This is a genomic window from Mesorhizobium sp. LMG 17147, from assembly GCF_024297145.1.
Classification (GTDB): domain Bacteria; phylum Pseudomonadota; class Alphaproteobacteria; order Rhizobiales; family Rhizobiaceae; genus Mesorhizobium.
The window spans coordinates 355,001-411,452 of the sequence record NZ_JANCTC010000002.1 but is presented as its reverse complement, the minus strand read 5'-3'; the positions used below and the strand labels follow the sequence as shown (position 1 = coordinate 411,452).

The 56,452-nt window shown below is 62.7% G+C and carries 53 protein-coding genes, 1 tRNA gene and 2 rRNA genes (1 of these 56 only partly in view); 32 read left to right on the top strand and 24 right to left on the bottom strand.

Annotation, left to right across the window (positions count from 1 at the left end; all coding sequences use genetic code 11):
* The 6 genes from gndA to NMG46_RS05880 form a co-directional block, all read right to left on the bottom strand.
* Positions 1-838, bottom strand: the 5' portion of a protein-coding gene (gene gndA / locus NMG46_RS05905; protein WP_254816770.1) for an NADP-dependent phosphogluconate dehydrogenase. Its footprint begins 587 nt before the window's first position; the window shows 838 of its 1,425 coding nt (coding positions 1-838); the start codon lies at positions 836-838; its stop codon lies off the left edge, out of view.
* A 266-nt stretch (positions 839-1,104) separates the two neighbouring features.
* A complete protein-coding gene (locus tag NMG46_RS05900; RefSeq protein WP_254816769.1) occupies positions 1,105-2,745 on the bottom strand; it encodes a copper resistance CopC/CopD family protein in 1,641 nt (546 codons plus the stop codon).
* Between the two features lie 52 nt (positions 2,746-2,797).
* Entirely contained in the window at positions 2,798-3,316 is a 519-nt protein-coding gene (locus NMG46_RS05895) for a YcnI family protein (protein WP_254816768.1), read from the bottom strand.
* A 25-nt stretch (positions 3,317-3,341) separates the two neighbouring features.
* Positions 3,342-3,878 carry a copper chaperone PCu(A)C gene (locus NMG46_RS05890; RefSeq protein ID WP_254816767.1) on the bottom strand — a complete coding sequence of 179 codons (537 nt, stop codon included), beginning with the start codon at positions 3,876-3,878 and terminating at the stop codon, positions 3,342-3,344.
* A 99-nt stretch (positions 3,879-3,977) separates the two neighbouring features.
* The gene (locus NMG46_RS05885; protein WP_254816766.1) at positions 3,978-4,331 is read right to left on the bottom strand and encodes a DUF2946 family protein; all 354 of its coding nucleotides are present in this window, start codon (positions 4,329-4,331) and stop codon (positions 3,978-3,980) included.
* A 119-nt stretch (positions 4,332-4,450) separates the two neighbouring features.
* The gene (locus tag NMG46_RS05880; RefSeq protein ID WP_254816765.1) at positions 4,451-5,353 is read right to left on the bottom strand and encodes a GntR family transcriptional regulator; all 903 of its coding nucleotides are present in this window, start codon (positions 5,351-5,353) and stop codon (positions 4,451-4,453) included.
* Positions 5,354-5,609: 256 nt separating this feature from the next.
* Here NMG46_RS05880 and NMG46_RS05875 point away from each other — a divergent pair, with 256 nt between their 5' ends.
* From NMG46_RS05875 to NMG46_RS05855, 5 genes are all read left to right on the top strand, one after another.
* Entirely contained in the window at positions 5,610-7,115 is a 1,506-nt protein-coding gene (locus tag NMG46_RS05875; protein ID WP_254816764.1) for an altronate dehydratase family protein, read from the top strand.
* A gap of 329 nt (positions 7,116-7,444) precedes the next feature.
* Positions 7,445-8,440 (top strand): ABC transporter substrate-binding protein, encoded by a 996-nt coding sequence (locus NMG46_RS05870; RefSeq protein ID WP_254816763.1) that lies wholly within the window; start codon positions 7,445-7,447, stop codon positions 8,438-8,440.
* A 100-nt stretch (positions 8,441-8,540) separates the two neighbouring features.
* On the top strand, positions 8,541-10,094 hold the full coding sequence (locus tag NMG46_RS05865) for a sugar ABC transporter ATP-binding protein (protein ID WP_254816762.1): 1,554 nt from the start codon (positions 8,541-8,543) through the stop codon (positions 10,092-10,094).
* Complete coding sequence (locus NMG46_RS05860; RefSeq protein WP_254816761.1) at positions 10,091-11,056, top strand: ABC transporter permease; 966 nt, start codon at positions 10,091-10,093, stop codon at positions 11,054-11,056. Before NMG46_RS05865 ends, NMG46_RS05860 begins: the two co-directional genes overlap by 4 nt.
* A gap of 70 nt (positions 11,057-11,126) precedes the next feature.
* Positions 11,127-12,143, top strand: a complete 1,017-nt coding sequence (locus NMG46_RS05855) for a zinc-binding alcohol dehydrogenase family protein (RefSeq protein ID WP_254816760.1) — start codon at positions 11,127-11,129, stop codon at positions 12,141-12,143.
* Between the two features lie 18 nt (positions 12,144-12,161).
* Here the strand turns inward: NMG46_RS05855 and phnF are convergent, their stop codons facing one another.
* On the bottom strand, positions 12,162-12,905 hold the full coding sequence (gene phnF / locus NMG46_RS05850) for a phosphonate metabolism transcriptional regulator PhnF (protein ID WP_254816759.1): 744 nt from the start codon (positions 12,903-12,905) through the stop codon (positions 12,162-12,164).
* A 133-nt stretch (positions 12,906-13,038) separates the two neighbouring features.
* Between phnF and phnG the strand changes: the two genes are divergently transcribed.
* From phnG to phnE (NMG46_RS05795), 11 genes are all read left to right on the top strand, one after another.
* Positions 13,039-13,500 carry a phosphonate C-P lyase system protein PhnG gene (phnG, locus tag NMG46_RS05845; protein WP_254816758.1) on the top strand — a complete coding sequence of 154 codons (462 nt, stop codon included), beginning with the start codon at positions 13,039-13,041 and terminating at the stop codon, positions 13,498-13,500.
* The gene (phnH, locus tag NMG46_RS05840; RefSeq protein ID WP_254816757.1) at positions 13,500-14,111 is read left to right on the top strand and encodes a phosphonate C-P lyase system protein PhnH; all 612 of its coding nucleotides are present in this window, start codon (positions 13,500-13,502) and stop codon (positions 14,109-14,111) included. The genes phnG and phnH overlap by 1 nt, the downstream gene beginning before the upstream one ends.
* 1 nt (position 14,112) lies before the next feature.
* A complete protein-coding gene (locus NMG46_RS05835) occupies positions 14,113-15,225 on the top strand; it encodes a carbon-phosphorus lyase complex subunit PhnI (RefSeq protein WP_254816756.1) in 1,113 nt (370 codons plus the stop codon).
* Positions 15,222-16,133, top strand: a complete 912-nt coding sequence (locus NMG46_RS05830; protein ID WP_254816755.1) for an alpha-D-ribose 1-methylphosphonate 5-phosphate C-P-lyase PhnJ — start codon at positions 15,222-15,224, stop codon at positions 16,131-16,133. Before NMG46_RS05835 ends, NMG46_RS05830 begins: the two co-directional genes overlap by 4 nt.
* Complete coding sequence (gene phnK, locus NMG46_RS05825; RefSeq protein ID WP_254816754.1) at positions 16,130-16,906, top strand: phosphonate C-P lyase system protein PhnK; 777 nt, start codon at positions 16,130-16,132, stop codon at positions 16,904-16,906. The genes NMG46_RS05830 and phnK overlap by 4 nt, the downstream gene beginning before the upstream one ends.
* A 211-nt stretch (positions 16,907-17,117) precedes the next feature.
* Positions 17,118-17,825, top strand: a complete 708-nt coding sequence (gene phnL / locus NMG46_RS05820; RefSeq protein ID WP_254816753.1) for a phosphonate C-P lyase system protein PhnL — start codon at positions 17,118-17,120, stop codon at positions 17,823-17,825.
* On the top strand, positions 17,822-18,439 hold the full coding sequence (locus NMG46_RS05815) for a DapH/DapD/GlmU-related protein (RefSeq protein WP_254816752.1): 618 nt from the start codon (positions 17,822-17,824) through the stop codon (positions 18,437-18,439). The genes phnL and NMG46_RS05815 overlap by 4 nt, the downstream gene beginning before the upstream one ends.
* Positions 18,440-18,656: 217 nt before the next feature.
* Complete coding sequence (gene phnC / locus NMG46_RS05810; RefSeq protein WP_254816751.1) at positions 18,657-19,505, top strand: phosphonate ABC transporter ATP-binding protein; 849 nt, start codon at positions 18,657-18,659, stop codon at positions 19,503-19,505.
* Positions 19,506-19,593: 88 nt separating this feature from the next.
* Positions 19,594-20,502 (top strand): phosphonate ABC transporter substrate-binding protein, encoded by a 909-nt coding sequence (gene phnD, locus NMG46_RS05805; protein ID WP_254816750.1) that lies wholly within the window; start codon positions 19,594-19,596, stop codon positions 20,500-20,502.
* Positions 20,503-20,555: 53 nt separating this feature from the next.
* Positions 20,556-21,512 (top strand): phosphonate ABC transporter, permease protein PhnE, encoded by a 957-nt coding sequence (gene phnE, locus NMG46_RS05800; protein WP_254816749.1) that lies wholly within the window; start codon positions 20,556-20,558, stop codon positions 21,510-21,512.
* 67 nt (positions 21,513-21,579) lie between these two features.
* Entirely contained in the window at positions 21,580-22,947 is a 1,368-nt protein-coding gene (phnE, locus tag NMG46_RS05795) for a phosphonate ABC transporter, permease protein PhnE (RefSeq protein ID WP_254816748.1), read from the top strand.
* Between the two features lie 27 nt (positions 22,948-22,974).
* Here phnE (NMG46_RS05795) and NMG46_RS05790 read toward each other — a convergent pair whose 3' ends face one another.
* From NMG46_RS05790 to NMG46_RS05780, 3 genes are all read right to left on the bottom strand, one after another.
* Entirely contained in the window at positions 22,975-23,826 is an 852-nt protein-coding gene (locus NMG46_RS05790) for a sugar phosphate isomerase/epimerase (RefSeq protein ID WP_254816747.1), read from the bottom strand.
* 178 nt (positions 23,827-24,004) lie between these two features.
* On the bottom strand, positions 24,005-25,210 hold the full coding sequence (locus tag NMG46_RS05785; protein ID WP_254816746.1) for a Gfo/Idh/MocA family protein: 1,206 nt from the start codon (positions 25,208-25,210) through the stop codon (positions 24,005-24,007).
* A gap of 137 nt (positions 25,211-25,347) precedes the next feature.
* Positions 25,348-26,403, bottom strand: coding sequence for a sugar phosphate isomerase/epimerase (locus NMG46_RS05780; RefSeq protein ID WP_254816745.1), 1,056 nt, complete (start codon positions 26,401-26,403; stop codon positions 25,348-25,350).
* 393 nt (positions 26,404-26,796) lie between these two features.
* On the opposite strand from NMG46_RS05780, the gene NMG46_RS05775 reads away from it, so the two are divergent.
* The 5 genes from NMG46_RS05775 to NMG46_RS05755 are packed head-to-tail and all read left to right on the top strand — an operon-like array spanning position 26,797 to position 31,033.
* Positions 26,797-27,684, top strand: a complete 888-nt coding sequence (locus tag NMG46_RS05775; RefSeq protein WP_023675190.1) for a sugar phosphate isomerase/epimerase — start codon at positions 26,797-26,799, stop codon at positions 27,682-27,684.
* Between the two features lie 55 nt (positions 27,685-27,739).
* Complete coding sequence (locus NMG46_RS05770) at positions 27,740-28,909, top strand: mandelate racemase/muconate lactonizing enzyme family protein (protein ID WP_254816744.1); 1,170 nt, start codon at positions 27,740-27,742, stop codon at positions 28,907-28,909.
* 1 nt (position 28,910) lies between these two features.
* A complete protein-coding gene (locus NMG46_RS05765) occupies positions 28,911-29,627 on the top strand; it encodes a FadR/GntR family transcriptional regulator (RefSeq protein WP_254816743.1) in 717 nt (238 codons plus the stop codon).
* 1 nt (position 29,628) lies between these two features.
* Positions 29,629-30,609 carry a hydroxyacid dehydrogenase gene (locus NMG46_RS05760; RefSeq protein WP_254816742.1) on the top strand — a complete coding sequence of 327 codons (981 nt, stop codon included), beginning with the start codon at positions 29,629-29,631 and terminating at the stop codon, positions 30,607-30,609.
* A 40-nt stretch (positions 30,610-30,649) separates the two neighbouring features.
* Complete coding sequence (locus NMG46_RS05755; protein ID WP_254816741.1) at positions 30,650-31,033, top strand: hypothetical protein; 384 nt, start codon at positions 30,650-30,652, stop codon at positions 31,031-31,033.
* A 14-nt stretch (positions 31,034-31,047) separates the two neighbouring features.
* On the opposite strand, the gene NMG46_RS05750 is transcribed toward NMG46_RS05755, so the two are convergent.
* Positions 31,048-32,343: an amidase gene (locus NMG46_RS05750; protein ID WP_254816740.1), complete on the bottom strand. Its 1,296-nt coding sequence runs from the start codon at positions 32,341-32,343 to the stop codon at positions 31,048-31,050.
* Positions 32,344-32,462: 119 nt separating this feature from the next.
* Here NMG46_RS05750 and NMG46_RS05745 point away from each other — a divergent pair, with 119 nt between their 5' ends.
* A complete protein-coding gene (locus tag NMG46_RS05745) occupies positions 32,463-32,810 on the top strand; it encodes a GFA family protein (protein ID WP_254816739.1) in 348 nt (115 codons plus the stop codon).
* On the opposite strand, the gene NMG46_RS05740 is transcribed toward NMG46_RS05745, so the two are convergent.
* A complete protein-coding gene (locus tag NMG46_RS05740; RefSeq protein WP_254816738.1) occupies positions 32,807-34,030 on the bottom strand; it encodes an MFS transporter in 1,224 nt (407 codons plus the stop codon). The two genes, NMG46_RS05745 and NMG46_RS05740, sit on opposite strands and share 4 nt — an antisense overlap.
* Before the next feature lie 90 nt (positions 34,031-34,120).
* Between NMG46_RS05740 and NMG46_RS05735 the strand changes: the two genes are divergently transcribed.
* Positions 34,121-35,092: an AraC family transcriptional regulator gene (locus NMG46_RS05735; protein WP_254816737.1), complete on the top strand. Its 972-nt coding sequence runs from the start codon at positions 34,121-34,123 to the stop codon at positions 35,090-35,092.
* Positions 35,093-35,217: 125 nt separating this feature from the next.
* On the opposite strand, the gene NMG46_RS05730 is transcribed toward NMG46_RS05735, so the two are convergent.
* The 8 genes from NMG46_RS05730 to NMG46_RS05695 all read right to left on the bottom strand — a co-directional run bounded on the left by NMG46_RS05730 (position 35,218) and on the right by NMG46_RS05695 (position 42,498).
* Positions 35,218-35,499 carry a hypothetical protein gene (locus tag NMG46_RS05730; protein ID WP_254816736.1) on the bottom strand — a complete coding sequence of 94 codons (282 nt, stop codon included), beginning with the start codon at positions 35,497-35,499 and terminating at the stop codon, positions 35,218-35,220.
* 246 nt (positions 35,500-35,745) lie between these two features.
* Positions 35,746-36,849 carry an ABC transporter ATP-binding protein gene (locus NMG46_RS05725; protein ID WP_023675181.1) on the bottom strand — a complete coding sequence of 368 codons (1,104 nt, stop codon included), beginning with the start codon at positions 36,847-36,849 and terminating at the stop codon, positions 35,746-35,748.
* Positions 36,849-37,952 carry an ABC transporter ATP-binding protein gene (locus tag NMG46_RS05720; RefSeq protein WP_254816735.1) on the bottom strand — a complete coding sequence of 368 codons (1,104 nt, stop codon included), beginning with the start codon at positions 37,950-37,952 and terminating at the stop codon, positions 36,849-36,851. Before NMG46_RS05720 ends, NMG46_RS05725 begins: the two co-directional genes overlap by 1 nt.
* Positions 37,949-38,170: a hypothetical protein gene (locus NMG46_RS05715; RefSeq protein WP_254816734.1), complete on the bottom strand. Its 222-nt coding sequence runs from the start codon at positions 38,168-38,170 to the stop codon at positions 37,949-37,951. The genes NMG46_RS05720 and NMG46_RS05715 overlap by 4 nt, the downstream gene beginning before the upstream one ends.
* Complete coding sequence (locus NMG46_RS05710) at positions 38,167-39,126, bottom strand: carbohydrate ABC transporter permease (RefSeq protein ID WP_023722316.1); 960 nt, start codon at positions 39,124-39,126, stop codon at positions 38,167-38,169. Before NMG46_RS05710 ends, NMG46_RS05715 begins: the two co-directional genes overlap by 4 nt.
* Before the next feature lies 1 nt (position 39,127).
* Positions 39,128-40,033 (bottom strand): carbohydrate ABC transporter permease, encoded by a 906-nt coding sequence (locus NMG46_RS05705; RefSeq protein ID WP_254816733.1) that lies wholly within the window; start codon positions 40,031-40,033, stop codon positions 39,128-39,130.
* Positions 40,034-40,125: 92 nt separating this feature from the next.
* Entirely contained in the window at positions 40,126-41,442 is a 1,317-nt protein-coding gene (locus tag NMG46_RS05700; RefSeq protein ID WP_254816732.1) for an ABC transporter substrate-binding protein, read from the bottom strand.
* Positions 41,443-41,835: 393 nt separating this feature from the next.
* On the bottom strand, positions 41,836-42,498 hold the full coding sequence (locus NMG46_RS05695) for a TetR/AcrR family transcriptional regulator (protein ID WP_254816731.1): 663 nt from the start codon (positions 42,496-42,498) through the stop codon (positions 41,836-41,838).
* Between the two features lie 106 nt (positions 42,499-42,604).
* Between NMG46_RS05695 and NMG46_RS05690 the strand changes: the two genes are divergently transcribed.
* From NMG46_RS05690 to NMG46_RS05680, 3 genes are read left to right on the top strand one after another with little or no spacing between them, the layout of a single operon-like run.
* Positions 42,605-43,801, top strand: a complete 1,197-nt coding sequence (locus NMG46_RS05690; protein ID WP_254816730.1) for a Tm-1-like ATP-binding domain-containing protein — start codon at positions 42,605-42,607, stop codon at positions 43,799-43,801.
* Between the two features lie 11 nt (positions 43,802-43,812).
* Complete coding sequence (locus NMG46_RS05685; RefSeq protein WP_254816729.1) at positions 43,813-44,652, top strand: phosphoenolpyruvate hydrolase family protein; 840 nt, start codon at positions 43,813-43,815, stop codon at positions 44,650-44,652.
* A 24-nt stretch (positions 44,653-44,676) separates the two neighbouring features.
* Positions 44,677-45,102, top strand: a complete 426-nt coding sequence (locus NMG46_RS05680; protein ID WP_254816728.1) for a cupin domain-containing protein — start codon at positions 44,677-44,679, stop codon at positions 45,100-45,102.
* Positions 45,103-45,108: 6 nt separating this feature from the next.
* Here NMG46_RS05680 and NMG46_RS05675 read toward each other — a convergent pair whose 3' ends face one another.
* Positions 45,109-46,296 (bottom strand): Xaa-Pro peptidase family protein, encoded by a 1,188-nt coding sequence (locus tag NMG46_RS05675; protein ID WP_254816727.1) that lies wholly within the window; start codon positions 46,294-46,296, stop codon positions 45,109-45,111.
* A gap of 363 nt (positions 46,297-46,659) precedes the next feature.
* On the opposite strand from NMG46_RS05675, the gene NMG46_RS05670 reads away from it, so the two are divergent.
* From NMG46_RS05670 to NMG46_RS05645, 6 genes are all read left to right on the top strand, one after another.
* Positions 46,660-48,270, top strand: a complete 1,611-nt coding sequence (locus NMG46_RS05670; RefSeq protein WP_254816726.1) for an ABC transporter substrate-binding protein — start codon at positions 46,660-46,662, stop codon at positions 48,268-48,270.
* Between the two features lie 273 nt (positions 48,271-48,543).
* Complete coding sequence (locus NMG46_RS05665; protein WP_254816725.1) at positions 48,544-49,530, top strand: ABC transporter permease; 987 nt, start codon at positions 48,544-48,546, stop codon at positions 49,528-49,530.
* Positions 49,527-50,357, top strand: coding sequence for an ABC transporter permease (locus tag NMG46_RS05660; RefSeq protein ID WP_254816724.1), 831 nt, complete (start codon positions 49,527-49,529; stop codon positions 50,355-50,357). The genes NMG46_RS05665 and NMG46_RS05660 overlap by 4 nt, the downstream gene beginning before the upstream one ends.
* Positions 50,354-51,187 (top strand): ABC transporter ATP-binding protein, encoded by an 834-nt coding sequence (locus NMG46_RS05655; RefSeq protein WP_254816723.1) that lies wholly within the window; start codon positions 50,354-50,356, stop codon positions 51,185-51,187. The genes NMG46_RS05660 and NMG46_RS05655 overlap by 4 nt, the downstream gene beginning before the upstream one ends.
* The gene (locus NMG46_RS05650) at positions 51,184-51,975 is read left to right on the top strand and encodes an ATP-binding cassette domain-containing protein (protein ID WP_254816722.1); all 792 of its coding nucleotides are present in this window, start codon (positions 51,184-51,186) and stop codon (positions 51,973-51,975) included. The genes NMG46_RS05655 and NMG46_RS05650 overlap by 4 nt, the downstream gene beginning before the upstream one ends.
* A complete protein-coding gene (locus NMG46_RS05645) occupies positions 51,972-52,478 on the top strand; it encodes an L-2-amino-thiazoline-4-carboxylic acid hydrolase (protein WP_254816721.1) in 507 nt (168 codons plus the stop codon). The genes NMG46_RS05650 and NMG46_RS05645 overlap by 4 nt, the downstream gene beginning before the upstream one ends.
* A 564-nt stretch (positions 52,479-53,042) precedes the next feature.
* On the opposite strand, the gene NMG46_RS05635 is transcribed toward NMG46_RS05645, so the two are convergent.
* The 3 genes from NMG46_RS05635 to NMG46_RS05625 all read right to left on the bottom strand — a co-directional run bounded on the left by NMG46_RS05635 (position 53,043) and on the right by NMG46_RS05625 (position 56,267).
* Positions 53,043-53,119 (bottom strand) — tRNA-Met (locus tag NMG46_RS05635).
* Positions 53,120-53,249: 130 nt separating this feature from the next.
* Positions 53,250-53,364 (bottom strand): 5S ribosomal RNA (rrf, locus tag NMG46_RS05630).
* Between the two features lie 96 nt (positions 53,365-53,460).
* A 23S ribosomal RNA gene (locus tag NMG46_RS05625) occupies positions 53,461-56,267 on the bottom strand.
* Positions 56,268-56,452 lie beyond the last annotated feature (185 nt).

Below are 56,452 nucleotides of genomic sequence, written 5' to 3'. Positions count from 1 at the left end.
TGGCCGGGATGCCGAGTTGCTGCGCTTCGATCACCGACCATTTGCCGGTGCCCTTCTGGCCGGCGCGGTCGAGGATGATGTCGACCACCGGTTTGCCGGTCTTGGGATCGTCGGCGGCCAGCACCTTGGCGGTGATCTCGATCAGATAGGAGTTGAGCCGGCCCTTGTTCCAGCCGGCAAACACCTCGCCGATCTCCTTCGGCCCGATGCCCAGGCCGTCGCGCAGGATGCCGTAGATTTCGGCGATCATCTGCATGTCGGCATATTCGATGCCGTTGTGGATGGTCTTGACGAAATGGCCGGCGCCGTCGGTGCCAAGCCACGCCGCGCAAGGCTCGCCCTTGAACTTGGCCGAGATCGCGGTCAGCACCTTTTCGACGCGCTTCCAGGACTCTTCGGTGCCGCCGACCATGATCGAGGGACCGTGGCGTGCGCCCTCCTCGCCGCCGGACACGCCCATGCCGATGAAGGTCAGGCCCGAATCGGTAAGCTCCGAGAAGCGCCGCATCGTATCGCGGAAATTGGCGTTGCCGGCGTCGATGACGATATCGTTGGCCGACAGCACGCCGCGCAATGCCGCGATCTGCTCGTCGACCGGCTTGCCGGCCAGCACCATGATGATGATCGGCCGCGGCGGCCGGATCGCGGCGGCCAGTTCCTGGAGGCTGTAGCAGGGCACCACCCTGTCCCTGAGCGCGCCGGCATTTTCGACAAAGGCATCGGTGCGCGCCGCCGTGCGGTTGAAGACGGCGATGCGGTGCCCCTTCTCGGCGATGTTGAGCGCCAGGTTGGAGCCCATCGTGCCAAGGCCGATCAGGCCGATTTCGGCTTTTTCCATCGTTTCTTCCCTGCTTTCGGATCTTGTTGGTTTGAGCCCGCGATTGGGTTGGACGCCCATTCTTGATGGCGATGATTGACGGGGGTTCGCGGCCGCGTCAACCGCCTCGCCGAATTGTCTTGCAGCCGGGGCGTGTTGAGATTCAGGTCAGGCCGAGCCGAAAATGGTGGTTTCCGAGAACCGGAGCGGAGCGTACTTAAGTACGTGAGCACCGGAAGCGCAGGATACCACCATTTGCAGGCCGGCATCACCTGAATATCAGCACGTCACTCCGGCCTAATGTTGATCGGCGCCTCTATCTTCACCATCTCGAAATCGGAGACCAGGATATCGAGCCGCGCCGTCCACCGGCCGGCGACCGGAATGACGAGATCGTCGACGCGCCAGGTGCCGTCGCCAAGCCTCGTCGCCGGGCGCTTGATGGGTTCGATGCCGGAATCGGGCTTTGACAGCACCAGCGTCACCTGCTTGGCGTCGAGCGGGCCGAAATCGCCGGTCATGATGAAGATCGAAGCGGCAACAGGCCCGGCATGGCCGGGCGCAATACTGAGGTCGGCCATCGCTTGCAGCGTGTGGATGTGCACCGACGCCGGCTGTGCCGCGGCGATCGCCAGCGCGCGCGGCGGCGGCGTGAAGCGCCAGCCGGCGGCAACGCCGAAGATCGCCAGCACGATCAGCAGCTCGATAAAGATCGAGCGGGCCAGCCGCCGCTGGACCTCCGTATTTCCTGCCTCAGCCAGGGCCGTAAGCTTGAAACGATTGACGGCGGCGAGCGTGAACAGAAAGACGAGCAGCGCCAGCTTGATCAGCAGCAGCCGGCCGTAAGCGGTATGGACCAGCGCCGACGGCGTTTGCACCTGGATGACGGCGAGCACGATGCCGGCTGCCGCAAGCACGGCCACGACGAACAGGATCGCTCGCGAAAACCGGCGCAGCAACGGCCCGGCTTCGGCCGGCTGCCGTTTCAAGGCTAGACCGAGCGGCATCAGCGCGCCGGCCCAGACAGCAATGCCGACGCCGTGCAGAAACACCATCGGCCGGGTCAGCCATTGCGGCTCGGCGGCACTGGCATGCCCGCTGGCGGCTAATGCTGCGCCGACGCCGACCAGTCCGGCCAAGGCCAGCGGCTTTGCGTCGGCGGGCGGCACGACCAGCGACAACAGGCCAAGGCCGAGCGCCATCAGCGCGATCAGCACCGTCCAGCCGAAGCTGGTGCCAAGCCCGGTCTGCCAGATGACCGGCTGCGCCAGCCGGGCAAGCGGCGCGCCAAGCGCATCCAGGCCCTGGAAACCAAGCGACAGCGGTGCGGCGGCCAGCCCGCACAGGATCGCAGCGGCGACAAGCTTCTGGCCGGATCGCCCGCCTTGTGCCAGCCAGCCCAGCGCAAAGGCACCGCCGACGCCGAAAAACAGGCCGATATACAGAAAAACCTTGCCAATCCAGATCGCCGTTCGAAGCCCCCGGTCAACGGCATCGGAGGCGGCCGGCGCAGCACCCGGTGTGCCGACCGAGAACAGCACCGAGCCGCCGACCGGATGCCCGTCGGCGGAGATGACCCGCCAGCTCAGCACATGCGTGCCCGATTTCAGCGCCTGCGGATTGTCGATCTCGACGGTCTGGCCGCTGAGCCGGAAAGAGCTCAGCGGGACCGACGTGCCGTCGGGCCGCACCAGTGTCAGCACCAGCGGCGAAACCGGCTCGCTGAAAGTCAGCGACAGCTGCGACGGGCTCTGCGTCAGCACCGCACCATCAGCCGGCTCGGCCTTGATCAGCGCTGCATGGGCGAAGGCGGGATCAGGCATGGCAATTACGGCGAGCAGCACGATGGCGGCCAGCAGGCCAGCCACAAGCCGGCCAGAATAGTTGCCGGCCATGCAAGCTTGCCGCAGTAAGGATGCCGCGCTCATCTCACCGCCAAGAGCAGCGGCGCGCTCATCCGCCAAAGCGCGCCGCCGGAGCTCACTTCTTCGGCAGCAGCTTGAGGCCGGGCGCCGGAAATTCCAGCGCATCCTCAGCCTGCCCGGCCGCCGGAATCTCGATCCAGCGATCGGCAACGCCGTCACATTCCTGCACCACCGGGAAATGCAGCATCTGGCCTGCCGGCAGGTCGGATGCCAGTGTCGCGCGAAAGACGAATTCGTCGTAGAATTCGTCCGGCAGGCTGCCGGCGCTCCAGTCGATCTCCTTGACGCCGCTGGTCACTGCCTGGCCGTAGAGCTGGTAGGACCTCTCGTATTTGCCGTTCTTGACCTGCAGCGTCCAACCCGGCTTCGGCATCGGTTTGACCGAAAGCACCCCTTCCGGGATCTGCACGCGCACGGCGGTCGTCGCCTTGCCCTCGCAGCCATGCGGCACCCGAAGAACCGCCTTGTAGGTCGAGCCCACCGCCGCCTCCGGCGTTTCGAGCGTGATGTGGGCAAAGGCCGCGCTGGTCCCGAGGACAAGAAGCACGCAGCCGGGCAAAAGAGATTTCTTCATGATGGTACCTCTCGAAGCGGCCAAGTCAGTGGTCGTCCTGCGGCGCCGCGCTGCCGATGCCTTGCACGGCGAATTCGATCTGCACGGGCCCGGCTTTTTCGAAGGTCAGCGTTGCGGAGAACATTTCGCCCTCCTTGGGCTGCCGCTTCAAATCCATGAACATCAAATGATAACCGTTGGGCGCCAATGCGACCTTGCCGCCAGCCGGGATTTCGAGGCCGCCGGTGACCGGCCGCATGGTCATGACGCCATTGCTGACGCCCATCTCGTGCAGTTCGGCCTTGGCCGAAATGTCGGAGGTGATCGACAGCAGGCGATCCGGCGCACTGCCGGTGTTGGTGATGGTGAAGTAGCCGCCGGCTACCTTGGCGCCAGCTGGGGTGGCGCGCGACCAGGGGTGCCCGATCTCGAGATCGCCAAGCTTGAACTCGTGTGCCGACACGATCTGGGCGCTGGCGAACAGGAGGGCAAGAACGCAAAGGGCGATGCCGAGACGCTGCTCGAAACGACCCAGTGCGAGGCGCCTGCGGCTGGATGCGGCAGCGCGAAAAGAGTGAGACATGATTGCTCCGTGGACTTTAAGGGACCGCGCCGACGGCCGGTCGCGAACGATGTCGATAAACGCGCCGGCAAAGGGTTGCGCGGCGCGAACCAGAACGGATCAGGCCGTCGCCGGTGGTGCGCGCGGATTGGACGGAGTGCGGGCGCGGGCGAAATCGCGATGCCGGAAGGCCGGCAGGAAAAAGGCGATGGTTTCGACGGAGAGGCTGCGAGCCAGGCTCCCGGCATCGGGCGGCGCGTAGACCGCTGAAACGAGGTTGCAGCCAAGCATGCAGCAAGCCGGCATGTGCTGATGATGCGGATCGCCGGCGGGGAGTTCCGCCGCACCGTCATGGGTGCAGATCGTGTTGCCGAAAGCATCGAATTGCGAGGCGTTCGGCTCGCCGCCTGAAGCAAACGCGCCGAACATCGACTGGAGCACGAAAAGCCACGCCGCGGCGAACGCGACCGGCATGCTCCATCGTCTCCGGCGTATGGTCAAGAACCAGCCTCTTCACGCAGCAACGTCAACTCTCTAGCACGGAGCCGGCGGCCGGAAAATCGCCAAAACGTTGCTGCGGCAACGCAACACAATCACGCGCGTTGCGGCTGACTGCCCTCTGGAATGGACGTCAGCAGCGTGTGGCAGGCCGATTTCAGGTGCTTGCGGCAGGCGGCGTCGACCTTGGCGAGATCGCGCGATTTGAGCGCGGCGATATAGGCGAGATGCTCCTGGACCGCGACTTCGTTGCGCTCGCGCTCCTGCGCCTTGTTCCACTGGTAGTGGTAGTGGAAGATCATGGCGATGACGTCGTAGAAATCGACGATGAAGCGGTTGTGCGACGCCCGGTGGATCAGCCGGTGAAAGCGCTCGTCGAGCTCGGAGAATTCGTTGAAACGCACGGCGATCTCGCGCGCCAGCAGGCGATGCTCGTCCTCCAGGCGGTCGAGGTCGACCCACACCGGGCTGTCCTCGGGCAGAGCGGCAAAGGCTGCGGCCGAGCGCAGTTCGAACATTTCGCGGATTTCGGTCAACTCCAGCGCAAAGGCGCGGGTAAAGCCTTTCAGCACCCAGTGGCTGTTGCGGCGCTTCTCGATCAGCCCGAAGCGCGAGAAGCGGATCAGGAATTCGCGCACGCTGGTGGTGCCGACGCCGATCTCGCGCGCCAGCTCGAGCTCGTTGATCTGCATTCCGGCTTCGGCACCGCTGGCAAGCAGCCGCAGCATGAAGGAACGCTCGATGATCTCGGCAAGCGTGTCGGTTTCTTCCTCGGGGAAGAAATCATCCGGCCGTGGCTCGCGCAGAACCGTCTTGCTGCGCTTGTTCCAGTCGATCAGCCCGGTCTCTTCCATGCGCGCAAGGATAGTGCGGACTGTCGTGCGGCTGACGCCGAGCAGCGTACCCAGTTCCGGCTCCGAAGGCAGGCTCCTGGTTTCGTCGAGCAGCCTCAGACCGCGATTATAAGCGTCCTTGTAAACGTTGTTGCTCTTCGACATCCCCTGCCCCGTGGCGCATTGGCGATTGCGGCCGGTTTGAAGCGTTTCGCGCGCATGAAATCGGAATCGCTTCGCAAAACACCATGCGCAACGCTAGTCTTGGTTGTAGAGCCTACTTCACGCATCCAAAAGACGCGTCGCGCTCTGGCGAAAAAACAATTGACGCAAAAATGTTTTTTCCCGATAAAAGACATTATATGTTAAGAGCCGCGTGTCAATCCGCTCGCGCACCCAGGAACACACCCAGGAAGCTCCCGTGAACGCCGCAAACAGCATTCTTCTGTCTCCCGCCGACAATGTCGCGGTCGCCAATGGCCGCATCGAGATCGGCACCGTGCTGCCGGGCGGCGCCGTCGCCGCCGCGCTGATCGAGCCGGGCCACAAAGTGGCGATCAAGCCGATTGCGGCCGGCGAAGCCGTGGTCAAATATGCCCAGGCGATCGGCCGCGCCACGCAGGACATCGCGCCCGGCGAGCATGTCCATTCGCACAATCTGGTCTTCGAAAGCGGGCGTTTGCCCGTGGTGCCGCCGAGCGAGGCAGTGCATGCGACCGAGGCCGACCGCGCCCGCACCTTCATGGGCTACCGCCGCGCCGACGGCCGCGCCGGCACGCGCAACTTCGTCGGCATTCTCGCCAGCGTCAATTGCTCGGCCACCGTCTGCCACGCCATCGCTGACGCGGCGAACCGCACGCTTCTGCCGCAATATCCCGGCATCGACGGCTTCGTCCCGATCGTCCACGGCCAGGGCTGCGGCATGAGCGCCACCGGCGACGGCATGACGGTGCTGCACCGCACGCTGGCCGGCTATGCCCGTCACCCGAATTTCGGCGGCGTGCTGATGGTCGGGCTCGGCTGCGAGGTCAACCAGCTCACCCTCTATGGCCAGAAGGGCGTTGCCGCGGGAAAACGTCATTTCAACATCCAGGAAGCCGGCGGCTCGCGCAAATCGGTCGAGAAGGCGCTGGTCGTGCTGGCCGAGATCGCCGAAGAGGTCGGCAAGCTTCAGCGCGAGCCGATCCCGGTCAGCGAGATCGTCGTCGGCCTGCAATGCGGCGGCTCCGACGGCATGTCCGGCATCACCGCCAATCCGGCGCTGGGTGCCGCGGTCGACATCCTGGCCGGCGTCGGCGGCATCGGCATTCTCTCCGAAACGACGGAGATCTATGGCGCCGAGCACCTGCTCGCCTATCGCGCCGCAACCCCCGAGATCGCCGCCAAGCTCGACGGTTATGTGAAATGGTGGGAGGACCACGTCGCCAAGCATGGCGCATCCATCGACAACAATCCCTCACCGGGCAACAAGCGCGGCGGCCTGACCACCATCCTGGAAAAGTCGCTCGGCGCGGTCGCCAAGGGCGGCCAGACGCCGCTCAACGGCGTCTTCGGCTATGCCGAAAAGGTCACCGGGCACGGGCTGGTGTTCATGGACACGCCCGGCTACGACCCGGTCTCGGCCACCGGCCAGGTGGCGGGCGGCGCCAACGTCATCGTCTTCACTACCGGCCGCGGCTCCTGCTTCGGCTGCCGGCCGACGCCGTCGATCAAGGTCGCCAGCAACTCGACTATGTACCACGCCATGGAAGAGGACATGGACGTGAATTGCGGCGTCATCGCCTCGGGCGAAAAGACCATTGCCGGCATGGGCCGCGAGATCTTCGAGCTGATCGTGGAGACAGCTTCGGGCCGCAAGACCAAGAGCGAGGAATTCGGCTACGGCGACAACGAGTTCGTGCCGTGGCATCTCGGCGCGACGCTCTAGGCCTTACCGTCCGGGAAGTCGCGAGCACCTGACGTGAACGCCAGGTGTCACAGTTCGTACACCGCCAAAAACGAATGTACATTCCATATTGACTGGTTGATGGAATTAATATTCCATGCGGGATATTGAAGCAGATTGGCAGCGGAGTTCCGACAGAAAAAATCTTCCATCCAGCCATTCGAAGCGGCCATCAAACAGCGCTTGCGCCGACCGAGATGATGCACTATCAAAATACGGTAAATGTTTTTTATTGATAAAGTTCCGTTTGGGCCGCGCCATCCGAATGGAGCTTCCGTAACATTCACCGGGCGACTTAGGGAGGACTCCTAATGAAATTCGTGACCAGCATTCTCAACCGCCGCGCCTTCGTGGCACTCGCAGCCGCGTCGATGCTTGCCGGCGTGATGCATTCGGCTCCGGCATCCGCGGCCGACGTAACCATTCCGATCATCGTCAAGGACACCACGTCCTTCTACTGGCAGATCGTTCTGGCCGGCGCCCGCAAGGCCGGCAAGGATCTCGGCGTCAACGTGCCGGAGCTCGGCGCCCAGGCCGAGACAGACGTCAACGGCCAGATCTCGATCCTTGAAAATGCCGTCGCCGGCAACCCGGCGGCCGTCGTCATCGCGCCGACCGAAGCCAAGGCGCTTGGCAAGCCGATCGATGAGGCCGCCACCAAGGTCAAGATCATCGGTATCGACTCCGGTGCCGACTCCAAGGCCTTCACCTCGTTCCTGACCACCGACAACATCCAGGGCGGCCGTGTCGCCGCTGACGGCCTTGCCGCAGCCATCGGCGAAGCCAATGGCGGCAAGGTCGAGGGCGACGTCGCCCTGATCACCGCGCTTCCGGGCGCCGGCTCGCTCGAACAGCGCGCCCAGGGTTTTAAGGAACAGCTCGCCGCCAAATATCCCGGCCTCAAGCTGGTCGCCGACAAATACGCCGACGGCCAGGCCACCACCGGCCTCAACATCGCCACCGACCTGATCACCGCCAACCCCAACCTCAAGGGCATCTTCGCCTCCAATCTGATCATGGCGCAGGGCGTCGGTCAGGCGATCGCCGAGAACAATCTTGCCGGCAAGGTCGCGCTGGTCGGTTTCGACAGCGACGAGAAGCTGATCAAGTTCCTCAATGACGGCGTCATTTCGGCTCTCGTCGTTCAGGATCCGTACCGGATGGGCTATGACGGCATCAAGACGGCGCTCGCCGCCTCGAAGGGCGAGAAGGTCGAGGCCAATGTCGACACCGGCGCCAACCTGGTCACCAAAGCCAACATGAAGGATCCGAAGATCGACGCGCTGCTCAACCCCAAGCTCGACTGAGCATCGCCACAAGTGAACTGTTTCCGGGGCCTTTGCCCCGGAAACATCCCACTCGCGCCAATCGTCAGGCCATCTGGCGGGCCAATCTGGGAGGATTGTCATGATGTCGACGGCGCAGGAACTCCATCCGGCCCCAACGCTGGAACCGGGCAGGACCATCCTCGAACTCCGCGGCCTGGAAAAACGCTATCCCGGCACCCACGCGCTGAAGCCGGTCGACCTCGCCTTCAAAGCCGGCGAGATCCACGCCATCGTCGGCGAGAACGGCGCCGGCAAATCCACCCTGATCAAGCTTCTGACCGGCGTCATGCCGCGCACCTCCGGCGACGTCATCTGGGAGGGCAAGCCTGCCGCATTGGCAACGCCGCATGAGGCGATGGCGCTCGGCATCAATGCCGTGCATCAGGAAGTGGTCCTGTGCCGCCATCTCACCGTCGCCGCCAATATGTTCCTCGGCGAGGAGGATGCACGTTTCGGCATCCTGCAGCAGCGGGCGATGGTCAGGCAGGCGCAGAAGATCATCGACGACCTAGGCTTCGACCTGCCCGCGCATGTCATGCTGGGTGACCTGACCATCGGCCAGCAGCAGCTGATCGCCGCCGCCCGCGCCACCGTGCGCGGCACCAAATTCCTGATCTTCGACGAACCGACCGCCTACCTCACCCGCAAGGAGGCCGACCAGCTGTTCACGCTGATCCGCCGGCTGAAGGGCGAAGGCGTCACCATCATCTACATCAGCCATCGCATGGAAGAAGTGTTCGAGCTCGCCGACCGCGTCTCGGTGCTGCGCGACGGCACGCTGGTCGGCACCAGGAACATTGCCGAGACCAATGACGCCGAGCTGGTCAAGATGATGATCAACCGCTCGATCGAGCAGGTCTACCACAAGGAGCATTTCACCTTCGGCGCGACCATCGTCGAAGCCAGGAACCTGTCGGGCAAGGGCTTCGAAAATGTCTCGATGTCCGTCCGTGCCGGTGAGATCGTCGGCCTCTATGGCCTGATCGGCGCCGGGCGCAGCGAGTTCGTCACCACGCTCTATGGCCGCCACCGCAAATCGGCCGGCCAGATCCTCTGGGAGGGCAAGGAGGTCAAGGTCAATTCCGAACATGACGCGATCAGGCTCGGCATGGCGCTGGCCCCCGAAAGCCGCCGCGACCAGGGCCTCTGCCTCAACCTGCCGGTCGGGCTCAACCTCAATCTGCCGATCTACAAGCGCATCTCGAGCAATCTGCTGATCTCGCGCGCGCAGGAAAAGGCGCAAGCCGATCGCCAGATCGCCGACCTGCGCATCAAGACGCCGACACGCAGCGCCCTGGCCTCCAGCCTGTCCGGCGGCAACCAGCAGAAGATCGTCATCGGCAAATGGCTCGCCCACGGCGCCAAGCTGTTCATCTTCGACGAGCCTACCGTTGGCGTCGATGTCGGCACCAAGGCCGAGATCTACCGCCTGTTCGGCGCGCTGCTATCCAAAGGAGCCGGCATCATCCTGATCTCGTCCTACCTGCCCGAGGTTTATGAACTCGCCGACACGCTGCATGTGTTCCGGCGCGGCAAGCTGGTGGCTACGCACGGGTTTCGGACCGCTGATCACGAGGAGATCCTCACCCAGGCGCTGGCCGAGAAACAAGAAAGACCGGGAGGACGGATATGAGCACCGAGGCGATCGCTGCCGAAAGGCCGAAACGCAACTATAACGCCCTGTTCGGGCTGACACTGCTGGCGCTGCTGGTTCTTTTGTGGGTCATTCTGTCGGTGGCGACGCCGAGCTTCGCCTCGGCCAACAACATCTCGAACCTGTTGCGGCAAGGGTCGATGATCGCCATCCTGGCGGTCGGCCAGACCTTCGTCATCATCACCGGCGGCATCGACCTTTCCGTCGGCGCCGTCGTCGGCTTCGCCACAGTCGTCGTCGCGATGCTGATCAACGCCGGCACACCGGTGTTCCTGGCCATCCTGATCACCTTGCTGGTCGGCGTCGCCATCGGCATGTTCCACGGCTTCGGCATCGTCAAGATGGGCCTGCCGCCCTTCATCATCACCCTGGCGACGCTGACCTCGCTGCGCGGCATCGGTCTGTTGATGACCAACGGCAACTCGATCTCGATCAACAACGATGCCTTCCAGACGTTCTCGCGCAGTTCCTTCGTCGGCGTCCCCAATCTGTTCTGGATGGTGATCCTGGTCGGCATCCCGGCCTTCATCTTCCTGCACCACAGCCGCTGGGGCCGCTATCTGTTCTCGGTCGGCTCCAACGCCGAGGCGTCGCGCCTGTCAGGCGTCAACGTCCAGCGCACCATCTATATGGCCTATACGCTGTCGGGGCTGTGCGCGGCCTTCGTTGGCGTGCTGCTTGCCTCGCGCATCGGCATCGGCAATCCGACACAGGCCGAGGGCTGGGAATTGCAGGCGATCGCCTCCTCGGTTATCGGCGGCACCTCGCTGTTCGGCGCTGTCGGCTCAGTGCACGGGCCGCTGCTCGGCGCCTTCATCCTTGCCACCATCAACAACGGCGCCAATCTGCTCAACGTCAACGCCTTCTGGCAGCGCATCATCACCGGTGTGCTGATCATCGTCATCGTCTATTTCGACGGGCTGCGCCGCCGCGGCAAATAGACCGCCTCCCCACAACCGCCGGCCTCGCGACAGCAGAGCCGGCGGTGCCATGAACCGACTGGATTGAAGCATGAAAGCCGTCGTCTGCCGCTCGCCCGGCGAACTTGTCCTCGAAGATCGTCCGGCGCCTGGCGCGCCGCCAGCCGGTTGGGCGCTGGTCGCCGTCAGCCATGTCGGCATCTGCGGCACCGACTATCACATCTTCGAAGGCAAGCACCCGTTCCTCGCCTATCCCCGCATCATGGGCCACGAAGTTTCCGGCACCGTGATCGAGGTTGGTGAGGGCGTCGATCTGGCAATCGGCGAACCGGTGGTCGTCAATCCCTATCTCGCCTGCGGCAAATGCATCGCCTGCCGGCAAGGCAAGCCGAATTGCTGCGTTAAGATCGAGGTGCTCGGCGTCCACCGCGACGGCGCCATGTGCGAGCAAATCCTGGTGCCGGCGCAAAATCTTTATCCGGCAAACGGCTTGTCGCTGGCCGATGCTGCTGCCGTCGAATTCCTGGCGATCGGCGCCCATGCCGTGCGGCGCTCGCTGGCTGATCCAGGTGCGCGCACGCTGGTCATTGGCGCCGGCCCCATCGGGCTCGGCACGGCGCTGTTCGCCCGCATCGCCGGGCTCGACGTGACGCTGCTCGACATGAGTGCGGAGAGGCTGGTTTTCGCCGAAAGCGAACTCGGCTTCGCGACCCTCGACGGCTCGCAGACCGCTGCTGCGGACCTGGTGCGGCAAGCAACCGACGGCGACGGTTTTGACATGGTTTTCGATGCCACCGGCAACACCCAGTCGGTGCAGTCGGCCTTCGCCCATGTCGCGCATGGCGGGGCGCTGGTGCTGGTCAGCGTCGTCAAGGACGACATCGCCTTTTCCGATCCCGAATTCCACAAGCGCGAGATGATGCTGATCGGCAGCCGCAACGCGCTGCGTTCCGATTTCGACCATGTCGCCGCCTCGATCCGCAACGGCGCGGTGCCGTTGGCTAAGCTCGTCACGCACCGCACGACGCTTGGCGAAACGCCGCACGATCTTGCCCGCTGGACGCATGAGAAGTCCGGCCTGATCAAGGCTGTCATTCAGGTCGGATGATGCCGGGGCTGGCGCATCTCAGAGCGCCGACAGTTTGAGCTCGATCCGCTCGGCCGGGAAGCGCGACTCCGAAAACTGGATCGGCTGACCGTCGGGCGTGACGTTGACGGCGACCGTCACCAGCACGATGGCGCCGGGCTGCAGGTCGAGGTCCGCAAGGTCGGCGGCATCGGCATGGCGCGCCGACAGCACCGTCGATTGCCGGAGATAGTCGCTGACGCCGAAGCGTGCCAGCGATGCGGTGATCGAACCCGTTTCCGCCATGGCAGCATCGATCCCGGCAAAGCGCCTGGCATCGAACCAGCCGGCAGCGCGGGACACCGGCATTCCATCGGCTTCGCCGCGCGTTTCCAGGCGTATCACGTCGACCCCCTTTGCAAGGCCTAAGCTCTCTGCGACACGACGGTTGGCAGGCTCGACCGATGACGCAAGCAAGGTGATATGCCGCTCGGACGCCTGTCCTTGCAATCCCTCCGAAAAGCGGGTGCGGGCGCCGATCGGATATGACAGCCGCCTGCGCGACAGCACGAAGGTGCCCCGCCCCTGCTCTGCCCTGAGCACACCCTCCTGCACCAGCGCTGCAATGGCGCTGCGGATGGTGTGGCGGTTGACGCCATAGCGCTCGGCAAGTGCCACCTCCGGCGGCAACGCCGCATTTTCGGGAAAATCGCCGACAGCAATCGAATGCAGGAGCTGATCGGCGATCTGCCGCCACAGCGCGACTCCGCTGCGCCGTTCGATGCTGTTGGCTTGTCCGATCATTTTCTGCCCCAACCTTTGCGCCCCTCTTCTCGCCCTTGTCATGCACCCGTCATAGACACCCATTAGATAATAGGTATAATTTGTATAATTGTCTATATCAATAGACAAATTTCGATGCAAGGGAGTGTTAACCATGCGAGGACAGGAAGCCCGCGATCAGGCTGAGCGCAAGGCCGTTATGGCAACGCTGGCGCAATCGACCGGCGACGATATCGTCCGTCTGTGGAACGAAGCCGGCCTGCCTTCTGAGGCGGAACTCCTGCGCGGCCCCGAAACCGGCCTGGTCACCGTGCGTGGCCGCATCGGTGGGGGCGGCGCGCCGTTCAACATTGGCGAGGCGGCGGTCACCCGCGCCACCGTCAGGCTCGCCTCGGGACAGGTTGGCCACTGCTATGCGCTCGGCCGCGACAAGCAGAAGGCAAGGCTGGCGGCAATCGCCGACGCGCTCTGGCAGGACCCGGCTCACCGCAACGAGGTCGAGGCCAGGCTCGTCGCGCCCTTGCGGGCGGCACTGGCCAAGGCCCGTGACCAGCGCCGCGCCGAGACGGCGGCGACCAAGGTCGATTTCTTCACCATGGTACGCGGAGAAGACTGATGGACATCGTGACCCAAGCGATTGAAGGCGGCTTTGCCGATCCGGTGTTCGACGCCCAGACGGTCTTCCGGGCAGTGATGGACGCGATGGCCCGGCCGGGCAAACTGCAGCCCCTGCCGGTCTTTACCCGTCCACCGACGCCGCTGTCAGCCACCGCGGGCGCCATTGCGCTGGCGCTGTGCGATAACGACACGCCGCTCTGGCTCGACCCCGCCTTGCAGGCTTCAGCGACGGTGAAATCCTGGCTTGGCTTCCATACCGGCGCGCCGCTGGCCAACACCCCGGCCGACGCGCATTTCGCGCTGATCGCCACGCCGGCTGAGATGATGGCGCTCGACGGGTTTTCGCAAGGCACCCAGGATTATCCCGATCGCTCCACGACGCTGATCCTCGAGGTCAGCGATCTTGTCTCCGGCGCTCCGCTGCTGCTCGAAGGCCCGGGCATCGAGAAGACGGCGACGATCGCGCCGGCGCAAATGCCGCGCCATTTCGTCGAGCAATGGAAGCAGAACAACCAGCGCTTTCCGCGTGGCGTCGACATCATCCTCGCCACATCCGAAGCAATTGCCTGCCTGCCGCGCACGACGCGCATCAAGACGATGGAGGCATAGGATGTATGTCGCGGTAAAGGGTGGCGAAGCGGCCATTCGCAACGCCCACAAACTGCTCGCCGACCGCCGGCGCGGCGATCGTTCGGTGCCCACACTTCGCCTCGACCAGATCGTCGAGCAGCTGGCGCTCGGCGCCGACCGGGTGATGAGTGAAGGTTCGCTCTACGACAGGGAATTGGCGGCACTGGCCATCGTCCAGGCGCGCGGCGACATGATCGAGGCGATCTTCCTGGTTCGCGCCTATCGCACGACGCTGCCGCGTTTCGGCTACACCAGGGCGATCGACACCGGCACGATGCTGGTCGAGCGGCGCGTGTCGGCGACCTACAAGGACCTGCCCGGCGGCCAGCTGCTCGGCCCGACTTTCGACTACACCCACCGGCTGCTCGATCCGGAGCTTGCCGCCGGCGGCGAAGTCGCCGAGCCGGAGCAGCGTGCCGGCGAGGCGGAAGCCATGCCGCGCGTGTCGGCGATCCTCGCCCGCGAGGGCCTGATCGAATCCGACGGCGACATGCCTGAAGATCATGTCCCCGGCGACATCACCCGCGAACCGCTCGCATTCCCGATGGCGCGCGACATCCGCCTGCAGGCGTTGTCGCGCGGCGATGAGGGGTTTTTATTGGCGCTCGGCTATTCCACCCAGCGCGGCTATGCGCGCAACCATCCCTTCGTCGGTGAAGTCCGTATCGGTGAGGTCGAGCTGGCGCTCGACGTGCCGGAACTGCCTTTCGCAGTGCCGCTCGGCAGTATCCGCGTCACCGAGTGCCAGATGGTCAACCAGTTCAAGGGCTCGGCCAAGGCGCCGCCGCAATTCACCCGCGGCTACGGCCTTGTCTTCGGCCAGAGCGAGCGCAAGGCGATGGCCATGGCGCTATGCGACCGCGCGCTGCGTGCCTCGGAGTTGGGTGAGGATGTCGTCGCCGCCGCCCAGGACGAGGAGTTCGTCATCTCGCATTCCGACAATGTCCAGGCGACCGGCTTCGTCGAGCATCTGAAGCTGCCGCACTATGTCGATTTCCAGGCTGAGCTCGACCTCGTGCGCCGCATGCGCGCCGAGCACGACGCCCGCGAAAACGCCGGCAAGGCCGAAGAGAAGAGAGAGGCCGCGGAATGACCGCACAACCAACCGACATCGCCACCTACAACTTCGCCTATCTCGACGAGCAGACCAAGCGGATGATCCGCCGGGCGATCCTCAAGGGCATCGCCATCCCTGGCTATCAGGTGCCGTTCGCCTCGCGCGAAATGCCGATGCCCTATGGCTGGGGCACCGGCGGTGTGCAGGTCACCGCTTCGATCATCGGCCCGGATGATGTGCTCAAGGTCATCGACCAGGGCGCCGACGACACCACCAATGCCGTCTCGATCCGCGCCTTCTTCAAGAAGGTCGCCAATGTCGCTGTCACCACTGAGACGGCGAAGGCGACCATCATCCAGACTCGCCACCGCATCCCCGAGCATCCGCTGAGCGCGGGTCAGGTGCTGGTCTATCAGGTGCCGATCCCCGAACCTTTGCGCTTCCTCGAACCGCGCGAAACCGAAACACGCAAGATGCACGCGCTGGAGGAATACGGCCTCATACATGTGAAGCTTTACGAGGACATCGCCAAACATGGCCGCATCGCCACCACCTATGCCTATCCGGTCAAGGTCGAAGGCCGCTATGTGATGGACCCGTCGCCGACGCCGAAATTCGATAACCCGAAAATGCACCGTTCGCCGGCCTTGCAATTGTTCGGCGCCGGCCGCGAAAAGCGCATTTATGCACTGCCGCCCTTCACCGACGTGGTCAGCCTCGACTTCGAGGACCATCCGTTCGAGGTGCAGACCTTCGACCAGCCCTGCGCACTGTGCGCGGCCGAGAACGTCTATCTTGACGAAGTTATCCTCGACGACCATGGCGGCCACATGTTCGTTTGTTCCGACACCGACCATTGCGAGAAGCGGCGCGAGCAAGGCCATCGCGGCCATCTTGCGCCCGAAATCCCTCTTGCCCTGGAAAAAACGGAGCCGGCGCAATGACCGACGAACCGCTGCTGCGCGTTTCGGCGCTGTCCAAATTCTACGGCTCGCGCGTCGGCTGCGAGGACGTCACCTTCGATCTGTGGCCGGGCGAAGTGCTGGCTGTCGTCGGCGAATCCGGTTCCGGCAAGACCACTTTGCTCAACTGCCTGTCGACAAGGCTACTGCCCAGCTCCGGCACCGCCAGCTACCGCATGCGCGACCGCCAATTCCGCGAGCTCTATCGCATGAGCGAGGCCGAGCGCCGCTTTTTGATGCGCACCGATTGGGGTTTTGTCCATCAGAACCCCGCCGACGGGCTGCGCATGACGGTGTCGGCCGGCGCCAATGTCGGCGAGCGGCTGATGGCGGTCGGCGACCGTCACTACGGAAAAATCCGAGCCACGGCGGTCGACTGGCTGTCGCGCGTCGAGATCGACGAAGACCGCATCGACGACGAGCCGCGCGCCTTTTCCGGCGGGATGCGCCAGCGCCTGCAGATCGCCCGCAACCTCGTTACCGGCCCACGGCTGGTGTTCATGGACGAGCCGACCGGTGGTCTCGACGTGTCGGTGCAGGCACGTCTGCTCGATCTGCTGCGCGGGCTGGTCACCGACCTCGGCCTGGCGGCCATCGTCGTCACCCACGATCTCGCGGTGGCGCGGCTGTTGTCGCAGCGCATGATGGTGATGAAGGACGGCCGCGTCGTCGAAAGCGGCCTCACCGACCGGGTGCTCGACGACCCGCGCGCGCCCTACACCCAGTTGCTTGTCTCCTCGATTCTGCAGGTATGACGATGATTGCTCCGGCGTACCCCCCTCTGGCCTTCCGGCCATCTCCCCCTCCAGAGGGGAGATCAGCAGTTTTTATGTCCCGCCCGTTCTGCGACACAGGAGAATGGCGAAACCGAATGCGACAGCCAATCTCCCCCCCTGAGGGGGAGATGGCCGGCAGGCCAGAGGGGGGTGTTGGCCCGCAGACGAATGACGATTGGAGAACCCTCTGATGGCAACCCCGCTCGTTGTCTCCGACGTCGCCAAGAGCTTCACCATGCATCTGCGCGACGGCATCAAACTGCCGGTGGTCGCCAGCGTCTCGTTCGCGATCAGGGCCGGCGAATGCGCCGTGCTCGGCGGCCCGTCCGGCGCCGGCAAGAGCTCGATCCTGAAAATGCTCTACGGCAATTATGCCGCCGACGAAGGCCAGATCATCGTCCAGCACGAGGGCGGGCTGATCGATCTCGCAACTGCCAGTCCGCGCACCGTGCTTGCCGTGCGCCGGCTTACCATCGGCTATGTCAGCCAATTCCTGCGCACCGTGCCGCGTGTCTCGGCGCTCGATGTCGTCGCCGAGCCGCTGGTCGAGCGCGGCGAGGAGCGTGAGGTCGCGCGCGGCAAGGCACGTGCCTTGCTGGCGCAGCTGAACCTGCCGGAAAAACTCTGGGCGCTGCCGCCGGCGACGTTCTCCGGCGGCGAACAGCAGCGCGTCAACATCGCGCGCGGCTTCATCACCGAGCATCCGATCCTGCTGCTCGATGAGCCGACCGCCTCGCTCGACGTCAGGAATCGCGACGTGGTGATTGCGCTGATCGCCGCCAAGAAGGCGGCGGGCGTCGCTTTGCTCGGCATCTTCCATGATCACGACGTGCGTGAGGCGGTCGCCGACCGCGTCATCGACGTGACCGCCTTCGCCGCCGGAAAAATCGCCGCATGACGAGGAAACTCTCGGAAACACCGCTGGTCCACGAGACGGCGGAAGTAGAGAACTCAACGCTTGGCCGCTGGACCGAAGTCGCCGAGCGCTGCCGGATTTCGGAAAGTGCGTTGGGCGACTATTCCTACATGATGCAGGACTGCGGCGTCTGGTGCGCGACGATCGGCAAGTTCGCCAACATCGCCGCCAATGTGCGCATCAACGCCACCAACCACCCGACCTGGCGGCCGACGCTGCACCATTTCACCTATCGCGCCTCGGACTATTGGGACGACGCCGAGCACGAGAGCGAATTCTTCGCTCAGCGCCGCGCCAAGCGCGTCACCATCGGCCACGACACCTGGCTTGGCCACGGCTCGACCATCCTGCCGGGCGTCACCGTCGGCGATGGCGCCGCGGTCGGCGCCGGCGCGGTGGTGTCGAAGGATGTCGCGCCCTACACCATCGTCGGCGGCGTGCCGGCCAAGCCGATCCGCGAACGCTTCGACCGCCGCACCGCGGAGCGCTACCAGGCGCTCGCCTGGTGGGACTGGGACCACGCTCGGCTACGCGCCGCGCTCGACGATTTTCGGGAACTGTCGGCGGAGGCTTTCCTGGAGAAGTATGGCGGCTAAGGGGTCGTGAAATGGTGAATTGGGCAGCGGACAGATTTCGAGGCTCAGGAAAGCCTTTCTTGTCACCATTCACCATTCGAGCCTCTCGTGGATTGGCCGCGCCGCTCCAGGCTGTGGGCAGTAACAAAACTGACATCGTTCCGACACCGCAGGTTCATGCGGCTGCGCTAGCGAGGGTTAACAGACCTTCAATTGCGATTGGACTGGAGCCTGCACCATGTCAGCTACGCTCGAAATCCGCGGCGTCACCCGCCGGTTCGGCAAGAACACCGCCGTCAGCAATGTCGACATCGCGATCCCGCACGGTCAGATGGTCGGCATCATCGGCCGTTCCGGCGCCGGCAAATCGACGCTTCTGCGCATGATCAACCGCCTCGTCGATCCCAGTCAGGGATCCATCCTGTTCGACGGCGTCGAGGTCTCCGGGTTGCGCGGCTCGCCGCTCCGGCGATGGCAGCGCGACTGCGCCATGATTTTCCAGCAGTTCAATCTGGTGCCGCGCCTGGACGTGCTGACCAATGTGCTGCTCGGCCGGCTCAACCACCGCTCGACGCTGTCCAACCTGTTCGGCATGTTCTCGCGCAGTGAATGCGCCGAGGCTGTTGCCGTCCTTGAGCGTCTCGACATCGCCCGCACCGTACTGCAGCCCGCCGGCACGCTTTCCGGCGGCCAGCAGCAGCGCGTTGCTATTGCGCGTGCCATGATGCAGCAGCCGAAGGTGCTGTTGGCGGACGAGCCGATCGCCTCGCTCGATCCGCTCAACGCCAAGGTGGTGATGGATTCGCTGCAGGACATCAATTTGCGCGAAGGCATCACCGTCATCACAAATCTGCATACGCTTGATACGGCCCGCAACTATTGCAACCGTATCATCGGCATGGCCGCCGGCAAGGTTGTCTTCGACGGCCCGCCCGAAGACCTCAACCGGGAGGCCGTGCGCATGGTCTACGGCGCCGACAGCAATGGCGGCGAAATCTCCGAGGCCATCACCTCGACCAGCGTCGCCATCAAACAGAAAATCGCTGCATCCGCCGGACCGCTCGAGCCCGTATTCCCTGGCTACTGAGAACGGCCTGATCGCCCGCCCGCGTCAAAGGCACTCGTCAAAAGTTCGAACGCTCCGGCGCGAAGCCGGAACCAACAGGAGAGAGATAATGTTCAGGAAGATGGTTTTTGGCGCGGTTTCATTGCTCGCCATCGCAACAAGTGCCGCTCACGCCCAGGATATCAAGGAATTCCGCATCGGCATCCTTGGTGGTGAAAATGAAGCGGACCGGCTGCGCAACTTTCAGTGCCTCGCCGATCACCTGAAGTCCGAATTCGGCTTCGAGAAGGTCTCGCTGTTCCCGGCCGCCGACTATGACGGGGTGATCCAGGGCCTGCTCGGCGGCACCCTCGATTTCGCCGAGCTTGGCGCGTCAGGCTATGCCAGCGTCTACCTCAAGGATCCGAACGCCGTGACCCCGATCCTCACCACCCAGCAGACCGACGGCGCGACCGGTTATTATTCGATCGGCCTGGCGCTGAAGTCGTCCGGCATCACCGACATCAAGTCGGCAAAGGGCAAGAAGCTCGGCTATGCCGACCCGGATTCGACCTCGGGCTACCTGATCCCGCTAACCCAGATCCCGAAGGACACCGGCGCTTCGAACGAAACCTTCTTCGCCTCGACCAAGTTCAATGGCGGCCATGAGAACAACCTTCTCGCCGTCCGCGACGGCAAGGTCGACGTGGCGGTTGACGATTCTTCGGGCATCGGCGACTTCAAGAACGGCTACACCTCCGGCACCTTCCACAAGGAAGTCGCCAAGGGCGCCGTCGACCCCAACGATTTCGTCGAAGTCTGGCGCTCCGGCTTGATCCCGAACGGCCCGCTGGTCGTGCGCACCGCACTCGGCGGCGATATGAGCGCCAAGCTCGCCAACTTCTTCACCAGCCTGCCGGCCAAGGACAAGCCTTGCTTCGAGGCCATCGAAGGCGGCGATTTCACCGGCTACGTTCCGGTGAAGCCGGACTTCTACAGCGTCATCGTCGAAGCCCGCAAAGCCGCGATCGGCGGCTGAATGCAGTTGCAAAGGGCGGCCTTATCAGCGCCGCCCTTTTTGCATGCCCGATCATGACCATCTCAGCCACGATCCGTTCAGACGCGACCCGGCGGACAGCCGACTCCTGGCGACGGCAGACGTCCTTGCGCCGGTTCTACACGGCGCTCGGCATCGGTTTGCTGCTTATCGCCATGTGCACAGCCATGTGGTTTGCCGACGAGGCCAATGCCGGACATTTCTTCGATCGGCTGCCGCACATACTGGATTTCCTTAGCTGGCTTGTTCCCAAAGACTGGAACGACGTCTGGCGGGCGCTGTTCGACATCGCATCGCCGCACGACAAGGGCAGCCAGGAGTTCAACTTCCCGCTTGGCCGCGTTTATCTCTGGGGCGGTTTTTACCTACCCGAATATTTCGAGCTGATGCTCACCACGCTCAACGTGGCGCTGGTGTCCACTTTCATCGGCTTCGTCTTTGCGGTGCCGTTCTCGTTCATCGCCGCGCGCAATTTGACACCCAGTCCGGTGCTCAGGCTCGTCGTCAAGCGCTTCATGGAACTGCTTCGCGCCTTCCCCGAGATCGTCATTGCCGGCCTGTTCGCAGCCATCCTCTCGACTGGCCCGGTCGCGGCCATCATCGCCATCGGCCTGCATTCGATCGGCGCCCTCGGTAAGCTCTTTTACGAGATCAACGAAAACATCGACATGCGCGCCGAAGAAGGCCTGCGCGCGGTCGGCGCCAACTGGTTCGAGCGCGTGCGCTTCGCCGGCCTGCCACAGGTGCTGCCCAATTTCATGTCCTACGCGCTGCTCAGGATCGAGATCAATGTCCGTATCTCGACCATCATCGGCGCGGTCGGCGGAGGCGGCATCGGCGAGGAGCTGAAGCTCTCCATCTCACGCGGCTTTGGCGCCAAGACGCTGGCACTGGTGCTGCTGTTGTTCACCACCATCTTCCTCGTCGACCAGTTCTCCGCCTGGCTTCGTCGCAAGCTCGTCGGCGAGCAGGCCTTCATGATGGGCGCCTGACCATGATCCCAAAAAGTGGTTTCCGGTTTTTGGAAAAGATTATGGCAAATCAACAAGAAGACTGCCCATGGTCGCGATGACCGCCGATGAGATGCAGGCGATAGAGGAGCGCTTTCCCCAAGTGTTCCGACGGCCCTTGTACAAACGCTTCGGCCCGCTGGTGCTGTTCGCCGGCATCCTGCTCTACCTCATCTATGCCTTGTGGTTCTTCAGCCTGCCGCAAGTGCTGAGGGAATCGCACTGGGAGCGCCTGCCGCTCTTCCTGACGCAATGGATCAGCTACGATCTGCAGCCGGAATTCCGTCTCGATCAGCCTCAGATCACACCCAAATACCCGCGTTTTTCTGCACTTGGCGAAGACCCGCACCCCGACTGGGTCATTGCCAATGCCAACGGCTCCTACACCGTTCTGATCGACGACCGAGCCAAATCCGTCACCTTCGACAAGGCCGAGGCAACGCTTGTCGCCAATGGCCAGGCGGTGCCGGTGTCGTTGACCAGCGGCAAGCCGGTGATAACCGGCCCGGTGCCGGACTGGATCACCGCGCATGACGATGAAATCGTCGCCCGGATGGGCTTTGCCGGCGAGGTTCGCATAACCGTCGATCGCGTCAAGGTCCGCAAGCGCTTCCTCGGCTGGGCGAATTTCGTCTTCGACACACGCTCGCCCTTCTTCGGCAAGTCGCCCGGCGAGGTGGTCTCGTTGCTGATGTCCGGACCCCAGCTCAAGCCGGGCACATCGAACATTGCGCTGGCCGCCGATAATATCTGGAACAACGCCCAGTGGCAGCATGGCGACGTCTGGACGAAGCTGTTCCAGACCATCGTCATGGCATTTCTCGGCACCTTGCTCGGCGGCATCGTTGCCTTCCCGCTCGCCTTTTTGGCCGCCCGCAACATCACCCCGAGCGGCCTGCTCAGCCAGGTGCTCAAGCGCTTCTTCGATTTCATGCGATCGGTCGACATGCTGATCTGGGCGCTGTTCTTCACCCGCGCCTTCGGCCCCGGCCCTCTGGCCGGCAGCGCCGCGATCTTCTTCACCGAGATCGGCACGCTCGGCAAAGTCTATTCGGAAGGCCTCGAGAACATCGACGACAAGCCGCGCGAGGGCATCCAGTCGACCGGCGCCAACGGCTTGCTGGTGCAGCGCTATGGCGTGCTGCCGGAAGTGATCCCGGTCTTCATCAGCCAGACGCTCTATCAGTGGGAATCCAACACCAGGGGCGCGACGATCATCGGCGCCGTCGGTGCTGGTGGCATCGGCCTGAAACTTTGGGAAGCGATGCGCACCAACTCCAACTGGGCCAATGTCTTCTACATGGTGCTCTTGGTCCTGCTCGTCGTTTTCATCTTCGACAACATTTCCAATTTCCTGCGCCGCCGGCTGAGCAGGACGATCCACGACTACAACAGGATCCAGGCTGAGCAGGGGTGACGGGTGCGGCATCGGGCTGGCCGATCGTTATGCAGCTTTCCTCCACCCGTTCTTAATGTGCCTGTAGCCGTCGCGGTAGACAGCTTCCGGGCCTTCGGAAAAGTCGCGCCACACCTTGGTGGCCGCGGCCAAGTCCTTCAGCGAACGCCCGAACGCCTCGATCGTCAGCCAATCGTCGTAGCCGCTCTTGCGGATGGCGGAGAACGTCTCCTTCCAGGGAATATGGCCACGGCCCGGCACCCCGCGATCGTTCTCCGAAATGTGGATATGGACGATGTTGTTGCGGTTGCGCGTATAGGCGCCAATCGGGTCGGCTTCTTCGATGTTGGCATGGAAGGTGTCGTACATCGCCTTGATGTGCGGCCGGTCGATCGCGTCGATATGCTCCGACAAATCGTCCATCGTGTTGAGCAGGTAGCATTCGAAGCGGTTGAGCGCCTCCAACCCGATGGTGACGCTCTTGTTGCCGGCATAGTCGCCAATGGCGCGTTGCGAAGCGATCGAACGTTTTTTCTCGGCCGCTGTCGGCCCCCTGCCGGAGAAGGCCCCGAGTGTCGAATGGAGCGGGCCGCTCAACGTGTTCGCGCCAAGCGCCTGAGCGCAGTCGATCGCCGATTTCATGTAGTCGATACCGGCTTTGCGCGTCGAGGCATCCGGCGAGATCAGGTTCATCGCCGGATCGCCCATCGCCGAGACGGCGGTGCGTTGCAGCCCGATACGGTCGAGCAGTTCGCCGAGTTTCCTGTAGTTGTCCGGCGTGCCGGAGAAGACCGGTATTTCGACGCCGTCGAAGCCGGTCGCCTTGATGTCCCTCAACAACGGCTCGTGTTTTTTCGAGACACTGGTCGTCCACAACAACATGCACATGCCGATTTTCATCGACGCCCCCTCCCTTTATTCGCTCGATCGCCGGAGGGGTGGTGAGATTCAGGTCAGGCCGAGCCGAAAATGGTGGGCTCCGAGAACCGGAGCGGAGCGTGCTTTTGGTACATGAGCACCGGAAGCGCAGGAAACTGCCATTTGCAGGCCGGTCTCACCTGACTATCACCACCACCCTTCAGAGCTTCGTCCACGCCCCATTCTTCCTCGACGACTTCACGCAGGCCTCGATGAAGGCCATGCCCTCGACGCCGTCCTGCACGGTCGGGAAGACGACATCCTTGGCCGGCTTCCCGCCCTTCCGGCGCGCTGCACGAATAGCCCGCGCGGCTTCCTGATAGATGTTGGCGAAACCTTCGAGATAGCCTTCCGGATGCCCTGGCGGAACGCGGCTGACGCGCCCGGCGACGGGGAGCGCGCCGGCGCCATTACGGGTAATCAACTGCTTCGGCTGGCCGAACGGCGTGTACCAGAGATAGTTCGGGTCGGCCTGCACCCATTCGAGGCCGCCCTTCGAGCCGTAGATGCGCAATTTCAACCCGTTCTCGTGGCCGGGCGCCACTTGGCTTGCCCAGATCATTCCCTTGGCCGGGTGCGACCCGCCGACCGGCTTGAAGCGCAGCAGCACATTGATGTTGTCGTCGAGCAGCCTCCCCGGCACGAAGGCATCGAGATCGGCCGACAACGAATCGAGCTCCAGCCCGGAGACGAAACGGGCAAGGTTGTAGGCATGCGTGCCGATATCGCCCAGTGCACCGCCGGCACCCGCCTGCTTCGGGTCAGAGCGCCACGCAGCCTGCTTCTGGCCGGTGGCGGCCAGGTCTTCGGTCAGCCAGTCCTGCGGATATTCCGACTGCACGATGCGGATATCGCCGAGCTGTCCCTTGGCGACCATCTCGCGTGCCTGCCGCACCATCGGATAGGCGGTGTAGTTATGCGTCAGCACGAACACCTTGCCAGTCTTTTCGACCAGCGCCGCCAGCCTCTTTGCCTCGGCTAGCGTCGTCGCCAGTGGCTTGTCGCAGATGACGTGGATGCCGGCCTCGAGAAAAGCTTTGGCGGCCGGCACGTGCACATTGTTCGGCGTGACGATGGCCACCACCTCGATGCCATCCGGCCGCCGGGCCTCCGCTTTGGCCATCTCGGCATAGGAGCCGTAGCTGCGCGCCGGATCGAGCCCAAGCTCGGCCGCCGAGGCCTTGGCGCGCTCCGGATTCGACGAGAGGGCGCCGGCAACCAGCACGAACTCGTTGTCCATGCGTGCCGCGATGCGGTGCACCGCGCCGATAAAGGCGCCTTGTCCGCCGCCAACCATGCCGTAGCGGATCGGACCGCCTCCCGTTTCCGTCTTCGATGCGCCAACCACGATTTTCTCCCTCGTCATTGAAATACCCCTCCCCTTGAGGGGAAGGTGGCCCGCAGGGCCGGGTGGGGTCGGTTCATGCCAAGCCTACGCCCAGCGACCCCACCCCGATCCGCTGTGCGGATCGACCCTCCCCTCGAGGGGGAGGGATATCTGTGCTAGATCCCCATCATGCCGCGCAGCACCTTTTTATCGGTCGTGCCGCCGGCGAAGTCGTCGAATGCTTTTTCCGTCACCCTGATGATGTGGTGCTGGATGAAGGGAGCGCCTTCGGCCGCACCATCCTCCGGGTGCTTGAGGCAGCATTCCCATTCCAGCACCGCCCATGAATCGTAATTGTATTGGGTGAGCTTGGAGAAGATGCCGCCGAAATCCACCTGCCCGTCACCGAGCGAGCGGAAACGCCCGGCACGGTTGGTCCAGCTCTGGTAACCGGAATAGACGCCTTGCCGCCCGGTCGGATTGAACTCGGCATCCTTGACGTGGAACGCCTTGATCCGCTCGTGGTAGATGTCGATAAATTCGAGATAATCGAGCTGCTGCAGCAGGAAGTGCGACGGGTCATAGTTGATGTTGCAGCGCTTGTGGCCGCCGACCGAATCGAGGAACATCTCGAATGTCGCGCCGTCGAACACGTCCTCGCCCGGATGGATTTCGTAGCCGACATCGACGCCGTTCTCGTCATAAACGTCGAGGATCGGCGTCCAGCGTTTGCCCAGTTCGGCAAATGCTTCCTCGATCAATCCCGCCGGCCGCTGCGGCCAGGGGTAGAGGTATGGGAAGGCCAACGCTCCGCAAAACGACACCGACGCCTTAAGCCCGAGATTCTTCGACGCCTTGGCGGCGAACTTCATCTGTTCGACCGCCCATTGTTGCCTGGCTTTTGGATTGTTGTGCACCGCAGCCGGCGCGAAGCCGTCGAACTGCGCGTCATAGGCGGGATGCACCGCCACCAATTGCCCCTGCAGATGCGTCGACAGTTCGGTGATCTCGACGCCGGCATCGGCGCAGATGCCCTTCACCTCGTCGCAATAGGCCTTGGAGGAGGCTGCCTTCTCGAGATCGAACAATCGGGCGTCCCATGTCGGGATCTGCACGCCCTTGTAGCCCAGACCAGCCGCCCATTTGGTGATCGAGGCCAGCGAATTGAACGGCGCGGCGTCGCCCGCAAACTGCGCCAGGAACAGACCAGGCCCCTTCATCGTCGTCGGCATCGGCATCTCCCTATGTTTCACGACCAAGCATAGCGCCGATTGAAAACAGGGCCAGCGTCTTTGGTCTCTTTGCACAGCGCGCTCAGCGCCGCTATTCTGGTATTACCAAATGCCGAAATCTGGTCAAGCCATTTGACGCGCCGCCGCAGTCCTGCAACCATGCCGAGTTAGGCCACATGTTTAAGTATAATCAATAGCATAGACAGGAGCCAACGCCTGATGGCAGCACTTCTTGCCGTCCAGATGAAATTACTGTAGACCTCCCATCAAGCCCAATTGGTCGAACCAGTTTGCAAAGAAAATGCTGGGACGCCTTGGGGAGGAATCATGCGGCGGCTTCGGCAGAGTGCGCCGCAGGCAAACTGGTACAGGCGATTCTGGGAAGGATAGACCATGCATCTTTCGACGCACAATTGGATGCGGGCGGAGCCGCTGGAAACGACGCTCAAGCGCATCAAGAAATTCGGCTATGAGTCGATCGAGATTTCCGGCGAACCCGAACAGTACAAGCCCAAGGAGACGCGCGCACTGTTGAACGAGTACGGCATTCGCTGCTGGGGAGCGGTGACGCTGATGCTGGGCGAGCGCAATCTCGCCGCCAAGGACCAGGGCCAACGCGAGCGCTCGGTGCAGTACGTCAAGGACGTGCTGACCATGGTCAGCGAGCTCGACGGCGAGATTATCACGCTGGTTCCCGCCACCGTCGGCAAGGTCGTGCCGGACGGCACCGAGGAAGAGGAATGGAAATGGGTGGTCGACGCCACCCGGGAATGCTTCACCCACGCCAAGAAAGTCGGCGTCAAGATCGCGGTTGAGCCGCTCAACCGCTTCGAGACTTATCTGTTCAACCGCGGCGCCCAGGCACTGGCGCTGGCCGATGCGGTCAGCCCCGAATGCGGCGTCTGCCTCGACGCCTACCACATCCACATGGAAGAATTTAACGTCTACGACGCGATCCGGCAGGTCGGCAAGCGCCTGTACGATTTCCATGTCGCCGACAACAACCGCTTCGCCGCCGGCCTCGGGCAGATCGACTGGCCGAAGATCGTCGGCACGCTGAAGGAGATCGGCTATGACGGCGCGCTGACCAATGAATTCGTCGCCCCCGTCGACCGCACGCCGGCTGCTCCCTATCCCGACATGGTCGAACGCAACCCCGTCGACATCTCGCCGGAGCAGTTGAAGTTCATTCAGGACCACGGCTCCAGCGTGCTCACGGAGAAATTCTACACCGACCAGATGCGCATCAACGCGGAAACGCTGCTGCCGCTGATCAAGTAGCCGAGCCGTTTGTAAAGAGCCCTTCCGCCTCACCGCGGCCGGGCCGAGGATGAACATGCGCATCAAAACGGTCCAAGCCTGGTGGGTCCGCATACCGATCGAAGTCGCGAAGCAGCACCGCAGCGACTTCGGTCAGGTGGCGACGTTCGACGCCGCCATCCTGCGCATCGAAACCGACGACGGGCTGGTCGGCTGGGGCGAAGGCAAGAATGCCGCCGGCAGCGCCGGCAGTTACGGCGCTCTCGTTCATTTGCTGAACTACGAGGTCGGCCCGCAGCTGGTCGGCCGCGACCCGGCCGACATCGGCGTCATCTGGGAGATGCTCTATAATGGCACGCGCCACGACAGTGCCGCTCGCGCCGGCCATGCCATGCCGCAACTGGCACGACGGGGCATGAGCATCGCCGCCATCAGCGCCGTCGACATCGCATTGTGGGACATTCTCGGCAAATCGCTCGGCGTTCCGGTCTGGCGGCTGCTCGGCGGCCGCAAGCTGGACCGCATGCCGGCCTATGCTTCCGGCGGCTGGGCCACCGCGGAAGCCATCGGCGACCAGCTGCAGTCCTACATCGCCAAGGGCGGCTTCAAGGCGCTGAAGATGCGCGTCGGCGCGATGGACGGCGCCCCACATATCTCGGCCGCTCGCGTCCGCGCCGCAAGACAGGCGCTCGGTCCCGATATCGACCTGATGGTCGACGCGCACGGCACTTACACGGTGGCCGAGGCCAAGCGCTTCATCCATCTCGCCGGCGACCTCGATCTCGCCTGGTTCGAGGAGCCGGTGATCGCCGACGACAAGCCCGGCATGGCCGAGGTGCGCGCTTGCGGTTCGATCCCGATCGCCACCGGCGAAAGCGAGGCGACACGCTATGCCTTCCGCGACCTCGCCGTGCTCAAATCCGCCGATATCTTCCAGCCGGATCCGGCCTTTTGCGGTGGCATCAGCGAGGCGATGAAGATCGGCACCATCGCCAGCGCCTTCAATCTGCGCTTTGCGCCGCATCTTTGGGCCGGTGCGCCCTGCTTCTTTGCCGGGCTGCATGTCTGCGCCGCTTCACCGGCGAGCTTCACCGTCGAATATTCGCTCGGCGCCAACCCGATGATCCACGATCTGATCGAAGAGACTGTCGAAGCAAAGGACGGTATGGTAGCGATCCCTGATAGACCCGGGCTGGGATTCACCATTTCGGAGCGGTTCCTGGAGGCGCACGCGCAGCACGGCTGACATGAAAGAAAAGAACCTTCTCGCGGAACTCGCCGCCTATCTGTTCTCCCATTCCGACAAGGAGACGGGCCGCACGCCGTCGGAGCGCGAACTGGCAGAGCATTTCAGCGTCAGCCGCGGACAGATCCGCGAGGCGCTGGCCATTCTCGAGGCGATGCGCATCGTCGAGCGACGGGCGAAATCCGGCATCTACATCGATACGAAGCAGGCGAGCGTCGAGGCGATGGCGCTGTTCGCCCGCGCGGGCCTGCCGCTCGATCCCGTCCAGATCTACGAGACGGTCGAGTTGCGCAAGATCCACGAGATCAAGGCCGCCGAACTGGCCTGTTCACGCGCCACCGAGGAGAATTTCGAGCGGCTGCGCGAAATCCTGAAGGCCTCCGAGGATCGCATCGCCGCCGGTGAAGGCCTTGCCCGGGAAGACCGCGAGTTTCACCTCGAGATCGTGCGGGCGACCAAGAACAGCGTCTTCCACAATATCTGCAGCGTCTACTACATGATGGGTGAGCTGCGCCTGCCGATCTATTTCAACGATCCCGAACGCAGCGTGCGCTCCCATGCCGAGCATATCCAGATCTACGAGGCGCTGCTGCGCCGCGACGGCAATCTCGCCCAGGCGCTGATGAGCGCCCATCTGCAAGGCGCCGAAAGCTACTGGAAGGGGCTGATCGAGGGGCGTGGGGCGGAACCACAAAGCCCAGCGCTCGAAAAGGCCTGAAATGCCCAAGATCCTGTCGACACACAGACTGCACCCCCGTGCCTCTTCCATGCTGACAGGGGCCGGCGAACTCGTCGTTGCTTCCGCCCTCGATGCGCATACGCTTGCCGCCGAGGCAAGGGACGCCGATGTCATCATCGTTCGCGCTCCCTTGCCTGCGTCGCTTTTCGAAGGAGCGAGGAGGCTCAGGGCCGCGATCCGCCACGGCGCCGGGCTGGACATGGTACCTATGGAAGCGGCCAATGCGGCCGGCGTGCTGGTGGCGAACGTACCGGGGGTGAACGCGCGATCCGTCGCCGAGTACGTGATGTTCGCGGCGCTGGCGCTGCTTAGGCGCTTTCGTGTGTTGGACCGCGACCTGCGTGCGAAGGGCTGGCTGGCCGGCCGCGAACACACGGTGGTGGCCAGCGAGCTAGCGGGCAAGACGATCGGCATTGTCGGCCTCGGCGCGATCGGCCAGGCGGTTGGCCACATCGCGGCACATGGGTTCGATCTGAATGTGGTGGCGACGACGCGCAGCATGCGGCCGGCGCCGGACAGGGTCGGCTTCCTGTCGATCGATGCGCTGATCGAACAGAGCGACATCATAGTTCTGTGCTGCCCGCTGACGCCCGAAACACGGGGGCTGATCAGCCGCGAGCGCATTGACCGGATGAAGCCGGATGCGCTGCTGATCAATGTTTCGCGCGGGCCGGTGATCGACGACGACGCGCTGATCGAGGCCTTGCAGAAGGGCCGTATCGGCGGCGCCGCACTCGATGTTTTTGCAACACAACCGCTGCCGCCCAACCATCCTTATTTCGGCTTCGACAACGTCATCGTCACCCCGCACATGGCTGGGATCACCGAGCAGTCGATGATGCGCATGGGCGTCGGCGCGGCTGGCGAAGCCTTGCTGGTGCTGGCCAACAGATTACCGGTCAATCTGCGCAACCCGGAAGTGGTCGAGCACTACCGGCGGCGGTTCCCTGTCGATCTCTGAGCGCCTCAATTTTCCCGAACTCGCCGGCGATGGTGCCGGCATGGTAAACGTCACAAAATTCCTGCTGACCGCTGGCTTCTGCGTGGCGACGGCGCAAGTCTTCGCCAACGGACAGGGCAGCTACGTGTTCTGCGACAACGGTTTGCGCTGCGTGGCGGCACCCTGTCCATCGAACAGCGCACTCGATCTCGCTACTGGTAAGCTCATCAAAGGCGTTTCAATCGACATTGATCGCCTGCCGCAGCAAGACAAAGCCCTCGATCTTTCGGACAAGCTCTATGCCGGCGAGGTCGTTGTTGTCGGATCGATCGAGAACCGCACCCGGACCTTCAACGGCAAGCGGTACACCCTGCCTTGGCTGGTTGCCACCGGCATCGAACGCGCCGCCAAGGACAGCGAACGCGGCCACTGCTCGTCGCGCTGACACGCGCTGTCGGATCAATTTGCAAGCAACGCCTCCACGCCGGCTGCGATGCGCAGCAGGTCGTGGTCATGACCATTGCGCGCCACCAGCATCAGCCCGGCCGGACGCGTCTTTCCCGGCATGGGCAGCGAGATTGCTGACAGATCGAACTGGTTGGCGACCTGCGTGTTGCGCAGCAGAAGACCCTCGATCCTGTTGCAGAGGGCCTCGTCGCCGGTCATCGAGACGATCGTCGGCGCCGTCACCGGCGTGGTCGGCAGGGCCAGCACGTCTACCCCTGCCAGCCGCTCATCCATCGCGGCGGCCAGCGCCGCGCGGCGGCGCATTGCCCTGATATAGATCGTGGCCGGAATGGCGGCGGCGCGCGACAATGGTCCGCTTACCCGCGGGTCGACCGGCGTCGCCGCTCCCGTCGCCAGCCAGTCGGCATGGATCTCCGCCCCTTCCATCGCCGCGATCGAGGCGCGCTTGGTTGCCGCGCGCAGCTCGGCAAGCAGGTCGTCGATCGACATTTCCGCAAGCCGTGCGCCACTAAGCTCCATCTTGCGAAGACACCAGTCGAACGTCGTCGCGACCTCTTCCTGCGTATCATCGAACAGCACGCCGCGCGCAATGCCGATGCGCAGGCCGTCCAGTGGAAGCGGCAACAGTACTGCCAGGTTTTCGCCCGACATCACTGCATCGGCCGCCGCACATTCGGCGACGGTGCGGGCCAGCGGACCGATCGAGTCCAGCGTGGCCGACAGCGGAAACGCACCCGCGAGCGGCACGCGCCGCGCGGTCGGCTTGAAACCGACGACGCCATTCAGCGATGCCGGAATGCGCACCGAACCACCCGTATCGGAACCGATAGAGATTTGGCTGGTGCCTTCGCCGACCGAAACGGCGGCGCCTGAGGACGAGCCGCCCGGAATACGGGTGGCATCGCTTGCATTGCCGGGGGTGCCGTAATGTGGATTGACGCCGATCGCGGTGAAGGCGAACTCGGTCATGTTGGTCTTGCCGAGGATGACTGCACCGGCCTGACGCAGCCGTCGCACGACAATGGCATCCCGCAGCGCCGGCGCTGCGGTGGCGAGCAGCAGAGAGCCCGCCGTGGTCGGCTCGCCAGCGACATCGAACAGATCCTTGATCGAGACGATCGCCCCATCGAGTGGCCCGAGCGTGACGCCGGCTTTTCGCCGCGCATCGGCGGCGTCGGCCGCCGCCCGTGCGGGTTCCGGGTAGAGCTTTACGAAAACGCTTTCATCGTCGACGCGAGCGGCAAGACGCGAAAGAATTGCTTCGAGGCTATCACGGGCTGATTGCATTTTCGGTGTCGGACTCCGCACGCTTGCAACGTCTTAAGATAGCAGCCGGAAACTGGCCGCAGGAGACATAGCCCGGCACGGTCGGATTTGCACCTGTCGAACCGAAGGAGAAAGGCCCGATGCTCTACCAAGGCAGCTGCCACTGCGGCAAGGTCGCGTTCGAGGTCGAAGGCGAGCTGACCGGAGCCGTACGGTGCAATTGCTCGATCTGCTCGCGCAAGGGTGCACTGCTATGGGCAGTGCCGCATGGAAGCATGCGGGTGCTTGCCTGGGGCGATGATCTCGGCCGCTACAGCTTCGGCAACCATGTCATCGCGCACCGCTTCTGCCGCAGCTGCGGCATTCACCCCTTCGCCGAGGATGTCGGCGAAGGGAGCGGGCGAAGTGCCTATATCAATATTCATTGTATCGAGGCGTTGGACGTCGCCGCCGTGCCGGTCTTCGACTTCGACGGCCGTTCCGTTTAGGCCTTGGGATCGTCGATCGGCTTGGGGCCAAGGAAGAACGCCGCCAGTGCCGCAAGCAATGTCGCCGCCGCGCAATAGGCGAAGGCGCTGGCAACGCCGGTATTGTCGACCAGCAGGCCGCCCAAGACGGCGCCCAACGCGATGGCGACCTGGAACGTCATGACCATCAGCCCGCCGGCGCTTTCCGCCTGATCGGGGGCGGCTCGCACCAGCCAGGTCTGCAGCCCGACTGGGACGGCGCCAAAGGCAAAGCCCCAGCTGGCCACTGCTATTGCAGCCACGACGGGTGAGCCTCCGACCACCAGTAGCAGGAGCGCTGAAGACGCGATCAGCAGAGGCGCCAGACTGACGGCTGCCTTGAGGCTGCGCTCGGCAATGAAGCCGCCGGCAAAATTGCCGAAGAAGCCACCAATGCCGTAGGCGAGCAGCACAAGCGAGATCGTCTCGATGTCCAGCGCGGGCACCTTCTCGAGAAACGGGCGGACATAGGTGAAGCCGGCAAAGTGTCCCGAGGCGACCAGCAACACCACCAGCAGCGCTACTCTGATCATCGGCCGCTTCATCACTTCCAGCAGCGTGCGAAAACCTGCTGTACCTGCCGGCGGCAGTCGCGGGATGGTAGCCACCTGTACCAGAAGCGCCAGCGCGCCGACCACGGCAGCGATCACGAAGGCCGTCCGCCATCCCCAGATGTCGCCGACATAGGCGCCGACCGGAGCAGCGCAGACCGTCGCCACCGAAACGCCGGTGAGGATGATCGACATGGCGCGCGGCATCAGCCGCATTGGGACGAGCCGCATCGCCATGGCCGCCGACATCGACCAGAAGCCGCCGAGACTGATCCCGAGCATGATGCGGGCGATCAGAAGAACAGGAAGCGACGACGCAAACGCGGCCACCAGGTTTGACAGCACAAGCAGCACCGTCAGCGCCCACATGACCAGCCTGCGGTCCAGCCGCTTGGTGACAATAGCCATGGTCGGCGCCGCAATCGCGCCAATGACGGCCGTTGCCGTTACCGCCTGCCCGGCGGCGCCTTCGGTGATGCCGAGATCCTGCGCAAGCGGCGTCAGCAAGCTGGCCGGCAGAAATTCTGCGGTCACCAGGCCGAAGACTCCGAGCGCCAGGGAAACCACCGCCCCCCATGCGGGCTCGGATCGTTCGCCAGTTTCCGATGGATCGAGAACGGCGTCCATGACGCCTGTCGCGGGTTCGGTCATGAGGGATCTCCGGTCTGTTGCAGCGCAGCATTTGACTGCGATGCAACATAAGGAGTGACTAGCTGGAGTTTCCATGCTAGGAACACCATTATGTTTGACCGTTCGTCCAAAATCCCCGTAACCGGCGATCCGCTGACGGACATACTGCGTGGATTGCGCCTCGAAGGCGTCGATTACGGCCGTTGCGAGATGAAGGAGCCTTGGGGCATCCATTTTCCCGCTCAGGCGGCAGCACGGTTTCATTTCATCGGCCGCAAAGGCTGTTGGTTGCTGCAGCCGTCCGGCGAATGGGTCGAGCTCAAGGCGGGCGACGCTGCCTTGTTGCCGCGCGGCTCAGCTCACACGCTGGCGAGCGAGCCGGGTATCGAGGCGGCGCCGATCCACGGCTATGAGGTCGAGGAGATCTGCAAGAATGTCTATTGCATGTCGAATGACGGCGTGCCCGGCTGCCGTCCGGGGACCTTGCTGTTTTTCGGCAGCATGTATTTCAATCTCGATGGCTTGCACCCCTTGCTGGGCATGATGCCGGACGTGATGCGCGCACATGAGTTGGAAGCCTATGAACCAGGTATCCCACATTTGCTGGAAGCGATGGCCCGCGAGGTGACGATGGAGCGCGTCGGCTCCGGCGGCATCCTGGCGCGGCTGGCCGATGTGCTTGCCGCGACCGTCATCCGCTCATGGGTCGAGCGCGGCTGCGGCGACTCTTCCGGATGGATCGCGGCGGTCAGGGATCGCGAGATCGGCCGGGTGCTGGCCGCGATCCACCTGGAACCGAACCGTGACTGGACGGTGGAGGCTCTGGCGAAGATGATGGGTGCCTCGCGATCGGGTTTCGCCGAGCGCTTCGCAACCATTGTCGGCGAAACACCGGCAAAGTACGTCACGCAGGTGCGGATGCACCAGGCGAGGCAATGGCTGGTCCGCGACCGGCTCAAGATTTCCGTCGTCGCGGCTCGCCTCGGCTACGAATCCGACGCCTCCTTCAGCCGCGCCTTCAAGCGGGTCATCGGATCGCCGCCCAGCCATTTCCGGGCCGAGGAACAGGCGGAGATCCGCTAATGCATGTCGCGCAAAAGTGTGCAGCGGTTTTGCGATAACGACGTGCATCAAAACAAGAATCTAAAGCGCGTCGCATGAGGCCGGTCGAACGCGACGCGCTTTAGGCCGGCTAAACGTTGGCCGGCTTATTGCTCGGTGATACAGGCCGAGCCGGCACTGCTCTTGCAATATTTGCCGGAGGCCCCGCACCTGCCATCCGAGACTTCGACGACGGTGCCGCTCAACAACAGTTTGCAGTCGCTGGTGGACAGATTGACCGTGCCGTTGAGGCCCTTGATCTTCTTGGCGTCGACCTTCGCACCGGCGACGACTTTCTTGGCTGCCTGCGCCTCGCCCAGATGCGCCGCCAACAATCCCATACCGGCGACAAGCAGGATCGTCGCAAAAGTGCGGAACAGATTTCCCATAGCCAACCCTCCATTTCGGGCCTCCAAATTGGGCTTGCAAAGCCCGTTTGGGACCAAAGGATCAGCCTATTCGACAAATCGGAGCATCCGCATCCCCCGCACGGGGATGACGGGAAGACTCGAGCATTTCGCACCAAATGGAGTCACGTAGCGTCGCACAAATGCGGCTAAAACACATAGATGGAGCGGGAAACACGGTTCAATTTGAAACGCATCCCGCTCCAGCGGCAGTAAAGAGGCTTGTACTTAGCCGGCGTGCCGCAGGCTTATTCCGCTGCCCTTGTCGAACAGCACCACCTTGTCCGGGTTCCAGGCAAAGCGCACCGGCTGCTCTATCTGGACGTCGGTCCTGGCCGGCACGGTGGCGCGCAGCATGGCGTCGCCGACCCGCAGCGTCAGGATCTTCTCGACGCCATGGTTCTCGACATCGTGGACCCGCGCCTCGACCGGCGCGCCGGTCTCGAGATAGACGTCCTCGGGACGAATACCGAAGACGAGCGGGCGACCGTCGGTCGCCGCGCCCGTCTTGGCACCCCCCGAAGTCTTGGCACCCCCCGCAAACGGCAATTCGAAATTGAGCGGCGCCATCACCGCACGTCCGTTGACGAGCTTGCCGTCGATGAGGTTCATCGGCGGCGAGCCGACGAAGCTTGCCACGTAGGTGTCGCGCGGATTGTTGTAGATCTCGTACGGCGTGCCGGTCTGGACGATGCGGCCATGGTTGAGCACGCCGACCTTGTCACCCATCGACATCGCCTCGATCTGATCGTGCGTCACGAACAGGAAGGTGGCGCCAAGCTGCATCTGCAGGTTCTTCAATTCGGTGCGCAGCGCCTCGCGCAATTTGGCGTCGAGCGCCGACAGCGGCTCGTCCATCAGGAATACCCGCGGCTTGCGCACGATGGCGCGGCCGATCGAGACGCGCTGCATCTCGCCGCCTGAAAGCCTGTCGGTCTTGCGGTCGAGCAGATGCTCGATCCGCAGCGTCCTGGCCGCGCGGTCGACACGATCCTTGATCTCGGCATCGGGCAGCCGGCGGATCTTCGGCTTCAGCGGAAATTCGAGGTTCTGGCGCACCGTATAGCGCGGATAGAGCGAATATTGCTGCAGCACCAGCGCCACGTCGCGCTCGGCCGCGCCCCAGTCGGCGACATCGACGCCATCGATGAAGACCTGGCCTTCGCTCGGTTTTTCCAGGCCGGCAATCATGCGCAGCGTCGTCGTCTTGCCGGCGCCGGTCTCGCCAAGCAGGACGAAGAACTCGCCATCGGCGATGTCGAGATCGAGCCCGGTCAAGGCGGTGTGGTTACCGAACTTCTTTGAGATGTTCTTGAGCTGGATGTGGGCCATCAGAGTCTCACTCCCAGCGATTTGCCGCTCGCCGTGTCGAAGAAATGCGCCTGGCTGGGATCGATTCTGACGAAGACCCTTTCGCCGGGGCCGCTGATGAAGCCGCTCTTGGTGCGCGCACGCAGCATTTTGGAGCCGACCTTGAGGTCGACGATGTCGAAGGACCCGAGCGGCTCGACGATCTGCGTCTCCACCGGCAGGAATCCCTCGGCGGCTTCGCGGCGGACGAGGACGCCTTCCGGCCGGATGCCGAGCGCGAGTTGGCTGCCGGCATGGCCGTTGAGCTTCGACAGCAAGGCGCGCGGGAATTCGAAGCCAGCGGCCGCATCGCCGACCGTGACCGAGGCCAATGAGGGTTTCTCGGTCACCGAAGCGTCGGCGACGTTCATCACCGGGCTGCCGACAAATTGCGCGACGAAAAGATTCGCCGGATGCGAATAGACCTCGTCCGGCGAGCCGACCTGCTGCAGTACACCTTCATGCATGATGACGATGCGGTCGGCGAGGCTCATCGCCTCGATCTGGTCGTGGGTGACATAGATGCTGGTCGAACCCTGCTTGATGTGCAGCCGCTTGATCTCGGCCCGCATCTCCTCGCGCAGCTTGGCATCGAGCGCGCCGATCGGCTCGTCCATCAGCATCGCCTTCGGCCGCCGCACCAAGGCCCGGCCGATCGCCACGCGCTGCATGTCGCCGCCGGACAGCGCCGACGGTTTCTTGGCGAGGAGATCGCTGATCTGCAGCGTCTTGGCGACCGAGCGCACCTCGCTGTCGATCTCGGCCTTGCTCTTGCGCGTCGCTCTCAGCGGAAAGGCGATGTTCTCGTAAACGCTCATATGCGGATAGAGCGAAAACGATTGGAAGACCATGGCGATGTCGCGGTCGGCGGCCTTGAGGTGCTGGACCGGCTTGCCGTCGATGAGGATGTCGCCGCCGTCGATCGTCTCCAGCCCGGCAATCGCCCTGAGCGTCGTCGTCTTGCCGCAGCCCGACTGGCCGAGCAGCACGATGAACTCGTTGTCGTCGATCTTCAGGTTGAGGTCCTTGATGACCTGGACGGCGCCGAAATATTTCTGGACGCCGCGAAGCTCGATCTGGGTCAATGCTGTGCCCCCGGATTTGTCCCTTGCCCGGTGCCGGCCTTCTCCTCCGGCGCGATCTTGGAGGTGATGTTGAAGCCAATCAGGCCGATCAGGATGATGGTCACGCCATAGCTGTGCAGCAGCATGTGCCATGGCTGGCAGAGCGCTATGATGCCGAGCACCATCAGCACCTGGCTGCCCGGTTCGAGATATTTCTGGTTGATGTCGCGAAAGCTCATTTGCGGATCGCTCCGAAGGACATGCCGCGCAGCAGGTGGTTGCGGAGCAGGAAGGTGAAGATCGCGACCGGCAGCAGGAACAGGAAGGTTCCGGCGGCGATCACCGTCCAGTCCGGCAGGCCGGCGCCGACCTGGCTGGGAATGAAGGGCGGTGCCGTCTGGGCGCGGCGGCTGGTCATGATCAGGGCGAAGGCATACTCGTTCCACGCCGTGATGAAGCAGAACACGGCGGTGGCGGCGATGCCGGTGGCGGCCTCGGGCAGCACGATCTTGAAGAAGGCCTCCATGCGCGTGTAGCCGTCGACGAGCGCCGCCTCTTCATACTCCTTCGGGATTTCGTCCATGAAGCCCTTCATCAGCCAGACCGAGAAGGACAGGTTGAAGGCGGTGTAGAGAATGATCAGGCCGACATGGGAATCGTTGAGCCCTACCGCCCGGTACATCAGGAACATTGGGATGGCGACGACCACCGGCGGCAGCATGCGCGTCGACAGGATGAAGAAGAGCAGATCCGCCTCTCCCTTCACCTTGAAGCGCGAGAAACCATAGGCGGTAAAGGTGCCCATGCCGACGGCCAGGACGGTCGAGGTTATGGCGACGATCAGCGAGTTCATGAAACGGCTCGGATAGCCCGACCACTGCACCTGGCCCTTGCCGTCGCGCACGATCTTTTCGCCGCCATTGAAGACGACGCGCTCCCACCACGGCGCAGCCGCGTACTCCTCCGGCGACGGCGGGCTGCGCAGCTGCGAACGCTTGGTGAACAACTTGACGAAGGGCGATATCTCCGGCTGGAAAACCACCGTCGGCGGAATGGTGGTGGCGAGATTGCGCGGCTTGAAAGCCGTCGAGGCGATCCAGTAGATCGGCGCCAGGAAGATGATCGTCACCAGCAGGACAGCGACGATGGCGACCCGGTTGAAGGTGATTTCGGAAGAAGTGCGGACTGCGGCCATCTCAGCGCTCCTTCACCTTGTTGAGATATTTGACATAGATGTTGGTGATCGCCAGCACCATGATCAGCACGATGTAGGCGAGCGCGCATGAACGCCCGGTCTGCCATTCCTGGAACGCCATCTTATAGAGCCGGATCGAGATCAGCTCGGCCGTCGGCTGGCTGGTCAGGATGTAGGCGAGGTCGAAGGTCTTGAACGCCTCCATGGTGCGGAAGATGACCGCGATCATCAGGATCGGCGCAACCAGCGGCAGCGTTATGCGGAAGAAGGTGTAGAACGGCCCGGCTCTGTCGATCGCGGCTGCCTCGTAGAGATGCTTGGGCACAGCCGACAGGCCGGCCAGCGACAACAGCATAACAAAGGGCGACCACATCCAGATGTCGGTCAGCGCGACCGCATAGAGCGCCATTTTCGGATTCGACAGCCATTCGAAGGTGCCGAGGCCCAGCGCATAATTGATGATGCCGAAGGACGGATCGTAGAGCAGCTTCCAGAACAGGCCGACGACGGCCATCGACAGCATCATCGGCAACAACAGAAGCGTCGTCAGCAGGCCCTTGAGCGGAATGTCGCGGTTGAGCAGCATGGCCACGCCGAAGCCGACGAGCAGCTGGCCGGCGACCGAGATGATGACGTATTTCGCGGTGATGGCGAAGTTGGACCAGACATAGGGATCGCTGAGCAGGTCGCGATAGTTTTGCAACCCGACGAAATTCGCTGCCGCGCTGGTCGAGGCTCGGAAATCGGTGAACGAATAGCCCAGCGAATAGATCAGCGGGAAGATGTTGAAGACGATCAGAAACAGGATCGTCGGGATGATGAAGAGATTGCGGATCGAAATGTCGCTTAGACCGCGAGCGGCGGCCCGCGAGGACCTGTCCAGCGTGGTGATCATTGTGGTCGCCAAGACCCTGCTCCCAGTTCAGAAATCAGAAAGATTTCAAAAATCAGAAAAAGAAACGGAGGAGGCACGAACGCCCCCTCCGTGAAACTGCATGCTTATTGGCCGCGGCCGTATTTCTTGAAGGTCGCGTTCCAGTCGGCTGCCAGTGCGTCCAGCGTCTCCTTGGCGGTGCCTTCGCCGCCGATCATGTAAGGATAGATGCGCTGGTTGAGCTGCTGCAGCAGTTCGGCATATTCCGGAACCGCCCAGAAGTCCTTGACCTTGAACATGGTCTCGTAGAACGCCTTGTTATAGGGTGTGGCGTTCTGGAATTCGGGCGACTTAAGCACGGCGGCACTGCAGGTGTAGCCGCCAAGCGCTGCCCATTTCTTCTGGGTCTCGTCCTTGATGAACCATTCCAGGAACTTCGTCGCCTCTTCCTGCTTCTGCGAGTAGGAAACGATGGAGATGCCCTGACCGCCGAGTGCAGCGAACTGGTCGCCGTTCGGGCCGGGAGGATTGGCGAAGAAACCGGTGTTCTTGGCATTCGGGTTCGACGCCTCGTTGATCAGCGAGGGGAAGAACGCGAAGTAGTTCATGCTCATCGCCGCCAGGTTTTCAGTGATCGCCTGGTTGTCCTCGACGAAGAACGACTTGGCCCAGCCCGGGGGTGTGAACTTGTAGAGTTCCTTGTAGGCGTCGAGCGCCGCGATCGCCTTGTCGGAGTTGATGAAGCCATCGACCTTGTAGGTCTTATAGTCACCCAGCTCGCCGCCAAAGGAGAATAGCGCGTTTTCGAAGCCCATCGCCATCGCGTCATAGGAATTGTCGGTGTAGATGGCTATGCCGTATTTCTTCTGGTCCGGACGGTGGAAGAATTCGGCGATGTCGCGCAAAGCCTTCCAGTCCTTCGGCACGTCGAGATCGTAGCCATACTTGGCCTTGAAGGCTTCCTTTTCCTTGGGGTCTTCGAACCAGTCCTTGCGATAGGACCAGCCGACGGCGTCGCCTTCGAGCGGAATGGCCCAGTATTTGCTGCTGCCGCCCGGATATTCGGCATAGTATTTCACCGTGGCCGGTGCCATCACTTCACCGACCTTGTGCTTGTTGAAGAAGTCGGTCAGGTCGACATAGTGGCCACCGGTCGAGCCGGCACCGAGCCATTGCGAGTCGCCGACGACCATATCGTAGGCGTCGCCATGGGCGTTGAACTCGGTGAAGGCCTTGGTCTGGAAGTCGGGCCACGGTGTGGTTTCCACCGTGATCTTGACGCCGGTTTCCTTCTCGTACTCGTTGCCGAGTTCCTGCAGGTAATTGGCCGGATCCCATTCCGCCCAGAAGATTGTAAGTTCCTTTTCCTGCGCGTAGACGGACGTTCCGCAGGCGAGCACTAGGCCGATACCAGCAAGCAAGCTGGTCATTGTCTTGCGCATAATGATTTCCTCCCTTGTGCGCATTCTACCTTGTCATGCGGGCCGGCGGCGAGGCCGGCCCTGGTAGTCCTCCCGTGACGGCACCGTTCCGGTTTTTGAGCCTCCTCGTTCGACCGAAACGGATATTACCCTTCACCCTTTTGATCCGCTTTATTTGTCCTGATCTGGTATTACCAATTCCAGAGGAACGTCAAGCCCTTTCTTGGACGGCGACAGACACGCAGACAAGTTGGTTTCTGCGATATCTGCCTGTTTTCCCTGAATTTTCCTACTCTTTGATACATAAATGCCTTGCTTGGACCGCTGCATCGGTAGTAGCATGAATAGTCAGGTTGAAAATCTGGTCGAACCAGATTGACGTTATCTAGCGGCCGACGTCGGCGCGATCCCATCTCATTCAGTCACCGATTCCGTCACCGCCGCGCGCACCAGAGCGCCGGCCGCCCATTGCGCGACCGACATCCTGCGGCGGCTATCCAGTCCCCATATATCCTTCAAAACGATCAGCACCTCAACGCCGAAGATCAGCGACAGCGCCTGCGCGAGCCGCTTGAATTCGCGCGGCGGCAACTGGCCCTTGAGTGGCGCGATCGCATCCTTCAAAAGCTCGATGCGATGGCCGCGCGTGAAGGCCGGTTCGCCGCCCAGCGTGCCTGCCTGTCGCTGTGCCCACTGGTCGAGCGACAGTTTCAGCGCCGCCTTGAACGTCGCTTCGAAGGCCTCGATGCGTGGCATGGCGGTGTCGAACAGCTCGGCCACCCGGCGCTCCGGATCGGCAGAGCTCGATTGCCAGGTAAGGATCGGCCCGAGCCCTTCGTCGACCACCGCCTGCACCAGCGCCGCCTGGCTCGGAAAATACCGATAAGCGGTGGCGCGCGAGACTTCCGCTGCTTCCGCCACCTCGCTGACGGAGGGCGTGGCGCCCGCCTGCATCAGCTTTGTCGCCGTCTCCAGCATCAGCCGCTTGGTGCGCGCGCGGGCCCCGCGCTCAGCCCGCGGGCTGGCGCCTTGGCCGGCGTCGTCGTTCACTGTCGCTTGTTGACGTGAGACATCCATGTCAATACGATACGCGCGTCTCAAAAAATTGCAATGGCCCTTCGCCCATCGAACGGCCAGGCAAAGGGGCGGCAGCGCCGAACACGCCCAAGACCGGGGAAACGCGATGAAGCGCATCTATGTGGTGGGCACCGCCGACACCAAGGGCGAGGAACTCGCATTTCTGTACGATGCGGTCGCCGCTACCGGCGCTTCGATTGCCCGTGTCGACATCGGAACACGCGGCGCGACCGTGCCGGTCGACATCTCGGCCGACGAGGTCGCCAGCCACCATTCCGAGGGTCGCAATGCCGTGCTCGGCGTCGACGATCGCGGCACCGCTGTGGCGGCAATGGCTGCCGCCTTTGCCCGGTTTGTTCAATCGCGCAGCGACATTGCCGGGATTGTCGGCATCGGCGGCGGTGGCGGCACCTCGATCATCACCGCAGGCATGCGCACGCTGCCGCTCGGCCTGCCCAAGATCATGGTTTCGACCTTGGCTTCCGGCGACACCGGACCTTATGTCGACATCTCCGACATCATCATGATGCCGTCGGTGACCGACATGGCCGGCCTCAACCGGCTTTCCCGTGTCGTGCTGCACAATGCCGCCCAGGCGATATCAGGCATGGCGGCAAAGCCGGCGCCGCCGGCCGACGGCAGACCCTCGATAGGCCTGACCATGTTCGGCGTCACCACGCCATGCGTGACCGCGATCGCCGATGAGCTTCGTTCGACCTATGACTGCATGGTCTTTCATGCCACCGGAACCGGCGGCCGCACCATGGAAAAATTGGCCGACAGCGGCCTGTTGTCCGGCGTCATCGACATCACAACAACCGAAGTCTGCGACTTGCTGCTTGGCGGCGTGCTGCCGGCGACCGAAGATCGCTTTGGTGCCATCGCCCGCACCGGGCTGCCTTATGTCGGCTCGGTGGGCGCGCTCGACATGGTCAATTTCTGGGCGCCGCCGACAATTCCGGAACGCTATCGCGGCCGGCTGTTCTATGAGCACAATCCAAACGTCACACTGATGCGCACCACTGCCGACGAAAGCAGAACGATCGGCGAATGGATCGGTACAAGGCTGAGCCTCTGCCCGGGTCCGGTTCGTTTCCTCATTCCGGAGAAAGGCGTGTCGGCGCTCGACATCGAAGGCGGCGCCTTCTTCGACCCTGAAGCCGATGCCGCATTGTTCGAGGCGATCGAGCGTACCATCAAACGCGCCAAAACGCGGTGCGTGCTGCGCCTGCCGCTGCACATCAACGATCCGGAATTCGCCTGGGCCGCCACAACGGCCTTCCTCGACATCGCCAGACAGTGAGACACCAAGACATGGCCGCCATTCCGCGCAAGAAAATCCTGGAGAAATTCCGCATGATGATTGCGGATGGCGTGCCGATCGTCGGCGGCGGTGCCGGCACCGGCCTGTCGGCCAAGGCCGAGGAAGCTGGTGGCATCGACCTGATCATCATCTACAATTCCGGCCGCTACCGCATGGCCGGGCGCGGCTCGGCCGCCGGCCTGCTCGCCTATGGCAACGCCAACGAGATCGTCAAGGAGATGGCCTACGAAGTGCTGCCGGTAGTGAAGAAGACGCCGGTGCTGGCCGGCGTCAACGGCACCGATCCCTTCGTCATCATGCCGCTGCTTTTGGCCGAGTTGAAGACGATGGGCTTTTCCGGCGTGCAGAATTTTCCGACCATCGGCCTGTTCGACGGCCAGATGCGGCGGAGTTTTGAAGAAACCGGCATGGGCTTCGAGCTCGAAGTCGACATGATCGCCGAGGCTCACAAACTCGACCTGTTGACCACGCCCTATGTCTTCAACCCAGACGAGGCGCGCGCCATGACAACAGCCGGCGCCGACATCGTCGTCGCCCATATGGGGGTGACCACCGGCGGCTCGATCGGCGCGACGTCGGCTAAATCGCTGGACGACTGTGTCAGCGAGATCGACGCCATCGCCAAAGCGGCACGCTCAGTGCGCGAGGACATAATTCTGCTTTGCCATGGTGGGCCGATCTCGATGCCGGACGACGCCAGATATATTCTCGAGCGTTGCAAGGGCCTGCACGGGTTCTATGGCGCCAGTTCGATGGAGCGGCTGCCGGCGGAAGCCTCGATCGCCAGGCAGACGGCGGATTTCAAGGCCGTCACGTTCGGCGCTGCGTAGAGACCAGCAAAAGAAGGTGGGACGATGACCGACAACAGCAAGGTATTCGTATATCCAAAAGACGTCAGCGTCTTCGGCTTCGACTGGGGCAGGCTGTCGGTGACGGTCGCTCCCGAAGTGAACGGCGCAAAGCGATTTTCCGGTGGTGTCGTCGACCTCCCGTCGGGCAAGGGCCATACGCGTCATAACCATCCGGGTGCGGAGGAGATCATCTTCGTCATCTCAGGCAATGGCGAGCAGATGGTCGAGGACGAGAAAGGCAACCCGGTCGTCGAGAAGGTCGGCCCCGGCTGCACCATCTATGTGCCGGAAAGCCGCTTCCACTCGACGCTTAATACCGGCGACGGGCCGATGCAGCTTTTCGTCGTTTACTCGCCGGCCGGGCCGGAACTGGCGTTGCGCGACCTGCCGGATTTCAGGCTGCTACCGCCAAGCGGGGAACTGAGATAGAAGCGCCTAACCCCCGCCCCTGTTCCAGCCCCGGCCCCGGTCGCCGAACATCACGTACCCTGTGTCGGTGACCGCCACCGTGTCCTCCAGCTTGATGAAGCCGCGCGTCGGGTGGAGCATGGTCGTCTCGACCGAAAGCACCATGTTCTTCTCCAGCGGCTTTGCGGCATAGGTGCCTTCATAGGTCACCGGATGGTTGGTCATCAGGAACGGCGCTTCATGCGTGATCAGCCCCATGCCATGCGCGAAGAAATCGGTATAGGGCGCAACCTTCGACTTCTTCAGCACACCTTCGGCATGAGAAATCATGTCACCGCCCAGCGTGCCCGCCTTGACCCTGGAGAAGGCCGCCTGCTGCACTGTCTCGATCTCGGCCAACAGATCCTCGAGTTCGGCGTCAGGCTCGCCCAGCACGCCCATGCGGCAAAGGTCGCCGATATAGCCGTGGTAGTTTCCGCCGGAATCGATCGACATCACCTCGCCCCGTTTCCACGCCTGCGGCGAGGCGGCGCGGTTGTGGCTGGAGCCTAGCGTCAACAGGCAATATTCGAAATGCGCGCCGCGATTGGTCTCCTCGCGCCTGAGCTGTTCGATGATCTCCCTCTTGGTCGTGCCTTCGCGTGCCCAGCCGATGGTCGCCAGCATGGAATCGGTGATCAGCTCGGAGGCGATGCGCAGCTTCTCCAACTCGGCCTCGGTTTTGATTGCCCGCATGCGCTCCAGCATATCAGTCGCATCGATCAGCTTGGCATCCGGCAGCGCGTTACGGATTAGCATATAGGCGTCGGACGGCAGGAAGGCGGGCTCGATGCCGATGCGGGCATTGCCCTTGCCGATCTTTCGCAAATGCTCGACCGCCAGATTGGCGGCATCGAGCGTGCCCCAGCAGGCGGCATGCAGTGTCGGCGTCCAGAATGGATGGTTCTGGTGCTCGCCGCCTTCCATGCGGTTGCCGATATAGGCGGCATGCTCCGGCCCACCTTTCTCATAGACGACGACAGGCAGATAACGGCTGTGGCCGATCGCATCCATGGCGGCGAAGAAGATGAACTTGTACCCACCAAGCAGATATTGCGTGTTGTGCTTGGAGGTGGCGAGCAGCACGTCGATGCCGGCCTCCTCCATCAGCCCGTCCACCCTGGACTGGTCGAACGGCACGCCGCCGACGGCATTCTTGCCTGGGGCAATGTTCATGTCTCTCTCCCTGAAATCCTTAGCTGGCCGCTCGCCGGCACCGGCTTTTCCGGCTCTGAACCTCGGCTATGCTTAAATCTGCATCATTTTGCCCGATCTGGTCCAGCCAGAACGGGCGAACCGGCCCAAAGCTGGTCCACCTGCTGCACTTTACTCCAGTCTGGGTCCTGCCAGAACCGCGCATCGAACCGTTTCTATACAACTGGTCCAACGGACGGAAATTTCAAAGCCACGTGAGGATGCGCCAATTCCGTCTTTGGCGAAACCCCGCACAAGGCCCATAATCAGCTTTGCAGGATGCTTACGAGCGTCCGAGGGGTACGGCGGACCCGGCCGGGTCCGCGGAGAGGACGGAGTTCGATCATGCCAGAGTTCACCATTTCCAGACGTACGATGCTTGCGGGTTCGGCATTGCTGCTGGCCTCCACCGCGATGCCGACGATCGGGTCGGCGCAGACGCCGAAAAAGGGCGGACGACTGGTTGTCGCCGCTGATTCCGAGCCGCGCAATCTCAATCCGGCGATCGTCGCCTCGAACGGCGTCTTCTTCATTTCGAGCAAGATCGTAGAACCCTTGGCTGAGGCCTCCTTTGACGGCAAGGACGGGCTCGATCCGCGCCTGGCGCTCAGCTGGGAAGGTGCCGCCGACGGCCTGTCGGTCACGTTCAAGCTGCGCGAGGGCGTCAAATGGCATGACGGTAAACCTTTCACCTCCGGCGATGTCGCGTTCTCGGCGCTGCATATCTGGAAGCCGCTGCAGAATCTCGGCCGCACCGTGTTCAAGGATCTGGAGGCGGTCGACACGCCGGACGAAGCCACCGCCGTGTTCAAATTCGCCAAGCCGACACCGTTCCAGCTGATCCGCAACGCCTTGCCGGCGCTGAGCAGCGTTGTACCCAAGCACATCTACGAGACCGGAAAGATCGAGGACAACCCGGCCAACAACGCCCCGGTCGGCACCGGCCCGTTCAAATTCGCCGAATACAAACCCGGCGAATATTACCGGCTGGAGAAGAATACGGATTATTGGGGCAAGGACGAGCCCTATCTCGACGAGATCATCTATCAGGTGCTGCCGGACCGCACAGCAGCGGCCAGCGCGCTCGAGGCCGAAGAGATCCACCTCGCCGCCTTCTCCGCCGTGCCCCTCGCCGATCTCGACCGCATATCCAAAGTGCCCGGCCTCAAGGTGATCACCAAGGGTTATGAAGGGCTGACCTACCAGCTCGTCGTCGAGATCAACCATCGCCGCAAGGAGCTGGCCGACCTGAAAGTGCGCCAGGCGATCGCTCACGCCATCGACAAGAATTTCGTCGTCAAGACGGTGTTTCTCGGCTATGCCGCCACCGCCACTGGCCCGGTGCCGAAAAACGACCCGCAATTCTACACCGCCGACGTGCCGACGTACGCCTTCGACGTAGCCAAGGCCAACACCTTGCTGGACGAGGCCGGCTACAGCCGAGGCGATGACGGCAAGCGCTTTTCACTGAAACTGCTGCCGGCGCCCTATTTCAACGAGACCAAGCAGTTCGGCGACTATCTGCGCCAGGCGCTCGCCGCCGTCGGCATCGACGCTCAGCTGGTCAACAACGACTCGGCCGCGCATATCAAGGCTGTTTACACCGACCACGCCTTCGACCTTGCGGTCGGGCCGCCGGTGTTCCGCGGCGATCCTGCGATCTCGACCACCATCCTGGTGCAGAGCGGCATTCCAGACGGCGTGCCCTTCTCCAACCAGGGCGGCTATAAGAACGCCGAACTCGATGCCCTGATCGCCACGGCATCGGAGACGCTCGACACCGCCGCCCGCACCGAACTCTACAAGGAGTTCCAGAGAAAAGTTGCCGCCGACCTGCCACTGATCAACGTCGCCGAATGGAGTTTCATCAGCGTCGCACGTGATACGGTCAAGAACATCGCCAACAATCCGCGCTGGGCGGTATCGAACTGGGCGGACACTTGGCTGGAGGGGTAAGGAAGTCTCTCCAGACTTGCGCGCCGCTTGTGTGGGTGCTCAAGCTTCAACGATGAGAGCTTTTTCGCGCCCCCCTCTGTCCTGCCGGACATCTCCCCCACAAGGGGGGAGATCGGCTGTCATTGTCGCTTTCGCCAATCTCCAGCGTTGCAAGACGGCCGGCAACGCCGAAGCTGCCAATCTCCCTCCTTGTGGGGGAGATGTCCGGCAGGACAGAGGAGGGCGCCGTAGAGCCCGGCACCGAAGACTTGGCTCTCCTATCGGCGTTACGCCATGACCCGCGCTGTCATCCTCGTTCGCCGCCGTCTCGTCGGCAGCATCTTCGTGCTGCTGATTGTCGTCATCGGCACCTTCCTGTTACTCGAAGCCGCTCCCGGCGACGCGGTCGATGCCTACATCGTCTCGACCGGCGGCGACGCCGGGATGATCGAGCTGTTGCGTCACCGCTGGGGTCTCGACCAGACGGAACTGACGCGGCTCGCCAATTATCTTTGGGCGCTGCTGCATCTCGATCTCGGCCAATCGGTCACCTTTTCGCGGCCGATCCGCGACGTCATCCTCGAGCGCCTGCCCAACACGCTGCTGTTGATGGGCAGCGCCACCGCGCTCTCCTTCGGTCTCGGCTCGGCGCTCGGCATCTATGCCGGCGCCAGGCCCGGCAGTTTTCGCGATCGCTTTCTGTCCGTCGGTTCGCTGGCGCTCTATGCCGTGCCGGGCTTCTGGCTTGGGCTGGTGCTGATCATCGTCTTTGCCGTCGACCTGCGATGGTTTCCGATCGGCGGCATCGAGAGTATCGCCTCGGCCCGGACCGGCCTCGATCGCGCCGCCGATATCGCCCGCCATCTCGTCCTGCCGGTTTCGGCGCTCGGCTTCATCTATCTCGCGCTCTATCTGCGCATGATGCGCGCCGGCATGGCCGAGGTCTGGCGACAGGATTTTGTGCTGGCCGCCCGCGCCAGGGGACTTTCCCGCCGCCGCATCGTGCTCGCTCACGTCGCCCGCAATGCGCTGTTGCCGCTGGTCACCATGCTTGGCCTGCAGTCCGCGCAAATGTTGGGCGGCAGCGTCGTCATCGAAAGCGTCTTTTCCGTGCCAGGCCTTGGCCGGCTGGCGCAGGAAGCGGTGGCGGCACGCGACACGCCGTTGCTGCTCGGTATCATTCTCATCAGTGCCGTCCTGGTCGTCATCATCAACCTTCTCGTCGACATCGCCTACGCCTTCCTCGATCCGCGCGTCGGCGCCAGTGAGGCCGGCGCGTGAGCCCGCTTCGCCGCTTTCTTCGCACCCCGGAAGCGATCGCCGGCGCGGTCATCCTGACGGCGCTGGCTGCCGTGGCGCTTGCCGCACCTTTGTTCTTTCCGAGCGATCCGCAGGCCATTGCCGGGCCGGCATTGCTGTCGCCGTTCCAGGACTGGTCGCTGCCACTCGGCACCGACCGTCTCGGCCGTGACGTGCTGGCCGAGCTTTTCCATGGCGCCCGCACCTCGCTGGCGGTCGGCCTGGCAGCAGCAGCCACCGCGCTTGCCGTCGGCGCCGTAATCGGCACGTTGGCCGGTTTTGCCGGCGGCCTTGTCGACGAGGTGCTGATGCGCATCACCGACGCTTTCCAGACCGTCCCAGCCTTCCTGCTGGCTTTGGCTTTCGTCAGCATCGTCGGGCCGTCGCTCGGCGTCGTCGTCGCTGCGATCGCGCTGGGCGCCTGGACCGGACCGGCACGCGTGGCGCGGGCCGAAGTGCTGTCGATCCGCGAGCGCGATTTTGTTGCCGGCGCCCGCGTCATCGGCATGCATCCGCTGGAGATCGCCCTTCGCGAGGTGCTGCCCAACGCGCTGCCGCCGGTACTGGCATTGTCGTCGGTGATCGTCGCCGCGGCTATTCTCACCGAAGCGGCATTGTCTTTTCTCGGCCTCGGCGACCCCAACCGCGTGACCTGGGGCGGCATGATCGCCGAAGGCCGCGCCGTGCTGCGCACCGCGCCCTTCCTCTCGATCGTTCCGGGAATAGCACTCGTGCTGACCGTGCTCGGCGTCTATCTCGCCGGCGAAGGCGTCGTCGAGACCGCGGCGGTGAGAAAGAGCCTGTCGTGACGGCGCTTGCTTCGATCCGCAATCTGACGGTGACCTATCGCCGCGAAGGCGCCGAGGTGGCGGCGCTGAGACATATCAGCTTCGATGTCGCCGCCGGCGAGCGCCTCGCCATCATCGGCGAGAGCGGCTCGGGCAAGAGCACGTTGGCGCTGGCGATTGCTGGGCTGCTGCCGGCCACTGCCAAGATCGGCGGAGCGATCGAGTGGCAGATGACGGAATTTCGATCGTCTCATGCGAAAGATCGTCAGTCTTTCCTTGTTCTCAATAGCCTTCCTCTCAGAGGCCGTGATATCGGCTTCGTTTTCCAGGACCCATCCGCCAGTCTCGATCCGGTCATGCCAATCGGCAAGCAGATCGCGGAAGTCGCGCGCACCCATCTCGGACTTGACTGGCGACACGCCTATGCCAGAGCAAAAATCTTACTCGAACGCGTCCGTCTGCCCGACCCCGATGCCGCTTTGCGCGCCTTTCCACATCAGCTCTCCGGCGGCCAGAAGCAGCGCGTGGCGATCGCCGCCGCGATCGCGGCCGGGCCGAAACTGCTGATCGCCGACGAGGCGACCAGCGCGCTAGACACCATCGTGCAGGCCGAGATCGTCGGGCTGATCCGGCGACTGGTGTCCGAGGACGGCATGACGCTGCTGTTCATCAGCCACGACATCGGGCTGGCCGCCGAACTGGCAGAGCGCATCGCCGTGTTCCGGCATGGCGAGCTGCTCGAGCTAGGTGCGACGGCGCAGGTGATCAGTGCGCCGCGTCACGCGTACACAAGGGCGCTGCTCGACGCCAATCTCGGTCTCGACGCCGAGCCGCTGCTGCAGCGAACATGACCAGTCCGCTGCTCGCCGTTTCCGGCCTGACCAAACGATACAGTAGCGGCGGCAAGATCATCGCCGCGGCCGACGATGTTTCCTTCCACATCGAGCATGGCGAGACGCTGGCGCTGGCCGGACCTTCCGGCAGCGGCAAATCGACGATCGCTCGGCTCATACTGCGGCTCATCGAAGCCGATGCTGGCCGAATCGAATTTGAAGGCAGTGATTTCCTGTCGTTGAACGGCGCCGCGTTGCGCGACCGGCGCGCTCATCTGCAGATGGTGTTTCAGGATCCGCTCGCCGCCTTGAACCCACGCGCCACGGTGGCGCGTGTGCTCGACGACCCCTTGCGCATCCATCACATCGCCTCTCGCGCCGAACGCCCGCGCCGTATCGTCGCTCTGCTGGAACGCGTCGGCCTCAGCGCCGGTCTCGCCGGCCGCGCCATTCACGAAATCTCCGGCGGTCAGCGCCAGCGCGTTGCAATCGCCCGCGCCATCGCCACGAAACCGTCGCTGGTCGTGCTCGACGAGGCGGTGTCGGCGCTCGACGTTTCGGTGCGCGCGCAGATCCTGCGGCTGCTGCTCGACCTTCAACGCGAGGAGCGCATCGCCTATCTGTTCATTTCGCACGATCTCGGCGTCGTCCGTGCCATCGCCCACCGCATCGCCATTCTGGACGGCGGGCGGATTGCCGAGAGCGGCGATGCCCGCACCGTCATCGACGCGCCGCAATCCGCGATCGGCAAGGCGCTGGTGGCGGCAGCGCCAAAACTGTCGAGGATCGAACGGGACGCATCATGACCGACGCCGAAGCCCGAGCCGAAAAACTGTCGCGCGAACTCGATTCCGCCTTCCGTAACCGCGCCGATCTCTATCGTCTGTTGCTCGATGAGCTAACTGCGGAAGTTGGCGCGGAAAAGGCTGAGGCGATCATGATCCGCACCATTGAACGGCGAGGCAGGGAAGTTGCGGCGGCGGCCTTCGCCGATTTCGGCCCCAACGACGCACCGGCGATCGGCGAGGCGTTCCTGGCCGTCAGCCCGGATGGCGGTCGCATGTATCCGACCGACGTCGAACGCGGTCCGGACCGCATCGCCTTCAAGGTCAGGCGCTGCCCGCTGAAGGACGCCTGGCTCGAAGCCGGCGTCGACGACGAGAAACTCGCCACGCTCTGCCGCATCGCCGGCGCCTTCGATCGCGGCCTGTTCGAGGCCACCGGGGTACGCTTCGACAATGTCACCTGGACACCGGGCCACGGTTTCGGCTGCTGCCACATCGCTTTGACCAACCGGGATGCCGGTTAGAGCTGCAACTCGAGCCATGCCGGCGAAGACGTAGAGTTCCGTTCCCTTGGGCAGCACGGAGCCAACAAAAACTCCCGGCGGCATAAGGCCACGGCAATCAAATCAGTCCGAGATTTGTCGGATTGCGGCATCCTTGTTCGTCTTCTGTAGGGGAGTTCCTGGAGGTGAATTATGAGCGCATTGCCGGTAGTCAAAACGAGACGCAAAGGCAAGACCCATACGCAGAGCATGCTGATCCCAACCGAGAAAATGGTCGCTGACGAGCTCCGGGCTGCACGACCTGGCCACTTGTCGGACCTTGCAGAGCTACGACGTAAGCTCGCGGCAAAATACGGAGCAGACGCCTGCTGCCCGGTGACTGTGCGGCGGCACTTGGTGCATATCAGTCAAGACGGCAGCGCGCCCTTTTGGCGCGTCGTAAATCCCGATCGGCCATTCGCCCGACGTATGAGAGGTGGATCGGAGCACATACGCGAAAAATTGGCGGCGGAATGCTAAGTGTCCTGTCGCGGCACTTCAGCGCATACGAAAACGGCCCGCACAAGGCGGGCCGTTTTCGTATTTTGGTTGCGGGGACAGGATTTGAACCTGTGACCTTCAGGTTATGAGCCTGACGAGCTACCGGGCTGCTCCACCCCGCGTCAACCCTAAAGGTAAGCCTTGGCTCACCGTATTCAAGCTTCCGCCAAATGAAAAGGCCGCTTGCGCGGCCCGGAGTCCCGTTGGCGGGCCTGTTTGTAAGGAGAAGATTAAACAACGTGCGCTTGGCAGACCTGGCAGCGACCTACTCTCCCGCGTCTTGAGACGAAGTACCATCAGCGCTGGAGCGTTTCACGGCCGAGTTCGGAATGGGATCGGGTGCAGCCGCTCCGCCATAACCACCAGGTCGGCAAAACGCACGTTGCTCGAGAAGCTGTTTTCTGTGCCATCCATCTCGGCGCAATCGAAGGATTGTCGCCAGAAATGGGCATTAGGAATGAGAACGATCAAGCCGATCGAACTATTAGTACCGGTAAGCTTCAAGCGTTGCCGCTCTTCCACACCCGGCCTATCAACGTGGTCGTCTTCCACGGTTCTCAGGGAATACTCGTTTTAAGGTGGGTTTCCCGCTTAGATGCCTTCAGCGGTTATCCCGTCCGGATATAGCTACCCTGCTATGCGGCTGGCGCCACAACAGGTCCACCAGAGATCCGTCCATCCCGGTCCTCTCGTACTAGGGACAGATCCTTTCAATATTCCTACACCCACGGCAGATAGGGACCGAACTGTCTCACGACGTTCTGAACCCAACTCACGTACCGCTTTAAATGGCGAACAGCCATACCCTTGGGACCTGCTCCAGCCCCAGGATGCGATGAGTCGACATCGAGGTGCCAAACAACCCCGTCGATATGGACTCTTGGGGGTCATCAGCCTGTTATCCCCGGCGTACCTTTTATCCGTTGAGCGATGGCCCTTCCACGCGGGACCACCGGATCACTATGACCGACTTTCGTCTCTGCTCGACTTGTCAGTCTCGCAGTCAGGCAGGCTTATGCCATTGCACTCAGCGAACGATTTCCGACCGTTCTGAGCCCACCATCGCGCGCCTCCGTTACTCTTTAGGAGGCGACCGCCCCAGTCAAACTACCCACCATACATTGTCCCGGACCCGGATAACGGGCCGCGGTTAGACATCCATAGTGATAAGGGTGGTATTTCAAGGGTGGCTCCACCTGAGCTGGCGCCCAGGTTTCAAAGCCTACCACCTATCCTACACATGCCACTACGAATGCCAATGTAAAGCTATAGTAAAGGTGCACGGGGTCTTTCCGTCTAACCGCAGGAACCCCGCATCTTCACGGGGAATTCAATTTCACTGAGTCTATGCTGGAGACAGCGGGGAAGTCGTTACGCCATTCGTGCAGGTCGGAACTTACCCGACAAGGAATTTCGCTACCTTAGGACCGTTATAGTTACGGCCGCCGTTTACTGGGGCTTCGATTCAGAGCTTGCACCCCTCCTCTTAACCTTCCAGCACCGGGCAGGCGTCAGACCCTATACGTCGTCTTGCGACTTCGCAGAGCCCTGTGTTTTTGATAAACAGTCGCTACCCCCTGGTCTGTGCCACCCTCCCATGCTTGCGCATGAAAGGGTCACGCTTCTTCCGAAGTTACGCGTGCAATTTGCCGAGTTCCTTCAGCATAGTTCTCTCAAGCGCCTTGGTATACTCTACCAGTCCACCAGTGTCGGTTTCGGGTACGGTCTATAAGGAGGAGCTATTTCCTGGAACCACGCAGCAGCCCTTTCAATCCGATAAGATTGGACTACCTCAATGATCCGTCACTTCCTCCAGGCCCACGAATATTAACGTGGTTCCCATCGTCTACGCATTTCTGCCTCGACTTAGGGGCCGGCTAACCCTGCTCAGATTAGCTTTAAGCAGGAACCCTTGGACTTTCGGCGGGGGAGTCTCTCACTCCCCTTACGTTACTCATGTCAGCATTCGCACTTCTGATACCTCCACCACCCCTCACGGGTATGGCTTCATCAGCTTACAGAACGCTCCGCTACCGCTTGCATTGCTGCAAACCCTAAGCTTCGGTGTATGGCTTTAGCCCCGTTACATTTTCGGCGCAAAGACCCTTATTTAGACCAGTGAGCTGTTACGCTTTCTTTAAATGATGGCTGCTTCTAAGCCAACATCCTGGTTGTTTTGGGATCCTCACATCCTTTCCCACTTAGCCATAACTTGGGGACCTTAGCTGTAGGTCAGGGTTGTTTCCCTTTTCACGACGGACGTTAGCACCCGCCGTGTGTCTGCCGACTATTACTCCCAGGTATTCGGAGTTTGGTTAGGTTTGGTAATCCGGTGAGGACCCCTAGCCCATCCAGTGCTCTACCCCCTGGGGTATTCGGTCGACGCTCTACCTAAATAGATTTCGCGGAGAACCAGCTATTTCCGAGTTTGATTGGCCTTTCACCCCTAGCCACAAGTCATCCCGAACTATTGCAACAGTTATGGGTTCGGTCCTCCAGTAAGTGTTACCTTACCTTCAACCTGCTCATGGCTAGATCACTCGGTTTCGGGTCTAATGCGACGAACTGAACGCCCTATTCAGACTCGCTTTCGCTGCGCCTACACCTATCGGTTTAAGCTTGCTCGTCACACTAAGTCGCTGACCCATTATACAAAAGGTACGTGGTGACCCAGGACGAACCTTGGGCTCCCACTGTTTGTAGGCAATCGGTTTCAGGTACTATTTCACTCCCCTTGTCGGGGTGCTTTTCACCTTTCCCTCACGGTACTAGTTCGCTATCGGTCATGCACGAGTACTTAGGCTTGGAGGGTGGTCCCCCCAATTTCAGACAGGATTTCACGTGTCCCGCCTTACTCGAGGACGATGATTTGCATTACGCGTACGGGGCTGTCACCCACTATGGCCCTACTTTCCAGAAGGTTCCGCTTGTCTCATCATCGCCACTGGCCTGGTCCGGGTTCGCTCGCCACTACTTCCGGAGTCTCGGTTGATGTCCTTTCCTACGGGTACTTAGATGTTTCAGTTCCCCGCGTTCGCCACTTTACCCCTATTTTATTCAGGGTAAGTTACCTATTATCGATACTTGGAAACCACAGCAGCAAGTCGCCCTGCTGCTCTGATTTTCCAAGTACCTTAGGTGGGTTTCCCCATTCGGAAATCTACGGATCAAAGGGTATTCGCACCTCCCCGTAGCTTATCGCAGCGTATCACGTCCTTCATCGCCTGTGCATGCCAAGGCATCCACCAATTGCCCTTAAGACACTTGATCGTTCTCATTGCCAATGCCCACCTGCGCGATCTCGAAGAGATCGTCGCTTCAGCGAAATCCTGTGCGGGATTATCGCTGGATGTCATTGGCACAAAAAGACCAGCTTCTCGAGATCGGTTCGAGGGTGCGGTTAGGCAAACCCATCATATGCGGGAGATTGAGCGTCTCCCGCGACAAATCATGAT

Bases quoted from the DNA above. Each gene is read 5' to 3' on its own strand.
- NMG46_RS05900 (WP_254816769.1), bottom strand. From the start codon at position 2,745: ATGAGCGCGGCATCCTTACTGCGGCAAGCTTGCATGGCCGGCAACTAT.
- NMG46_RS05895 (WP_254816768.1), bottom strand. From the start codon at position 3,316: ATGAAGAAATCTCTTTTGCCCGGCTGCGTGCTTCTTGTCCTCGGGACC.
- NMG46_RS05890 (WP_254816767.1), bottom strand. From the start codon at position 3,878: ATGTCTCACTCTTTTCGCGCTGCCGCATCCAGCCGCAGGCGCCTCGCA.
- NMG46_RS05885 (WP_254816766.1), bottom strand. From the start codon at position 4,331: ATGCCGGTCGCGTTCGCCGCGGCGTGGCTTTTCGTGCTCCAGTCGATG.
- NMG46_RS05880 (WP_254816765.1), bottom strand. From the start codon at position 5,353: ATGTCGAAGAGCAACAACGTTTACAAGGACGCTTATAATCGCGGTCTG.
- NMG46_RS05870 (WP_254816763.1), top strand. From the start codon at position 7,445: ATGAAATTCGTGACCAGCATTCTCAACCGCCGCGCCTTCGTGGCACTC.
- NMG46_RS05865 (WP_254816762.1), top strand. From the start codon at position 8,541: ATGATGTCGACGGCGCAGGAACTCCATCCGGCCCCAACGCTGGAACCG.
- NMG46_RS05860 (WP_254816761.1), top strand. From the start codon at position 10,091: ATGAGCACCGAGGCGATCGCTGCCGAAAGGCCGAAACGCAACTATAAC.
- NMG46_RS05855 (WP_254816760.1), top strand. From the start codon at position 11,127: ATGAAAGCCGTCGTCTGCCGCTCGCCCGGCGAACTTGTCCTCGAAGAT.
- phnF (WP_254816759.1), bottom strand. From the start codon at position 12,905: ATGATCGGACAAGCCAACAGCATCGAACGGCGCAGCGGAGTCGCGCTG.
- phnG (WP_254816758.1), top strand. From the start codon at position 13,039: ATGCGAGGACAGGAAGCCCGCGATCAGGCTGAGCGCAAGGCCGTTATG.
- phnH (WP_254816757.1), top strand. From the start codon at position 13,500: ATGGACATCGTGACCCAAGCGATTGAAGGCGGCTTTGCCGATCCGGTG.
- NMG46_RS05835 (WP_254816756.1), top strand. From the start codon at position 14,113: ATGTATGTCGCGGTAAAGGGTGGCGAAGCGGCCATTCGCAACGCCCAC.
- NMG46_RS05830 (WP_254816755.1), top strand. From the start codon at position 15,222: ATGACCGCACAACCAACCGACATCGCCACCTACAACTTCGCCTATCTC.
- phnK (WP_254816754.1), top strand. From the start codon at position 16,130: ATGACCGACGAACCGCTGCTGCGCGTTTCGGCGCTGTCCAAATTCTAC.
- phnL (WP_254816753.1), top strand. From the start codon at position 17,118: ATGGCAACCCCGCTCGTTGTCTCCGACGTCGCCAAGAGCTTCACCATG.
- NMG46_RS05815 (WP_254816752.1), top strand. From the start codon at position 17,822: ATGACGAGGAAACTCTCGGAAACACCGCTGGTCCACGAGACGGCGGAA.
- phnC (WP_254816751.1), top strand. From the start codon at position 18,657: ATGTCAGCTACGCTCGAAATCCGCGGCGTCACCCGCCGGTTCGGCAAG.
- phnD (WP_254816750.1), top strand. From the start codon at position 19,594: ATGTTCAGGAAGATGGTTTTTGGCGCGGTTTCATTGCTCGCCATCGCA.
- phnE (WP_254816749.1), top strand. From the start codon at position 20,556: ATGACCATCTCAGCCACGATCCGTTCAGACGCGACCCGGCGGACAGCC.
- phnE (WP_254816748.1), top strand. From the start codon at position 21,580: ATGGTCGCGATGACCGCCGATGAGATGCAGGCGATAGAGGAGCGCTTT.
- NMG46_RS05790 (WP_254816747.1), bottom strand. From the start codon at position 23,826: ATGAAAATCGGCATGTGCATGTTGTTGTGGACGACCAGTGTCTCGAAA.
- NMG46_RS05785 (WP_254816746.1), bottom strand. From the start codon at position 25,210: ATGACGAGGGAGAAAATCGTGGTTGGCGCATCGAAGACGGAAACGGGA.
- NMG46_RS05780 (WP_254816745.1), bottom strand. From the start codon at position 26,403: ATGCCGACGACGATGAAGGGGCCTGGTCTGTTCCTGGCGCAGTTTGCG.
- NMG46_RS05775 (WP_023675190.1), top strand. From the start codon at position 26,797: ATGCATCTTTCGACGCACAATTGGATGCGGGCGGAGCCGCTGGAAACG.
- NMG46_RS05770 (WP_254816744.1), top strand. From the start codon at position 27,740: ATGCGCATCAAAACGGTCCAAGCCTGGTGGGTCCGCATACCGATCGAA.
- NMG46_RS05765 (WP_254816743.1), top strand. From the start codon at position 28,911: ATGAAAGAAAAGAACCTTCTCGCGGAACTCGCCGCCTATCTGTTCTCC.
- NMG46_RS05760 (WP_254816742.1), top strand. From the start codon at position 29,629: ATGCCCAAGATCCTGTCGACACACAGACTGCACCCCCGTGCCTCTTCC.
- NMG46_RS05755 (WP_254816741.1), top strand. From the start codon at position 30,650: ATGGTAAACGTCACAAAATTCCTGCTGACCGCTGGCTTCTGCGTGGCG.
- NMG46_RS05750 (WP_254816740.1), bottom strand. From the start codon at position 32,343: ATGCAATCAGCCCGTGATAGCCTCGAAGCAATTCTTTCGCGTCTTGCC.
- NMG46_RS05745 (WP_254816739.1), top strand. From the start codon at position 32,463: ATGCTCTACCAAGGCAGCTGCCACTGCGGCAAGGTCGCGTTCGAGGTC.
- NMG46_RS05740 (WP_254816738.1), bottom strand. From the start codon at position 34,030: ATGACCGAACCCGCGACAGGCGTCATGGACGCCGTTCTCGATCCATCG.
- NMG46_RS05735 (WP_254816737.1), top strand. From the start codon at position 34,121: ATGTTTGACCGTTCGTCCAAAATCCCCGTAACCGGCGATCCGCTGACG.
- NMG46_RS05730 (WP_254816736.1), bottom strand. From the start codon at position 35,499: ATGGGAAATCTGTTCCGCACTTTTGCGACGATCCTGCTTGTCGCCGGT.
- NMG46_RS05725 (WP_023675181.1), bottom strand. From the start codon at position 36,849: ATGGCCCACATCCAGCTCAAGAACATCTCAAAGAAGTTCGGTAACCAC.
- NMG46_RS05715 (WP_254816734.1), bottom strand. From the start codon at position 38,170: ATGAGCTTTCGCGACATCAACCAGAAATATCTCGAACCGGGCAGCCAG.
- NMG46_RS05710 (WP_023722316.1), bottom strand. From the start codon at position 39,126: ATGGCCGCAGTCCGCACTTCTTCCGAAATCACCTTCAACCGGGTCGCC.
- NMG46_RS05700 (WP_254816732.1), bottom strand. From the start codon at position 41,442: ATGCGCAAGACAATGACCAGCTTGCTTGCTGGTATCGGCCTAGTGCTC.
- NMG46_RS05695 (WP_254816731.1), bottom strand. From the start codon at position 42,498: ATGGATGTCTCACGTCAACAAGCGACAGTGAACGACGACGCCGGCCAA.
- NMG46_RS05690 (WP_254816730.1), top strand. From the start codon at position 42,605: ATGAAGCGCATCTATGTGGTGGGCACCGCCGACACCAAGGGCGAGGAA.
- NMG46_RS05685 (WP_254816729.1), top strand. From the start codon at position 43,813: ATGGCCGCCATTCCGCGCAAGAAAATCCTGGAGAAATTCCGCATGATG.
- NMG46_RS05680 (WP_254816728.1), top strand. From the start codon at position 44,677: ATGACCGACAACAGCAAGGTATTCGTATATCCAAAAGACGTCAGCGTC.
- NMG46_RS05675 (WP_254816727.1), bottom strand. From the start codon at position 46,296: ATGAACATTGCCCCAGGCAAGAATGCCGTCGGCGGCGTGCCGTTCGAC.
- NMG46_RS05670 (WP_254816726.1), top strand. From the start codon at position 46,660: ATGCCAGAGTTCACCATTTCCAGACGTACGATGCTTGCGGGTTCGGCA.
- NMG46_RS05665 (WP_254816725.1), top strand. From the start codon at position 48,544: ATGACCCGCGCTGTCATCCTCGTTCGCCGCCGTCTCGTCGGCAGCATC.
- NMG46_RS05650 (WP_254816722.1), top strand. From the start codon at position 51,184: ATGACCAGTCCGCTGCTCGCCGTTTCCGGCCTGACCAAACGATACAGT.
- NMG46_RS05645 (WP_254816721.1), top strand. From the start codon at position 51,972: ATGACCGACGCCGAAGCCCGAGCCGAAAAACTGTCGCGCGAACTCGAT.